At 69.3% G+C, this 54,648-nt stretch carries 61 protein-coding genes and 3 tRNA genes (2 of these 64 only partly in view); 21 read left to right on the plus strand and 43 right to left on the minus strand.

What is annotated here, in order from left to right; all coding sequences use genetic code 11:
• From ACFV2O_RS08760 to ACFV2O_RS08790, 7 genes are all read right to left on the minus strand, one after another.
• Window positions 1-496: the start of an APH(3') family aminoglycoside O-phosphotransferase gene (locus ACFV2O_RS08760; protein ID WP_379251284.1), read on the minus strand. 743 nt of this gene lie to the left of the window's left edge; 496 of the gene's 1,239 nt are visible here — the first part of the coding sequence; the start codon lies at window positions 494-496; the stop codon falls past the left edge of the window.
• Complete coding sequence (locus tag ACFV2O_RS08765; RefSeq protein WP_355070215.1) at window positions 493-687, minus strand: DUF3046 domain-containing protein; 195 nt, start codon at window positions 685-687, stop codon at window positions 493-495. Before ACFV2O_RS08765 ends, ACFV2O_RS08760 begins: the two co-directional genes overlap by 4 nt.
• Window positions 688-751: 64 nt before the next feature.
• A complete protein-coding gene (locus ACFV2O_RS08770; RefSeq protein ID WP_379251286.1) occupies window positions 752-1,909 on the minus strand; it encodes a glycosyltransferase in 1,158 nt (385 codons plus the stop codon).
• Window positions 1,910-1,968: 59 nt separating this feature from the next.
• Window positions 1,969-2,142: a hypothetical protein gene (locus tag ACFV2O_RS08775; protein ID WP_355070211.1), complete on the minus strand. Its 174-nt coding sequence runs from the start codon at window positions 2,140-2,142 to the stop codon at window positions 1,969-1,971.
• Between the two features lie 231 nt (window positions 2,143-2,373).
• Window positions 2,374-2,997, minus strand: a complete 624-nt coding sequence (locus tag ACFV2O_RS08780; protein ID WP_379251288.1) for a PRC-barrel domain-containing protein — start codon at window positions 2,995-2,997, stop codon at window positions 2,374-2,376.
• 79 nt (window positions 2,998-3,076) lie between these two features.
• Window positions 3,077-3,244, minus strand: a complete 168-nt coding sequence (locus ACFV2O_RS08785) for a hypothetical protein (protein ID WP_355070207.1) — start codon at window positions 3,242-3,244, stop codon at window positions 3,077-3,079.
• Window positions 3,245-3,410: 166 nt separating this feature from the next.
• Window positions 3,411-4,928, minus strand: coding sequence for a bifunctional phosphatase PAP2/diacylglycerol kinase family protein (locus tag ACFV2O_RS08790; protein WP_379251290.1), 1,518 nt, complete (start codon window positions 4,926-4,928; stop codon window positions 3,411-3,413).
• Between the two features lie 245 nt (window positions 4,929-5,173).
• Here ACFV2O_RS08790 and ACFV2O_RS08795 point away from each other — a divergent pair, with 245 nt between their 5' ends.
• Window positions 5,174-5,374 (plus strand): hypothetical protein, encoded by a 201-nt coding sequence (locus ACFV2O_RS08795; RefSeq protein WP_067809022.1) that lies wholly within the window; start codon window positions 5,174-5,176, stop codon window positions 5,372-5,374.
• 10 nt (window positions 5,375-5,384) lie between these two features.
• On the opposite strand, the gene ACFV2O_RS08800 is transcribed toward ACFV2O_RS08795, so the two are convergent.
• The 5 genes from ACFV2O_RS08800 to pgsA form a co-directional block, all read right to left on the minus strand.
• Complete coding sequence (locus tag ACFV2O_RS08800) at window positions 5,385-6,275, minus strand: hypothetical protein (RefSeq protein ID WP_379251293.1); 891 nt, start codon at window positions 6,273-6,275, stop codon at window positions 5,385-5,387.
• A gap of 138 nt (window positions 6,276-6,413) precedes the next feature.
• Window positions 6,414-7,235, minus strand: coding sequence for a PspA/IM30 family protein (locus tag ACFV2O_RS08805; protein ID WP_355070202.1), 822 nt, complete (start codon window positions 7,233-7,235; stop codon window positions 6,414-6,416).
• 199 nt (window positions 7,236-7,434) lie between these two features.
• Complete coding sequence (locus tag ACFV2O_RS08810) at window positions 7,435-7,884, minus strand: helix-turn-helix domain-containing protein (protein WP_379251295.1); 450 nt, start codon at window positions 7,882-7,884, stop codon at window positions 7,435-7,437.
• 112 nt (window positions 7,885-7,996) lie between these two features.
• The gene (locus ACFV2O_RS08815) at window positions 7,997-8,524 is read right to left on the minus strand and encodes a nicotinamide-nucleotide amidohydrolase family protein (protein WP_356961469.1); all 528 of its coding nucleotides are present in this window, start codon (window positions 8,522-8,524) and stop codon (window positions 7,997-7,999) included.
• Window positions 8,521-9,180 (minus strand): CDP-diacylglycerol--glycerol-3-phosphate 3-phosphatidyltransferase, encoded by a 660-nt coding sequence (gene pgsA, locus ACFV2O_RS08820; protein ID WP_364426864.1) that lies wholly within the window; start codon window positions 9,178-9,180, stop codon window positions 8,521-8,523. Before pgsA ends, ACFV2O_RS08815 begins: the two co-directional genes overlap by 4 nt.
• Window positions 9,181-9,322: 142 nt before the next feature.
• Between pgsA and ACFV2O_RS08825 the strand changes: the two genes are divergently transcribed.
• Window positions 9,323-9,889, plus strand: coding sequence for an amino-acid N-acetyltransferase (locus ACFV2O_RS08825; RefSeq protein WP_379251297.1), 567 nt, complete (start codon window positions 9,323-9,325; stop codon window positions 9,887-9,889).
• 27 nt (window positions 9,890-9,916) lie between these two features.
• Complete coding sequence (locus tag ACFV2O_RS08830) at window positions 9,917-10,201, plus strand: YciI family protein (RefSeq protein WP_379251299.1); 285 nt, start codon at window positions 9,917-9,919, stop codon at window positions 10,199-10,201.
• A gap of 4 nt (window positions 10,202-10,205) precedes the next feature.
• Here the strand turns inward: ACFV2O_RS08830 and ACFV2O_RS08835 are convergent, their stop codons facing one another.
• On the minus strand, window positions 10,206-11,186 hold the full coding sequence (locus ACFV2O_RS08835) for a TerC family protein (RefSeq protein ID WP_355070191.1): 981 nt from the start codon (window positions 11,184-11,186) through the stop codon (window positions 10,206-10,208).
• Between the two features lie 671 nt (window positions 11,187-11,857).
• Between ACFV2O_RS08835 and ACFV2O_RS08840 the strand changes: the two genes are divergently transcribed.
• Both ACFV2O_RS08840 and ACFV2O_RS08845 read left to right on the plus strand, forming a co-directional pair.
• Window positions 11,858-11,930: transfer RNA gene (locus tag ACFV2O_RS08840), tRNA-Trp, on the plus strand.
• 30 nt (window positions 11,931-11,960) lie between these two features.
• Window positions 11,961-12,037 (plus strand) — tRNA-Leu (locus ACFV2O_RS08845).
• 6 nt (window positions 12,038-12,043) lie between these two features.
• Here ACFV2O_RS08845 and ACFV2O_RS08850 read toward each other — a convergent pair.
• Together ACFV2O_RS08850 and ACFV2O_RS08855 are read right to left on the minus strand one after the other, a co-directional pair.
• Complete coding sequence (locus ACFV2O_RS08850) at window positions 12,044-14,650, minus strand: DNA translocase FtsK (RefSeq protein WP_379251301.1); 2,607 nt, start codon at window positions 14,648-14,650, stop codon at window positions 12,044-12,046.
• 118 nt (window positions 14,651-14,768) lie between these two features.
• Window positions 14,769-15,392 (minus strand): TIGR03085 family metal-binding protein, encoded by a 624-nt coding sequence (locus tag ACFV2O_RS08855; RefSeq protein WP_379251303.1) that lies wholly within the window; start codon window positions 15,390-15,392, stop codon window positions 14,769-14,771.
• A 411-nt stretch (window positions 15,393-15,803) separates the two neighbouring features.
• Between ACFV2O_RS08855 and ACFV2O_RS08860 the strand changes: the two genes are divergently transcribed.
• Window positions 15,804-16,184, plus strand: a complete 381-nt coding sequence (locus ACFV2O_RS08860; protein ID WP_355070184.1) for a DUF4189 domain-containing protein — start codon at window positions 15,804-15,806, stop codon at window positions 16,182-16,184.
• 26 nt (window positions 16,185-16,210) lie between these two features.
• Window positions 16,211-16,768 carry a hypothetical protein gene (locus tag ACFV2O_RS08865; protein ID WP_355070182.1) on the plus strand — a complete coding sequence of 186 codons (558 nt, stop codon included), beginning with the start codon at window positions 16,211-16,213 and terminating at the stop codon, window positions 16,766-16,768.
• A gap of 63 nt (window positions 16,769-16,831) precedes the next feature.
• Here the strand turns inward: ACFV2O_RS08865 and ACFV2O_RS08870 are convergent, their stop codons facing one another.
• Window positions 16,832-18,799, minus strand: coding sequence for a ribonuclease J (locus tag ACFV2O_RS08870; protein ID WP_379251305.1), 1,968 nt, complete (start codon window positions 18,797-18,799; stop codon window positions 16,832-16,834).
• On the minus strand, window positions 18,796-19,704 hold the full coding sequence (gene dapA / locus ACFV2O_RS08875; RefSeq protein ID WP_355070179.1) for a 4-hydroxy-tetrahydrodipicolinate synthase: 909 nt from the start codon (window positions 19,702-19,704) through the stop codon (window positions 18,796-18,798). The genes ACFV2O_RS08870 and dapA overlap by 4 nt, the downstream gene beginning before the upstream one ends.
• A 148-nt stretch (window positions 19,705-19,852) precedes the next feature.
• Between dapA and ACFV2O_RS08880 the strand changes: the two genes are divergently transcribed.
• The gene (locus ACFV2O_RS08880; RefSeq protein ID WP_379251307.1) at window positions 19,853-20,296 is read left to right on the plus strand and encodes a hypothetical protein; all 444 of its coding nucleotides are present in this window, start codon (window positions 19,853-19,855) and stop codon (window positions 20,294-20,296) included.
• Between the two features lie 10 nt (window positions 20,297-20,306).
• Here ACFV2O_RS08880 and ACFV2O_RS08885 read toward each other — a convergent pair whose 3' ends face one another.
• The 8 genes from ACFV2O_RS08885 to ACFV2O_RS08920 form a co-directional block, all read right to left on the minus strand.
• A complete protein-coding gene (locus tag ACFV2O_RS08885; RefSeq protein WP_379251309.1) occupies window positions 20,307-21,506 on the minus strand; it encodes a winged helix-turn-helix domain-containing protein in 1,200 nt (399 codons plus the stop codon).
• Between the two features lie 32 nt (window positions 21,507-21,538).
• Window positions 21,539-22,558 (minus strand): hypothetical protein, encoded by a 1,020-nt coding sequence (locus ACFV2O_RS08890; RefSeq protein ID WP_356961455.1) that lies wholly within the window; start codon window positions 22,556-22,558, stop codon window positions 21,539-21,541.
• On the minus strand, window positions 22,551-23,840 hold the full coding sequence (locus ACFV2O_RS08895; RefSeq protein WP_379251311.1) for a sensor histidine kinase: 1,290 nt from the start codon (window positions 23,838-23,840) through the stop codon (window positions 22,551-22,553). Before ACFV2O_RS08895 ends, ACFV2O_RS08890 begins: the two co-directional genes overlap by 8 nt.
• Complete coding sequence (locus tag ACFV2O_RS08900) at window positions 23,837-24,553, minus strand: DNA-binding response regulator (RefSeq protein ID WP_379251569.1); 717 nt, start codon at window positions 24,551-24,553, stop codon at window positions 23,837-23,839. Before ACFV2O_RS08900 ends, ACFV2O_RS08895 begins: the two co-directional genes overlap by 4 nt.
• 73 nt (window positions 24,554-24,626) lie before the next feature.
• Window positions 24,627-25,079: a flavodoxin family protein gene (locus tag ACFV2O_RS08905; RefSeq protein WP_355070171.1), complete on the minus strand. Its 453-nt coding sequence runs from the start codon at window positions 25,077-25,079 to the stop codon at window positions 24,627-24,629.
• A gap of 28 nt (window positions 25,080-25,107) precedes the next feature.
• Window positions 25,108-25,608 carry a hypothetical protein gene (locus ACFV2O_RS08910; RefSeq protein WP_379251313.1) on the minus strand — a complete coding sequence of 167 codons (501 nt, stop codon included), beginning with the start codon at window positions 25,606-25,608 and terminating at the stop codon, window positions 25,108-25,110.
• 37 nt (window positions 25,609-25,645) lie between these two features.
• Window positions 25,646-26,392, minus strand: coding sequence for a 4-hydroxy-tetrahydrodipicolinate reductase (gene dapB / locus ACFV2O_RS08915; protein ID WP_379251315.1), 747 nt, complete (start codon window positions 26,390-26,392; stop codon window positions 25,646-25,648).
• Window positions 26,393-26,491: 99 nt separating this feature from the next.
• Complete coding sequence (locus ACFV2O_RS08920) at window positions 26,492-26,938, minus strand: MarR family winged helix-turn-helix transcriptional regulator (protein ID WP_379251317.1); 447 nt, start codon at window positions 26,936-26,938, stop codon at window positions 26,492-26,494.
• A 76-nt stretch (window positions 26,939-27,014) separates the two neighbouring features.
• On the opposite strand from ACFV2O_RS08920, the gene ACFV2O_RS08925 reads away from it, so the two are divergent.
• Window positions 27,015-27,449, plus strand: coding sequence for a MarR family transcriptional regulator (locus ACFV2O_RS08925; RefSeq protein WP_355070163.1), 435 nt, complete (start codon window positions 27,015-27,017; stop codon window positions 27,447-27,449).
• A 51-nt stretch (window positions 27,450-27,500) separates the two neighbouring features.
• On the opposite strand, the gene ACFV2O_RS08930 is transcribed toward ACFV2O_RS08925, so the two are convergent.
• Entirely contained in the window at window positions 27,501-28,613 is a 1,113-nt protein-coding gene (locus tag ACFV2O_RS08930; protein ID WP_379251320.1) for an alcohol dehydrogenase catalytic domain-containing protein, read from the minus strand.
• Between the two features lie 91 nt (window positions 28,614-28,704).
• On the opposite strand from ACFV2O_RS08930, the gene ACFV2O_RS08935 reads away from it, so the two are divergent.
• Complete coding sequence (locus ACFV2O_RS08935) at window positions 28,705-29,097, plus strand: DUF4440 domain-containing protein (protein ID WP_379251322.1); 393 nt, start codon at window positions 28,705-28,707, stop codon at window positions 29,095-29,097.
• A gap of 115 nt (window positions 29,098-29,212) precedes the next feature.
• Entirely contained in the window at window positions 29,213-29,644 is a 432-nt protein-coding gene (locus ACFV2O_RS08940; protein WP_379251324.1) for a YbaB/EbfC family nucleoid-associated protein, read from the plus strand.
• A gap of 216 nt (window positions 29,645-29,860) precedes the next feature.
• On the opposite strand, the gene ACFV2O_RS08945 is transcribed toward ACFV2O_RS08940, so the two are convergent.
• Window positions 29,861-30,349 (minus strand): FBP domain-containing protein, encoded by a 489-nt coding sequence (locus ACFV2O_RS08945; protein WP_356961448.1) that lies wholly within the window; start codon window positions 30,347-30,349, stop codon window positions 29,861-29,863.
• A gap of 228 nt (window positions 30,350-30,577) precedes the next feature.
• On the opposite strand from ACFV2O_RS08945, the gene ACFV2O_RS08950 reads away from it, so the two are divergent.
• Together ACFV2O_RS08950 and ACFV2O_RS08955 are read left to right on the plus strand one after the other, a co-directional pair.
• Window positions 30,578-31,504, plus strand: a complete 927-nt coding sequence (locus ACFV2O_RS08950) for a YihY/virulence factor BrkB family protein (RefSeq protein WP_379251327.1) — start codon at window positions 30,578-30,580, stop codon at window positions 31,502-31,504.
• A 132-nt stretch (window positions 31,505-31,636) separates the two neighbouring features.
• Complete coding sequence (locus ACFV2O_RS08955; RefSeq protein WP_379251329.1) at window positions 31,637-32,065, plus strand: low affinity iron permease family protein; 429 nt, start codon at window positions 31,637-31,639, stop codon at window positions 32,063-32,065.
• 46 nt (window positions 32,066-32,111) lie between these two features.
• Here the strand turns inward: ACFV2O_RS08955 and ACFV2O_RS08960 are convergent, their stop codons facing one another.
• Complete coding sequence (locus tag ACFV2O_RS08960) at window positions 32,112-32,261, minus strand: hypothetical protein (protein WP_379251331.1); 150 nt, start codon at window positions 32,259-32,261, stop codon at window positions 32,112-32,114.
• A 380-nt stretch (window positions 32,262-32,641) separates the two neighbouring features.
• On the opposite strand from ACFV2O_RS08960, the gene ACFV2O_RS08965 reads away from it, so the two are divergent.
• Window positions 32,642-33,595 carry a helix-turn-helix transcriptional regulator gene (locus tag ACFV2O_RS08965; protein WP_379251333.1) on the plus strand — a complete coding sequence of 318 codons (954 nt, stop codon included), beginning with the start codon at window positions 32,642-32,644 and terminating at the stop codon, window positions 33,593-33,595.
• A gap of 43 nt (window positions 33,596-33,638) precedes the next feature.
• Here the strand turns inward: ACFV2O_RS08965 and ACFV2O_RS08970 are convergent, their stop codons facing one another.
• The 7 genes from ACFV2O_RS08970 to ACFV2O_RS09000 form a co-directional block, all read right to left on the minus strand.
• On the minus strand, window positions 33,639-34,460 hold the full coding sequence (locus ACFV2O_RS08970; protein ID WP_379251335.1) for an RNA polymerase sigma factor SigF: 822 nt from the start codon (window positions 34,458-34,460) through the stop codon (window positions 33,639-33,641).
• 89 nt (window positions 34,461-34,549) lie between these two features.
• Window positions 34,550-35,047 (minus strand): STAS domain-containing protein, encoded by a 498-nt coding sequence (locus ACFV2O_RS08975; RefSeq protein ID WP_379251337.1) that lies wholly within the window; start codon window positions 35,045-35,047, stop codon window positions 34,550-34,552.
• 150 nt (window positions 35,048-35,197) lie between these two features.
• A complete protein-coding gene (locus tag ACFV2O_RS08980; protein WP_379251339.1) occupies window positions 35,198-35,851 on the minus strand; it encodes a PAS and ANTAR domain-containing protein in 654 nt (217 codons plus the stop codon).
• 319 nt (window positions 35,852-36,170) lie between these two features.
• Window positions 36,171-37,169: a PfkB family carbohydrate kinase gene (locus ACFV2O_RS08985; protein ID WP_379251341.1), complete on the minus strand. Its 999-nt coding sequence runs from the start codon at window positions 37,167-37,169 to the stop codon at window positions 36,171-36,173.
• Entirely contained in the window at window positions 37,169-37,300 is a 132-nt protein-coding gene (locus ACFV2O_RS08990) for a hypothetical protein (RefSeq protein WP_379251343.1), read from the minus strand. Before ACFV2O_RS08990 ends, ACFV2O_RS08985 begins: the two co-directional genes overlap by 1 nt.
• A gap of 387 nt (window positions 37,301-37,687) precedes the next feature.
• A tRNA-Gly gene (locus tag ACFV2O_RS08995) sits at window positions 37,688-37,763 on the minus strand.
• A 70-nt stretch (window positions 37,764-37,833) separates the two neighbouring features.
• Window positions 37,834-39,117 (minus strand): MFS transporter, encoded by a 1,284-nt coding sequence (locus ACFV2O_RS09000; RefSeq protein ID WP_379251345.1) that lies wholly within the window; start codon window positions 39,115-39,117, stop codon window positions 37,834-37,836.
• A 23-nt stretch (window positions 39,118-39,140) separates the two neighbouring features.
• Between ACFV2O_RS09000 and ACFV2O_RS09005 the strand changes: the two genes are divergently transcribed.
• Window positions 39,141-39,470: a helix-turn-helix domain-containing protein gene (locus tag ACFV2O_RS09005; RefSeq protein ID WP_355070134.1), complete on the plus strand. Its 330-nt coding sequence runs from the start codon at window positions 39,141-39,143 to the stop codon at window positions 39,468-39,470.
• Window positions 39,471-39,491: 21 nt separating this feature from the next.
• Here ACFV2O_RS09005 and ACFV2O_RS09010 read toward each other — a convergent pair whose 3' ends face one another.
• The 5 genes from ACFV2O_RS09010 to ACFV2O_RS09030 form a co-directional block, all read right to left on the minus strand.
• Window positions 39,492-39,914 carry a hypothetical protein gene (locus tag ACFV2O_RS09010; protein WP_379251347.1) on the minus strand — a complete coding sequence of 141 codons (423 nt, stop codon included), beginning with the start codon at window positions 39,912-39,914 and terminating at the stop codon, window positions 39,492-39,494.
• Between the two features lie 146 nt (window positions 39,915-40,060).
• Window positions 40,061-41,401: a M16 family metallopeptidase gene (locus ACFV2O_RS09015; protein ID WP_379251570.1), complete on the minus strand. Its 1,341-nt coding sequence runs from the start codon at window positions 41,399-41,401 to the stop codon at window positions 40,061-40,063.
• A 38-nt stretch (window positions 41,402-41,439) separates the two neighbouring features.
• Window positions 41,440-43,728 carry a polyribonucleotide nucleotidyltransferase gene (locus ACFV2O_RS09020; protein ID WP_355070130.1) on the minus strand — a complete coding sequence of 763 codons (2,289 nt, stop codon included), beginning with the start codon at window positions 43,726-43,728 and terminating at the stop codon, window positions 41,440-41,442.
• A 917-nt stretch (window positions 43,729-44,645) separates the two neighbouring features.
• Window positions 44,646-44,915, minus strand: coding sequence for a 30S ribosomal protein S15 (gene rpsO, locus ACFV2O_RS09025; RefSeq protein WP_039799352.1), 270 nt, complete (start codon window positions 44,913-44,915; stop codon window positions 44,646-44,648).
• A gap of 227 nt (window positions 44,916-45,142) precedes the next feature.
• Window positions 45,143-46,114, minus strand: a complete 972-nt coding sequence (locus ACFV2O_RS09030; protein ID WP_355070128.1) for a bifunctional riboflavin kinase/FAD synthetase — start codon at window positions 46,112-46,114, stop codon at window positions 45,143-45,145.
• 437 nt (window positions 46,115-46,551) lie between these two features.
• Here ACFV2O_RS09030 and ACFV2O_RS09035 point away from each other — a divergent pair, with 437 nt between their 5' ends.
• The 4 genes from ACFV2O_RS09035 to ACFV2O_RS09050 all read left to right on the plus strand — a co-directional run bounded on the left by ACFV2O_RS09035 (window position 46,552) and on the right by ACFV2O_RS09050 (window position 49,493).
• Window positions 46,552-47,007: a cupin domain-containing protein gene (locus ACFV2O_RS09035; RefSeq protein WP_379251350.1), complete on the plus strand. Its 456-nt coding sequence runs from the start codon at window positions 46,552-46,554 to the stop codon at window positions 47,005-47,007.
• Between the two features lies 1 nt (window position 47,008).
• Window positions 47,009-48,196 (plus strand): PLP-dependent aminotransferase family protein, encoded by a 1,188-nt coding sequence (locus ACFV2O_RS09040; protein ID WP_379251352.1) that lies wholly within the window; start codon window positions 47,009-47,011, stop codon window positions 48,194-48,196.
• A complete protein-coding gene (locus ACFV2O_RS09045) occupies window positions 48,193-48,600 on the plus strand; it encodes a hypothetical protein (RefSeq protein WP_379251353.1) in 408 nt (135 codons plus the stop codon). Before ACFV2O_RS09040 ends, ACFV2O_RS09045 begins: the two co-directional genes overlap by 4 nt.
• Window positions 48,601-48,824: 224 nt before the next feature.
• Window positions 48,825-49,493, plus strand: a complete 669-nt coding sequence (locus ACFV2O_RS09050) for a metal-dependent transcriptional regulator (RefSeq protein ID WP_355071001.1) — start codon at window positions 48,825-48,827, stop codon at window positions 49,491-49,493.
• A gap of 284 nt (window positions 49,494-49,777) precedes the next feature.
• On the opposite strand, the gene ACFV2O_RS09055 is transcribed toward ACFV2O_RS09050, so the two are convergent.
• Complete coding sequence (locus tag ACFV2O_RS09055) at window positions 49,778-50,860, minus strand: tartrate dehydrogenase (RefSeq protein ID WP_379251355.1); 1,083 nt, start codon at window positions 50,858-50,860, stop codon at window positions 49,778-49,780.
• Window positions 50,861-50,870: 10 nt separating this feature from the next.
• Complete coding sequence (locus ACFV2O_RS09060) at window positions 50,871-52,343, minus strand: NAD-dependent succinate-semialdehyde dehydrogenase (RefSeq protein ID WP_379251357.1); 1,473 nt, start codon at window positions 52,341-52,343, stop codon at window positions 50,871-50,873.
• A 134-nt stretch (window positions 52,344-52,477) separates the two neighbouring features.
• On the opposite strand from ACFV2O_RS09060, the gene ACFV2O_RS09065 reads away from it, so the two are divergent.
• Complete coding sequence (locus ACFV2O_RS09065; protein WP_379251359.1) at window positions 52,478-53,719, plus strand: aspartate aminotransferase family protein; 1,242 nt, start codon at window positions 52,478-52,480, stop codon at window positions 53,717-53,719.
• A 59-nt stretch (window positions 53,720-53,778) separates the two neighbouring features.
• Window positions 53,779-54,273: a DUF3830 family protein gene (locus ACFV2O_RS09070; protein ID WP_379251361.1), complete on the plus strand. Its 495-nt coding sequence runs from the start codon at window positions 53,779-53,781 to the stop codon at window positions 54,271-54,273.
• A 47-nt stretch (window positions 54,274-54,320) separates the two neighbouring features.
• Here ACFV2O_RS09070 and ACFV2O_RS09075 read toward each other — a convergent pair whose 3' ends face one another.
• Window positions 54,321-54,648: the 3' end of an amidase gene (locus tag ACFV2O_RS09075; protein ID WP_379251363.1), read on the minus strand. The gene runs 1,073 nt beyond the window's last position; 328 of the gene's 1,401 nt are visible here — the last part of the coding sequence; the start codon falls outside the window, past its right edge — the gene reads right to left on this strand; its stop codon occupies window positions 54,321-54,323.

Below are 54,648 nucleotides of genomic sequence, written 5' to 3' on the forward strand. Positions count from 1 at the left end.
TGTCCAGCGCGGTGCGGGTGGCTTCGATCTCCTCGGGATCGCCCTCGGCCACGCGCAGCCGCATCGCCTCGGCCAGCAGTTCGCGCGCCTCGGCCAGGTGGTTCCGTTCGGCGAGCGCCTTGCCCAGGTGCTGCACGGCGAACGAGAGCACCTCCGGCGCGGCTACCCGCGCGTGTTCCACGGCGCGGCGGTACAACGTCTCCGCGGTGCCCGCGTCGCCGCGATAGCGGTAGACGTCGCCCAAGTTGATCCACACGGTGATCCGGCGCCGCTCCGTGTCCACCAGTTCGAGCGCGCGATCGAGGTGGTCGAGCGCCTCGTCGTAGCGGCCGAGCAGCATCAACTCGATGCCGGTCTGCCGGTAGCTCGCGAAGTCGTCGGGGCGCGCCTGCGCCACCCGGACCGCCAATCGTTCCGGGTCGTGCGGGATCATCCGCTGCCGCTCGTCGAACCGGTACAGCGGCTCGTCGCGCTCCACCTGCCCGGGGGCGCTCACCAGCGCGTCCTCGGCACGTCGAATTCGGCGCACAGGGCGCGCCAGACGTCGCGGGGATCGGTTCCGGCCTCGATGGCGGCGGCGCCGGTGCGCCCGCCCAACGCCGGGATCACGTGGTCGGTCAGCAGGGCGTCGCCGCGGGCCACACCGAACTCGGTGTGCAACAGTTCCTGAAACTCGGTCAACCGCACCGTCCCGAACTTACTCCCGTCCCGCGCGTTCGCTGGTCAGGGGCACGCCCGGCACCCGCTCCGGTCAGGGTTGGACGGCGTAACAGACCTGGTGGCACAGGGCGACCGGGTCCGGGAAATCGCGCGTGGCGGCGGCCTCCCTCGCCGCTCGGGTGTAGCGCGGGTCGGCGAGGACCGCACCGACCGCGGCACGGACGGCCTCGGGTGAAAGCGGCCGGACGACGATCGAACTACCTTGTCGCGCCGCGCGATTGGCTAGCTCCCACTGGTCGCCGCCGCCGGGAACGGTGACGATCGGGACGCCGGCGGACAGCGTTTTGGCGAGCAGGCCGTGACCGCCGCCGCCGACGACGACGGACGCGTGGGTCAGCAGTTCGTCCTGCCGTCCCAACCCCGCCGTGGCCCATGGCGGAAGATCGGCGGGCGGCGTGTCCAGCATCGAAATGGCCACGCGGACACCGGTTCCCTCCAACGCCCGCAGGACGGTCTCGGCCATGCCCGCCACACCGGTGTGCGCGGTCGAGGGCGCGACCATGACCAGCGGCGCGTTCCCTGGCGGCAGGTCCAGGATCGCGTCGGTCGGCTCCCACAGCAGCGGGCCGATCACGTGGGCGGATTCCGGCCAGTCGGGGCGCGGTACCTCGAGCGCGGGCAGGGTGGCGATCAGGCGCGCGGCGGGCCCGGGATCGACCGCAGGCAGGCCGACGCTCTCGCGCGCCCGCTCCCGCTGGCGACGCCCGTTCCGCAGCGCGCGTGCGGTCATGCCGCGCAGTACGCCGTCGCGCACCCGACCGCGCAAACCCGAACCGGGCGCGAGCCCGCTTCCGATGGGCGGCAATCCCTTCGACGGCAGGTACAGCGGATGCGGGGACAGCTCAACCCATGGGACGCCGAGCCGTTCCGCGGCCATGCCGCCGCCCGCGGTCAGCACGTCGGAGATCACCAGTTCGGGCAGCATGGCGCTCAATTCGGGCAGGATCTCGGTAGAGATGTGCGCGGCCCGCTCGTGGATGCGCTGCCCGGCGTCGGCGTCGTCGTCCACCGGTCGCGGCGCCAGGCCTTTCAGTCTGCGCACCCCGATTCCGGCGGCGAGCGCGGCGTCGAACCACCGCGGACCGGTGAACAGGACCGGCTCGTCACCGGCGGCCAGGAATTTCGAGCACAACGCGATAGCGGGGAACGCGTGACCGGGATCGGGCCCCGCGACGACGGCTACTCGCATCCGCCTAGCCTGCCACACCCCCTTCGAGGTCGATCACACCCGCATCGCGGCGCCGCTCGCTACAGCTTGCTCACCGTCGACTTGTCCGAGCCCGAGACCGCCTTGTACAGCAGATACAGCCCGAACACGATGGCGCTGATCACCAGGATGGGGAACAGGCCTTTGATCAGCGCGCCGATGACGGCCAGCGCGATCCAGACGACCGCGACGATGCCGATGATCTTCCACAACATTTCGATGCCTCCAAGAAGTCGGTTTCCGCTTCGAGCATGGCACTTGGATCAGCGGAAATCACCAGGTGGGGAGGCATTTCGGGGTGTAAATCAGGGTTCCCCCTTAGGCCGGCGCCCCGCTCGTCGCGCGGCGATCGGGGTTTCGCCGCCGACCGAAGATCTCCCGTCCCGAACACGCCACGATGGTGTGCGCGTCGGAGGACGCGCACACCATCGTCGAGGACGAGCCGATCAGCGAGGCTCGGCGTCCGGCAACTCGCCGGCCAGAGGATCGTCGTGCGGCATGCCATCCGGTTCCCGCATACCGAGATCGGCAGTGTCGACCGCGTAGGGGTCGACCATCGGATCCAGACCCATGCTCGACCGATCGCCGGACGCCGGCATCCGCAACGTCTCCTCGTCCGGACCCGGATTGTTCCGCATACGCGCGGTGGCGACGCCTCCCGGCTCCCCGGTCCGCCGCTCCGGCGGGCGGGTCATCGCGGGGCGGGTGCGCGGCGGCTGCGGCACCGGCTGCCTGCCGTAGACATCCCAGGCGGACTGATCCGGATCGATCTGATAGTGGTCGAACAGTTCCTGCTCGGCCTGTGGGCTGATCTGCCCGTTGTGGTCCAGCTGCGGCGAGGCCTTGACCGCGTCCTTACCGACTCGCACCTGCAACACGGCCGCCTCGGGGCGATGCTCGGCGCCCGCAAGCGGGACCAACGCGTCGGCGCTGAACAGACCGGTGGATACCGCGATCCAGGTGGGCGATCCGGAATTGTTGTCGACGTAGACCCGTTTGACCTTGCCGATCTTCTCGCCTTCGGGGCCGTACACCGAGCTGCCGATGAGCGTTTCCAGCATTTCAGTCATGGGTTCCTCCGCAGTTCGTCCGTGCGATGCGCAGCTCGACAGAACGCGGCTGTCCACCGCGCGTGCTGGGAAAAGCAGTTCAATCGCTGGTGGGTCGATCCGTGACGTCGGGGCTCGCGACGACGCGCTGCGTTCTGCGCGACAGCCGCACCGGGTCCTCGGCGCTGTCACACGTCAGATACCGGCTGACGTCCAGCCGCTGCGTGTCCTGGTCGAGCAGCGATCGACGGTAGGAAACATCGAGCATGACGTGCTCCCGCCAGTAGTGCATGTGCCCGGCCCCAGACGAGACCGGAAATGATCAGCTACATAATGGCAACTACCCGTGCATTCCTCGACCAAACCAGGCTCAGTACTCAATTCGTCGACACGCCGCGCCAGAAGTGACGACACAGCTATCTGATAGCTATTCGTTATGTATTTCGCTGCGAGTTCCCCGCGCGCCCACGCTTGATCAGCATCAGCGCCGACGGTCCGCTGGTGAATCGGAAGTCCTTGCCGCGATGGTCGACCTCGCCATCGGTGGCCAGCGACACCGCCTCCTCGGCGACCCGCACATCCACCCGGGAAACCCTGCGGTGCCGATAGGTGGGCGAATACTCCAGCGTGCCGGTGAACGTCGCGAAGACCAGCCGCAGCCGCGAGAACGGGACATCGGCGCGCAGGTAACGGACATCGAGGGTGCCGCCGCGCAACTCCGGACGCGACATGGGGATCTGGTCGGCCGGGTGGTAGGTGCCGTTGCCCACGAACAGCATCCAGAGCGCGGTGTGGGCGCCATCGACGGTGACGTGCAGCGGCTGGGCGCGGAACAGCACGCGCACCATGGCGATTCCCGCCGCGGGCCATTTGCCGATCCGCCGTTCCCAGCGCTCGCGAACACGGACGAAATCGGGATAACCGCCGAGACTGGCGGTGTTCACGAAGGTGCGCTGCTCGGCGCCGTCCAAACAAACACCCGCCACGTCGACCCGCACCGCTTCGCCCGCTTCCAGCCCGGCGACGGTCACGTCGGTCCGCTCCACTCCGGCGTCCCTGGCGAAGTGGTTCAGCGTGCCACCCGCGAATACCGCCAGCGGCAACCGGTGACGGACCGCGTACTCCGCGACGGCCGACACCGTTCCGTCCCCGCCGACGACGCCGAGAGCGCGGAGATCGTCGCGCCGCACCAGTTCGTCGACCCGCTCCTCGAAATCGTCGCCGCCCAGTTCCAGCACCTCGGCGGCGGGCAGTCGCTCACGCAGGTCGGCGAGCGCGTCGTCGCCATCGCCCGATCCCGCGTGCGGGTTGCCGATCAGCAGCAATCCGGCGCCCTTCGGCAGCGGGTCGATGTGTTCGACCGGACCGAGGGCGGCGGGTTCGTCGTCGCGCACCGCCCACCACCGCCGAGTGACCAGTGCGACCGCGCTACCGAACAGCGCGCCAGCGACCACATCGGAGGGCCAGTGCACGCCGATGTGCACACGCGAATATCCCACCGCGGCGGCGACCGGGGCCACCGCGACGGCCGCCGCGGGCGATTCCAACGCCAAGCCCGTCACGAAGGCCGCGGCGGAGGCCGCGTGCCCGGAGGGGAACGATGACGAGACCGGCGGCGCGACCAGCCTGCGCACGAACGGAACGGATTCGTCCGGCGGACGACGGCGCGGGAACAGCGGCTTGGCCACACCGTTGGCCACGCCGCTGGCGATGCCCAGCGCGAGCAACCCGCGCACCGCGCCGCGCCGGGCCGAGCGATCTCCGGCGACGAACAGGACCGCCCCGAGCGCCATCCACAAGCGACTCTTGTCGGCGGCGGTGCTCAATGCCTTCAACGCCCGATCCGCCGGAGTCGCACGCACGCGCGCACTGCGGCCGACCAGCCAGCGATCCAGGCTGCTCGTCCTTCCGATCACCCCACCGTCGCGTTCGCGAGTCGAGAGAAACCGCATCGCCGCAGCCTACCGATCGCTCGAGCGCCGCGCCCACACGACCACTCGGTGCGGACGCGAGCGCTCACGCGTGCGCGGGATCCCCCGGCGCGGTCGAGACCGATGCGGCTTCAGTGCACGGATGTACTCTGATCTTCAACGCCAAACGGCGCTGCGCGACAACAGGGAAGGGATGATCCAATGACGCAGACACCCCAATCAGCACACAGTCATGCACTGAATCTCCTCTGACGACCGGGACCCCGATGGAACAGACGAACGAGCTGGCACAGGAACTCGCGGCCGCGGCCCGGCGGCACGGTTCGGCGATCGCGGGAATCGTCGGATCGGCCGCCCGCAAAGCGTCGTGGGAAGTGCTCGACCTCATGGCCGAAAGCCGCGAACTCGTCGGCGCGGCGTTTCGGGCCAGGGCCGAGGAACTTCGCCGCCGGGACCGGCCGAGCTGACCGGCCCGGATCAGATCGGTGGCCGCGGCGACGCGGGCACCGATTTGTCGGCCACCTCGATGAGGGCCTGCGCCCACCCGTCCAGCCGGTCGGAGGCGTGGCGCAGATCCGCCACGATGGTGTCGAAGTTGTGCCGCACCACGGTGGTCTCCGGCACCGCGAGAATCCGGCCCGCCGCGGCCACCACCTGCTCGTACTCCGTGACGCCCGCGTCGAGCCTGGCCAGGATCAGCCGCAGGTTCTCGGTGAGCGCCACCGCCGCGGGCGAATTCGCGCTTCCGATGGCCCCGAGCCCCTGTTCCATCGCCGTGATGTCGGCAGCCAGCGCATGGAGCGCCGCCGCGCCCGAGGCGGCGGTCTCGAGCATGTCGGCCAGTTCGTCCGGGGGCAGCCGATGCGAGCGGGCGATCTGAACGCCCAAGCCGTGCAAGGCCTTCTCCGCGCGCACCAGACGCGCGATCGACGGCCGGGCGTTCGACCATACCGGTGGCTGCTTACGCGGGACGAACGCCGCATGCGGCAGCGGCGCTCCCCGCAGTCGCAGATAGCGACGAGTGCTCAGCGCCGCGCCGGTGACCAGTGCCACCGCGCCGCCGCCGACCACGACCACAGCCCACACCGGCGCCGAAAGGGCGACGAGGCCAACGGTTCCCACTGTGGTGAGGCCGGACACCGTGCCCAGCTGGAAGCTGCGGCGGCGGACCCTGCGGCGGCGGCGCAACTCCCGCTCCCGTGGGTCGGCCCAGCGCCGCACGGCGACGAGCGCGTTCTCACCGACTTCGCGAAGACTGTCCGGCAGGCTGCCCGGCTGTGGCGCGAGCGCGGCTTGGGCCCGGATCATCGCCGTCCCGCGCAGGCGCCGCGTTTCGGGCCGACCCTCGCGAAATGCACTGCCGCTCATACCTTCTCTCCCACCGGTTGCACACATCGGACAGACCGGGACCCGACTCGGCCGACGGCCGGCCGGTCGGGTCCCCACGCCTTGTCCTCCAGTGAACCAGCCCCCACCGACACGTGTTCGCCGAACACCCGGAGGCGGCTACTGCTGCGCGGCCTGTCCCTTGTTCATCTGCGGCTGTGCCGAACCGGCCTGTGCCGGATTGATGGCGGGCTGGGCGCCACCGGCGGGCAACTGGTCCCCGCGCATGGACGCGCGGATCTGCTCCAGTTTGCTGTGCCCGGCCATCTGGATGCTGGCCTGCTGCACCTCGAGCATGCGGCCCTGCACCGAATTCTGCGCGAGTTCCGCTGCGCCCAGCGCGTTGGCGTAGCGGCGCTCGATCTTCTCGCGCACCGCGTCCAGACTCGGCGTGCTGCCGGGCGCCGACAGCGTCGAATCCATCTGCTGCAGCGAGGCGGAGACCTGCTCCTGCATCTTGGCCTGCTCCAGCTGGCTGAGCAGCTTGGTGCGCTCGGCGACCTTCTGCTGCAACAGCATCGCGTTCTGCTCCACGGCCTTCTTCGCCTGGGCGGCCGCCTGCAGCGACTGGTCGTGCAGGACCTTCAGGTCCTCGACGGACTGCTCGGCGGTGACCAGTTGCGCGGCGAACGCCTCGGCGGCGTTGGTGTACTGGATCGCCTTCTCGGTGTCGCCCGCCGCGGTGGCCTGATCGGCCAGCAGGACGGCCTGACGTGCGTTGGCGTTGAGCTTCTCGACCTCGTCCAGCTGCCGGTTCAGCTTCATCTCCAGCTGACGCTGGTTGCCGATGACCGAGGCGGCCTGCTGCGAAAGGGCCTGGTGCTGCCGCTGGGCTTCCTCGATAGCCTGCTGAATCTGGACCTTCGGATCCGCGTGCTCCTCGATCTTCGCGTCGAAGAGGGCCATCAGGTATTTCCAGGCCTTGACGAACGGATTAGCCATCGATTGATCCCGCCTCCATCTGACATGCCGCGCTCCGGCGCGACTCCAGTGCGCGACCGTCACGCACCCGATATGTGCCTATCCTCCACCATGTGGCACCAGGGCCGGGCGAACCCGGCCCAACCGACGCCTACGGAGAATCTATCCGCTTTCCGCACCGGCCCGCAGCGTTGCCGCCGTGGCCGCAACTCGTCGCCGGTCACGCACCTTTCACCAGGACCAACATGTCCGATCGCGGAGCCGGGATGACGATCCGGGTGTCCTCCGCCAGCGGCAGCGGCCGCGGCGCGGCGTCGGCCGACATGGTTGCCGCCGCGGACGCGGACTCGGCCTGCGCGGCGGGCTCGGCCGCCGTCCGCTCCGGCTCGGCCGCGGCGGCCGCGGCCTCGTCCGCGGGCGCGCCGGCCGTCGCCGCGTCGACACCGGCCATGATCGTGCTCACATCCCACAGCACCCGCGACAGCGGGACGTCCAGCGCTTCGCAGATGGCGGCAAGCAGTTCGCTGGAGGCCTCCTTGCGACCCCGCTCGACTTCGGAGAGATAGCCGAGACTCACTCGCGCCGATGTCGACACCTCGCGCAAGGTCCGGCTCTGGGCGAGACGCGCACGCCGCAGACTGTCCCCGATCGCCTCTCGCAGCAGCGTCATCTCGTTCTCCTTCGCTCCCGGTCGCGGGGCCGACGCGATCGCCGACCCCACGCATGCCGTTCTTTCTGGCACAACGTCGGAACCGGGGCGGATGGTTCCCGCCGGAAGCACCTCAGCCGCTCCGCCCGACGCGGTCGGCCGGGTCCGTGCCCGCCTCCCGCACACACCGCAGCAATTCCGCCACCGCCGTGCGCGTCGCACCGATTCTGATCGTCCACCGGTCGCCGGGGAGTTTCAACCGCATCACTTCGGTGTGCCCGGGACCGGCCAGTCCGAGGAAGACCGTGCCGACCGGGTGCCCGTCCTGCGAATCGGGGCCCGCCACGCCGGTCAGCCCCACACCCCAGTCCGCGCCGCAGCGCGTGCGCGCGCCGACGGCCAGCTGTTCGGCGGTGCTCGCCGCCACCGGGCCTTCGGCCGCGAGGACCTCCGCGTCGACGCCCGCGAGGCTGTGCTTGAGGTCGGTGGCGTAGACCACCAACCCGCCGCGCAGCACGGCACTGGCGCCCGGTACCCCGGCGATGGTCGCGGCGAGCAGACCCGCGGTCAGCGATTCCGCGGTGGCTACCGTTTGCCGCACAGTCACCAGCGCACGAACGAGATCGATGGCGGGCACGTCGGCGACCAGCGGATCGCTCATGCGCCGCGGTTCCGCCCCGGGCCGCCCGCGAACCACACCCGGGCCGCCTGGCCTACGTAGTCGAGGCCGGTGGCCACGGTCAGCGCGACCGCCACATACATCAGCAGCATGCCGATACCGGCGACCCAGCCCGACAGCGGCAGCAGGAGCATGGCGATGGCCACCGACTGGACCAGTGTTTTCAGCTTTCCCCCGCGCCCTGCGGGAATGACTCCGCGCCGCACGACGATCAGACGCAGCAGTGTGACGCCGATCTCCCGGCCGCAGATCACCAACGTGATCCACCAGGCCAGGTCGCCGAGCACGGACAAACCGATCACCGCGGACCCGATCAGCGCCTTGTCCGCGATGGGATCGGCCAGTTTGCCGAAATCGGTCACCAACCCGTATTTGCGAGCCAATTGCCCGTCGAACCGGTCGGTGATCGCGGCGAGGCCGAACAGCGCCGCGGCGGCGATCCGCCAACCGGTCTGGTGACCATCTCCGGCGAACAGCGCGACGACGAACAGCGGCACGATCGCGATGCGCAACATGGTGAGCACGTTCGCGATGTTCAGCAGCGGAGGGCCGCTCTCGGCCTGCGCGGGTGCGAAGCCGGGACGGATCGGGGCGGGCGCGCTCCAGGGGCGGTCCGTCTCGTCGGGTTGCACGCTCATGCCATCGCCTCACCGGCGATCGGCTCGCTCACGGCCGCCTCGTCGGACCGCCGCGCCGCCCGGCGCGATGCGGTGAGTTGGACGAGTGGATCTGCGGCACACGTTCAGACTATCGGTAGCCGAGCCGACTACTGTGCACCCCATGACCTCTCGGGGACCACTAGGTGGTTCGACCAGCGACGCGTATCCGGGCGCGGCTTCGGCCGCGCAGAACTCCCTCCCGGTCGTCCGACGCGCGCGAACCTCCGACGTGCCCGAGATCAAACGCCTCGTCGACGTCTACGCAGGCCGCATCCTGCTGGAGAAGAACCTGGTCACCCTCTACGAGGCGGTACAGGAATTCTGGGTCGCCGAACTCGACGGCCGCGTGGTCGGCTGCGGGGCGCTGCACGTGCTGTGGGCCGATCTCGGGGAGGTGCGCACGGTCGCGGTGCATCCCGACGTCAAGGGCAGCGGTGTGGGCAAGCTCATCGTGCAACGTCTCGTCGCGGTGGCGCGCGAGCTCGAGCTGGAACGGCTGTTCGTGCTGACCTTCGAGGTGGAGTTCTTCGGCAGGCACGGCTTCGTCGAGATCGATGGCACGCCGGTCACCGCCGAGGTGTACGCCGAGATGTGCCGCTCCTACGACACCGGCGTGGCCGAGTTCCTCGATTTGAGCTATGTGAAGCCGAACACTCTCGGCAATACTCGGATGCTGCTGACGCTCTGAGCCCGTCCCCCACAGGAAGCGATACCCGTGCCGATCTTCGCCGTCCACTACGTCTATTCCGAGGCCACCGCCGCAGACCGCGACGTCCACCGACCCGAGCACCGAGCCTGGCTGGCCGGGCTGCTCGAGTCGGGCACCCTGCTGAGCAGCGGTCCGTACCCGGACGGGTCCGGAGCGCTGCTGCTCTTCCGCTCGCCGGACGCGGGACAGCTGAAGGACCTGCTCGCCCAGGACCCGTTCGCCCGGGCGAACCTCATCGATGACGTCCGCGCCGTGGAATGGGCCCCCGTCTTCGGCGCCTTCGCGCCCTGAGCGGCTACCGGTCCGCTCGGACCCGCGTGCGGAGCAGGCTGGCGACCGTCGCGACCACCAGGATGACCAGGATCACACCCAGTGAGACCGACGTGGAGATCTCCGGGACCGCGACGTGCTCGCCGCCGTTGACGAACGGCAACGTGTTCTCGTGCAGGGCGTGCAGCACCAGCTTCATGCCGATGAACGCCAGGATCGCCGCCAGCCCGTAGGACAGGTACACCAGCCGGTCGAGCAATCCGCCGATCAGGAAGTACAGCTGCCGCAGGCCCATGAGCGCGAACGCGTTCGCGGTGAAGACCAGGTACGGCTGCTCGGTCAGTCCGTAGATGGCCGGGATGGAGTCCAGCGCGAAGAGCAGGTCGGCGAACCCGATGGCCAGTAGCGCCAGCAACAACGGCGTGACCACTCGGCGTCCGTCCACTCTGGTCACCAGCTTGTCGCCGTCGTATTCATCGGTGGTCGGCAGGACCCGCTTGGCCAGCGCGACGATCCGGCTGTCTCGTTTCTCCTCGACCTCGACCTCGTGGCCGCTCTCGCGCAACAGCTTGACCGCGGTGTAGACGAGGAACATGCCGAACAGGTAGAACACCCAGCTGAACGCGCCGATCGCGGCCGCGCCGACGGCGATGAACGCGCCGCGCATGGCCAGGGCGAGCACGATGCCGATCAGCAGCACCTTCTGCTGGTAGATCCGCGGCACCGCGAAGGTGGACATGATGATCAGGAAGACGAACAGATTGTCGACCGAGAGCGCTTTCTCGGTGACGAAACCCGCGTAGTACTCCCCGGCGTAGGTCGAACCCCACTGCCAGGCGACCACGCCGCCGAACAGCAGCGCCAGCCCGATGTAGACCCCGGACCAGAAGCCGGATTCCCGGAACGTCGGCTCGTGCGGAGTGCGCACGTGGGCGTAGAAGTCGAAGACGAACAGACCGAGGATCACCACGACGGTGATCCCCCATTCGAGTGCGGTTACGTGCATGCGGCGTGCCGATCGAAGAACATGATGTCCATAATGCCCGATTTGTCCGTTACTGCGCGATAGCGGGGTGATTGCCGACCATAATTCCACATGCGTTCACCGGGCCGTTCGTGCCACCGTCGACGTTCGTGACCGACGACTACCGCACCGCCTACTTCGAGACCGACGCCCGGTTCAGCCGGACCACCACGCACGAATGGAAACTCTCGGCAAGGTCGTGACCGCGCTGCCGCGGCGGACCTCACGCTGACCGGCCTGGTCGAACATCGCAGTGTTCCGTGGAACGCGCTGCCCGGCCTGATGACAACGGGCCGGGACGGTGAATGGCGGCTGACCCGGCACCCGAAAGGCTTCCGTTGAGCCATACCCTTCAGGCACGGAAGAACTGACCGGGTAGGGTCGTCGGCTAAGGAAAAGCGGTTCCCAACACCGACATCCGGTGTTACCTTCTGAGCCGGCGAAGATCAGACCACAGGAAGGCGAGACGATGACCGGGACGGCGGAGCGACAGGTGTCGCCGAGCGATGTCTCGCGCACCGGCACCGCGCTATCGGCCTGGTCCGTCTCCTGGCGAGCCGCGCGGAGCCGCCCCTGAACGTGTCTTTCGCAGACCGTATCGAAAAGGGGTCACTCCGCGGCGAATCGCCAGGAGCGACCCCTTTTTCGTGCGAACGGACGTAGCTCAGCCGGTAGAGCAGCGGTCTCCAAAACCGCGGGCCGGGGGTTCGAATCCCTCCGTCCGTGCCCAATCCTTCAGGTCGGAACCCCGACCGATCCCTCGTAGCCCAATCGGTAGAGGCGCCGGACCTAGATTCCGGTAGATGCGAGTTCGAATCTCGCCGAGGGAACCAGCCGGATCACTCCGACTCGTCGGAGTCGCCGCCGTCCCCGCCGCCGCGGATCGACCACAGCAACCCTTCCAGTTCATCGGGTTTCACCAGCACGTCGCGCGCCTTGGACCCCTCGCTCGGGCCGACCACGCCCCGGGTCTCCATGAGATCCATCAGCCGTCCCGCCTTGGCGAAGCCGACGCGCAGCTTGCGCTGGAGCATGGAGGTGGACCCGAATTGCGAGGTGACCACGAGTTCCACCGCCTGCAAGAAGACGTCGAGATCGTCGCCGATATCGGGGTCGACGTCCTTCTTCTCGCCCGCCTTCGCGGCGGTGACGCCTTCTTGGTATTCCGGCTCCGCCTGGTTCTTGGTGAAGTCGACGACGCCGTGGATCTCCTCGTCGCTGATGAACGCACCCTGCAACCGGGTCGGCTTGCCCGCCCCCATCGGCAGGAACAAGCCGTCGCCCATGCCGATCAGCTTCTCCGCGCCGGGCTGGTCGAGGATGACCCGCGAGTCGGTCAGCGAGGAGGTCGCGAAGGCGAGCCGGGAGGGCACGTTGGTCTTGATCAGACCGGTCACCACGTCCACCGATGGCCGCTGCGTGGCCAGCACGAGGTGGATGCCGGCCGCACGAGCCTTCTGCGTGATGCGGACGATGGCGTCCTCCACGTCGCGCGGAGCGGTCATCATGAGATCGGCCAGCTCGTCGACGATGGCGAGGATGTACGGGTAGGGCCGGTACACCCGTTCGCTGCCCAGCGGCGCGGTGATCGCCCCCGACTTCACCTTCTTGTTGAAGTCGTCGATGTGGCGCACCTTGTTGGCCTGCATGTCCTGGTAGCGCTGCTCCATCTCCTCCACCAGCCAGGCCAGGGCGGCCGCGGCCTTCTTCGGCTGGGTGATGATCGGCGTGATCAGGTGCGGAATGCCCTCGTACGGCGTCAGTTCCACCATCTTCGGATCGATCAGGATCATCCGTACCTCGTCCGGCGTCGCCCGCTGCAGCAGCGACACCAGCATCGAGTTCACGAAGCTGGACTTACCCGAACCGGTGGAACCGGCGACCAACAGGTGCGGCATCTTGGCCAGATTCGCCGAGACGAACTCACCCTCGATGTTCTTGCCAAGACCGATCACCAGCGGATGGTGGTCGGTGCGCGTGGAGGGCGCCTTGAGCACGTCGGCCAGCCGGACCAGCTCGCGGTCGGCGTTGGGCACCTCGATGCCGACCGCGGACTTGCCGGGGATCGGCGCGAGCAGCCGGACGTTCTCCGTCGCGACGGCGTAGGCGATGTTGCGCGCCAGCGCGGTGATCTTCTCCACCTTCACGCCGGGCCCGAGTTCGACCTCGTAGCGCGTCACCGTCGGGCCGCGCACGAAGCCGGTCACCGCGGCGTCGATCTTGAACTGCACCAGCACCTCGGTGATCGCCTCGATCATCGATTCGTTGGCGGCGCTGCGTTTCTTCGGCGGATCCCCGTCGGTCAGCAGCGACAACGGCGGCAACGTGTAGTCGCCTTCGACCTCACGGTCGGTGACGAACTCCAGCTGCTTCGGCGGCGGTGGCGTCTGATCCTCCACCACCGCGGCGGGGCGCTGCTTCTTCGGCTTCGGTTTCGGCGCGGGTTCCTCGGCCCCGATCTGCTTGGCGTCGCGTAGCGGGGGCTCGCCCAGCGACTCGGTGACCGCGTCGGGATCGCCGAACTCGTCGGGCGGGTAGTTCTCCGCGGGCGTGCGACCGCGCCGCTTGGCGGTGGCGCGATGCACCGGGAATCCGTCGGCGTCGTAGTCGGCCGGGTCGTAGTCTCTATGCTCGCCGTCGAATTCGCCGTATTCGTCGCCACCTGTCTCGGTGCCGAGGTAGCGCCGCAGCTTGGCGGGGACCTCGCGCACCGTCGTCCCGGTCACCAGCAACGCGCCGAAGACGATGGCCAGCAAAAGGATCGGGACCGAGAGCCAGGCGGTGAGGCCGTCGGTCAGCGGCCCGCCGGTCACGAAGCCGACGAAACCGGCTGCGCGGGAACGCCCGTGCGCGTCGGTGGGGGCGCCCGCGGCGATGTGCCACAGCCCGAGGACCGGCAGGCCGATCAGCAGGCCGCCGAGCACCAGCCGCGGCCGGATCTCGGGGCGCGGTTCGGTGCGCATCAGGACGACGGCGATTCCGGAGGCGACGAACGGCAGGCATGCGGAGGCCGATCCGGAGATCGCGCGGATCACGTCCTCGACCAGGTGGCCGATGGGACCGCCTGCCGACAACCAGACCGCCGCCGCTATCACGGCGCTCACCGCGATCAGCGCCAGCGCTACGCCGTCGCGCCGATGTCCGTGTTCGATCTCGCCCGCACGGCTCAGGGCGCGTGTGGTGGCGCCGAGCCCGCGGGCCAGCATGGTCCAGCCGCTGCCGATACCCCGGGTGATCACCGTCAGCGGAGCCGTGTCGGACGGACGGCGCGCCGGGCGCCGGGCCGCGGTGGCGCGTCGGCGGGGCGTGGCGGTCGCCCTGGGCGTGGCTGCGCGGGGCGTGGCCGTGCGGGGCGTGGCCGCGCGAGACCGCGCCGCAGTGGTCCTCCCCCGCGCCGATCCCGCCCGCGCCCGACTGGTCGTGGTGCTGCGGGACTTACCTGCCATGGCCCCAGGCTAGCCGCAATCGCCCCATCCGGACCATCCGCAACACTGGTGCCGTTGCGCCTCTGGCGGCTTTTCGCCGATCCCCCGGGTCCCGCGCGACGGGGTGGCGGCGCGGAAATCAGAACGACCGGTCGGACTCGAGTACCGCCCGAACGGCCTCGGGAGATCCGGCGGTCTCCAGCCGCACTTCGTCCCGGCCGAAGGCATGCAATACCAGTTCCGACGGCTTGCCGGTCAGCGTGACGACATCCTCGGCGGCGGACCGCACCACCGTGCGCCTGCCGTCCGGCGTCGCCAGCTCCACCGTGACCGGCGCCTTGCGGTAGGCCATCCTGGCCATCTTGCGCAGCACCGACCACAGCTGTTCCTCGTCGGCTGCGGGCAGTTCACGTGGCTGCCAACCGGGCTCGGCGCGGCGCACGTCCTCGTGATGGACGAACATCTCCGACAGATTGACCACGGCGTCGACCGGTCGCAGCGGCGACCACCACGGCGGGCCGGTACGCACCAGCTCCAGCAGTTCGGGGAACGGCTTGCCCGCCGCCTTCGCTTGCACGCGCTCGAGATACCCCGCAAGCGGCTTCAGCAGGATGCCCGGCGCGGCGTCGGGCCGCCGTTCGCGAACCACCAAGTGCGCGGCCAAGTCCCGCACCGTCCACGTACCGCAGAGCGTCCGCGCGTCCGGTCCCGCGGCCTCCATCGCCGCGACGATTCCCCAGCGTTCCCGCTGTGCCATAGTCACACCCTGAACATACCGACCGCTCGGCCATGCTGCCGCGCGGCGCGACGCACCGCGATCACCGCAACCGCCGCGCCACCAGCCGATCCCGCACCGGGATCTGACCGCAGCGCGCGGCCGACCGCGGAAACCGAAGCACTGCCGCGCCTCGGCCTCATCCGGAACCGGATCGTTACGACCTTGCGGTTCAGCGGGTTTCACCGCACAAAAAGGCAGCGTGAGTCCCGACTCCGGGTTGCGAGGCAGCTGACCGTGGGCCACACTTGGCGCCACGCCGATCGACGTGCATCCATAGCATGGCATTCGCGGCTCTCCCTGCCGGGAAATCTCCGGCTAGCGTAATGAGAATCGGCTCTGTACCTTGTCACTCGGTCCATCGGGTCGTGGGCCAATGACAAGAAGGGGCAAATCCTCGTGAAGAAGTTTGCTACCGGTGTGGCCGCGCTCGCGGCGGTAGGTGCCGCGCTGGCTGTCAGCGCGCCTGCCGCGAATGCCTACACCAACAACTACGGCGCGATCGCGCTGTCCACCTCCACCGGTCTGATCGGGTACTCCTACGACTACCCGAACTCGGCTGCCGCGGAGCAACGCGCGATCAACTCTTGTGGCGCAGGGGATTGCCAGTCGGTGGTCTGGTTCCGCAACGGCTGCGGCGCCGTGGCGTACTCCAGCGGCACCGGCACCTGGAGCTGGGGGTACGCGTCGTCGCGGCGCAGCGCGCAGGGCCAGGCCTTGGCGCACAACGATTCCGATGCCTACATCGTGCACTGGAACTGCACGTCCAACCACGGCTGACGCCCGGAATTCGAGAAGGAAACAACGTGAAGCACCGCACTTTCCGGACCACCGTGGCCGTCGTCCTCACCGCACTGGCGTGCTCGTTGACCGCCTGCGCCTCCAACGACGACTCCTCGTCCCCGAGCACCAGCGCCGCTCCCGGGCACCCCGCGGGTGAATTGGAGGGCGGCTCGGGCAAGGGCGACAAGGAGGCAGGCTCCGCGCCGACCACGCCGTCCTCGCCCGTATTGCCGAAGCCCACCACGCAGCAGCTCAACGAGCGGCTGCAGAAGGCGTTCGACCCGAACGTGCCGAACACCGAGAAGATCAGCTGGATCCAGGCCGCCGAGCAGGATCCCTATCTGGTCGCCAACCTCGTCGACGCCGCGAAGAAGCAGAAGGTCACCGTCGAGGTCACCAACGTGGGCGACCCGAAGGACGGCAAGCTCAAGGCCGACGCCAAGGTCACCATCGACGGCACCCCGGTGGACAGCGCGTTCATCCAATTCGTGTCCGAGGGCGGCCAGTGGAAGGTCGACCACACCTTCGCCTGCAACATCGTCAAGAGCGCGAAGATCGAGTCCGCGGCCTGCCAGGAGTAAGCCGCTACCGCGTGAGAAGCGCCGGGCAGCTGGGCTGCCCGGCGCTTTTCGCTGTGCGGAAGGTCAGACGCCGATCACCGTCGGCACGATCATCGGACGACGACGGTAGGTATCGGCCACCCAACGGCCCACCACGCGGCGCACGCCCTGCGCGATGCGATGGGTGTCGGTGACGCCCTCGCCCGCCAGCCGCAGCAGTTCGGCTTCCACCAGTTCGGCCGCATCGAGCAGTGCGGTGGGATCGTCGGAGAAGCCGCGTCCGCTCAGCTCCGGCGTGCTCACCGCCTTACCGGTGGTCTCGTCGATGGCGACGGTGATGGCGATGAAACCGCCCTCGCCGAGCACCAGCCGGTCCGACAACGTCGATTCCCCGACGTCGCCCACCGAAAGCCCGTCGACGTAGACGTGTCCCACCGGCACCCGGCCGACGACCGAGGCTATGCCGTCGACCAAGTCGACCACCACGCCGTCCTCGGCGAGCACCACCCGCTCCTGCGGCACCCCGGTCGCCACCGCCAGCGCCGCGTTCGCACGCAGGTGGCGCCACTCGCCGTGCACCGGCATCGCGTTGGTCGGACGCACCGCGTTGTACAGGTACAGCAGCTCGCCCGCCGAGGCGTGCCCGGAGACGTGCACCTTGGCGTTCTGCTGGGTGATCACCGTGGCTCCGAGCCGAGCCAGGCCGTTGACCACCGCGAACACCGAGTTCTCGTTCCCCGGGATGAGCGAGGAGGCCAGCACCACCAGGTCGTCGGGGCGGATGTTGATCTGCCGGTGGTCGCCGCGCGCCATCCGCGACAGCGCCGACAGCGGCTCGCCCTGCGAACCCGTCGAGATCAGCACCAAGCGATGGCCGGGCAAGGTGGCGGCGACGTCGAGGTCGACGACCACGCCCTCCGGCACGGTGAGATAGCCCAGATCCTGGGCGATCTGCATATTGCGGACCATCGAGCGGCCGACGAAGCACACCCGCCGCCCGTACTTCTGGGCCACGTCGACGACCTGCTGGATGCGGTGCACGTGACTGGCGAAGGATGCGACGATGACCCGGCCGCGTGCCTTGCCGATCACCGAGTCCAGCACGCCGCCGATCTCCCGCTCCGGGGTGACGAAGCCGGGGACCTCGGCGTTGGTGGAGTCCACCAGGAACAAATCGACGCCCTCGTCACCGAGCCGGGAGAATCCGGCCAGGTCGGTGAGCCGCCCGTCCAGCGGAAGCTGGTCGAGCTTGATGTCACCGGTGTGCAGGGCGACGCCGGCCGGCGTGCGGATGGCGACGGCGAGCGCGTCGGGAATGGAGTGGTTGACGGCGAAGTACTCGCAGCCGAACGGGCCGTGCGCGGTGTGCTGCCCCTCGGTCACTTCGATGAGCTTCGGGTGCAGGCGGTGTTCCCGGCACTTCGCGGCGACCAGCGCCAGGGTGAACTTCGAGCCGACGACCGGGATGTCGGGCCGCAGCCGCAGCAGGAACGGCACCGCCCCGATGTGGTCCTCGTGCCCGTGCGTGAGCACGACGGCCACGACATCGGCGATCCGGTCCTCGATGGGGCGGAAGTCCGGCAGGATCAGGTCGACACCGGGCTGCTGGTCCTCCGGGAACAGCACGCCGCAGTCGACGATCAGCAGTTGGCCGCCGTACTCGAAAACCGTCATATTGCGGCCGATTTCGCCGATGCCGCCGAGGGCGACCACGCGCAGGCCGTTTTCGGGGAGGGCGGGCGGAGCGCCGAGCCGGTCGTGCGCGGCGATCGGATCCGCCTGCGCCGGAGGCTCTTCGACCCGCCGCGCACCGGACTGTCCCCGTCCGCGGCCCGCTCGCCGGGATCCCGCATCCTGCGTCCTGGTCTGTCGACGCGCCTGCGCGGGCGCGGGCTGCTCGGCTGGAACGGCGGGCACCGTCGTCTCGTCGAGCGCCGGTTCGGGCAGCGCGACGGTTTCCGACGGCGTCTGCTCGGCCGGTGCGGCGGGGGCGGGCGCTCCGGCGGGACGGGACGCGCCGCGACGGCGGCGACGGGGTAGGGACTCGCTCACGAAAGCACTCCCACCGCTCGCAGGTCCGCGGCGAGCACTTCCAGCTGCTCGCCGGTCGGCATCAGTTGCGGCAGGCGCGGTTCGCCGACCTCCACGCCGAGCAGCCGCAAACCACCCTTGCTCATCGCGACGCCGCCCAGCCTGGCCATCGCGGCGTGCAGCGGCAGCAGCGTGGTGTTGATCTCGCGGGCGCGCACGACCTCGCCCGCCGTGTACGCCTCCAGCAGCGCGCGCAGCCGTTCGGGCGCGAGATGTCCGATGACGCTGATGAATCCGGCCGCGCCGACCGACAGCCAGGGCAGGTTGAGCGCGTCGTCACCGGAGTAGAACGCCAGGCCGGTGCTCGCGATGAGTTCGGCGCCCATGTTCAGGTCGCCCTTGGCGTCCTTGACCGCGACGATGCGCGGATGCTCGGCGAGCTTGCGGATGGTGTCGCTGGCGATCGGCACCACCGACCGTCCGGGGATGTCGTACAGCGTGACCGGCAGATCGGTGGCATCCGCGACGGCGGTGAAATGAGCGATCAGTCCCTCCTGCGAGGGCCGGGAGTAGTACGGCGTCACCACGAGCAAACCGTGCGCACCCGCCCGCTGCGCGTTGCGCGCGAGCTCGATCGAATGGGCGGTGTCGTAGGTGCCCGCCCCCGCGATCACGGTCGCCCGCTTGCCGACGGCGTCGACGACGGCGCGCAGCAGATCGGCCTTCTCCGATTCGGTGGTGGTCGGCGATTCACCGGTGGTTCCCGAGATCGCGAGCAGGTCGACGCCGCGGTCGACCAGGCGGGCCGCGAGCGCGACCCCGGCATCGACGTCGAGCTTGCCGTCGGCGCTGAAGGGGGTCACCATAGCGACACCTACCGTGCCGGACGCACGCAGCTCCGTTGGCGTCGATTCACCGTTCTTCATGGTCAGAAAGGCTACCCGGTCGGGGACACGCCCTCGACACCGTCGTCGGCGATCAGGCCGCAACAAGGACGCGAATCCATATCGACGACGGTGCGATGATGTCATTTCGCCGCTTGCCCGATGTCATTCATGACGTCACACTGACATCATGGATTTGAACAAATACACCGGCCAACTGCGCGAGAACCTGATCGCCGCCGCGGCGCTCGGTGACGAGAAGACGCAGGCCACGGCGGCCGCACTGGCCGCGGCGACGGAAGGCCCGGCCCGCTTGGCGCTGCTCGCCGCGCTGTCGGACCTCGCCGCCGAGGTCAGCGCCGCGCTCGGCGACCGCACGGTGCACGTCTCGGTCGACGGCACCGACGCCTCCATCGATGTGCGCAAGAGCACGGTGGGCGAGCAGAGCCCCTCCTTCGAGGAGATGACCGGGGACATCAGCAGGGTCACGCTGCGGCTGGTGGAACAGATGAAGGCGCGTGCGGAAGAGGCTGCCGCACAGAGTGGTCAGTCCCTGAACTCGTGGCTGTCGAGCGCCGTCCACGGAGCATTGCGCGATCAGATGCGCGGGTACGGGCCCAAACGAGACATCTGACCCGAACGCGCTACAGCAATGCGGCGAGATTGCCGCGATCGCCTGTCGCGACCTCGTCCAGTTCGAGCCAGTCCGCCAGCTCGCGCAGCGCGCCGCCGAGGGCCTGCGCGGTGGCCGGAGTGTCGTAGCCGGGCTCGGCGAACGCGGCCGGCACCCACAACCGGCCGTTCGCGCGTTCCGCCCGCAGATCGACGCGGCCCACGAGTTCGCCGTCGAGCAGGAACGGGAAGACGTAATACCCGTGCACCCGTTTGTGTTCCGGGGTGTAGATCTCGATGCGGTAGTGGAAGTCGAAGATCCGCTCCGTACGGGCGCGGAAGAAGATGAGCGGGTCGAACGGGCACAGCAGCGCCGCGCCTTCGATGCGACGCGGCGTGGGAGTGCCCGCCCGCAGATAAGCCGGTTTCCCCCAGCCCGCCACCTCCACCGGGATCAGCTCGCCCGCGTCCACCAGATCGGCGATGGCGGGTTCGGTCTGGGTGCGCTGGAGGCGGTAGTAGTCCCGCAGGTCCGCTTCGGTGCCGATGCCGTGCGCGGTGGCGGCACGCAGCACGAGCTCACGAACGGCGTCCTGCTCGGTGACGTCGCGTGCCAGCACCTCGGCGGGCAGCACCCGCTCGGTCAGATCGTAGTGCCTGGTGAACCCCACACGCGTGGCCACAGACAGCGCGCCCGCCGCGAAGAGTTGCTCGCAGATCATCTTCGTATCGCTGAGATTCCACCAGGAGCCCTTCGGCCGCGGCTTGTCCAGCTCCAGGTGACGCTCCACCTCACCCGCGGTGGCCGGGCCCACCGCGGTGATCACGTCCAGGATGTCCTTGCCCAAGGTCGGATTGCGCTCGACCACCTTGCGCATGCCGGACCAGCGCCCGTGCTCGTAGCGCCGCATCCGCCAGCGCAGCAGCGGCCAGTCCTCGACCGGGATGAGCGCGGCCTCGTGCGCCCAATACTCGACGAGCGACCGTGGCCGCCGCGAGCCGTTGCTCCACGCGGCTTGATCCAGGAGCGTGCGGTCGTAGGGCCCGATCCGGCTGAACACCGGCGCGTAATGCGCCCGCACCACCGCCGACACCGAATCCAGCTGCAGCAGTTGCGTCCGGTCCAGCACGCCGAGCACCGTCCGCCGCGTGATCCGACCGGGCTTGCGCGCCCCGAAGCCCTGCGCCGCCAACGCCGTTCGCCGCGCCGCCGCCGCACCCATCTTCCGCATAACCGACAACGATGCCATGGGGCACCGACAGGTCAGGTGGATACCGTGACCGCGCCCGTGGCGTCGATCTCGGTGCGGCGGTCGCGGTCCGACGCGGTGGCCAGGACGGTCGCCAGGATGCGGCGGCCGGTCGGGAGGATGCGGACGGTGACCGAACCGTCGTTGGCGGCGTCCAGTTCTTTGGTGGCGGCGTCGATCACCTGCTGGCGCACCCGATGCGGGACGCCGGTGAAACCGCCGTCGTCGAGCAGGATCACCTCGACACCGCGGGAGCGCGCTCCGCGGGCGGCGCTGCTGAGTTGGTCGGTGGCCAGCTGCGGGGCCCGAAGCCCGTCGCGGAGTTCGGCTTCCAGGAGCCTGCACTGTTCCCGCTCGGCGGCGGTGAGTTCGTCGCCGTCGGCGATGCGTTCCAGGATCGGGCGCGCCACCGCGTCCAACCGAGCCAGCTGACGGGTGCGTTCGGAGTTCTCCGCGGCCATGGCGGCTTCGGCGGCGGCGCGCATGGCCGCTTCGTCGCGCAGCAGCCGCAGCGATCGCTGGGTGGGCCGCATGATCGCCGCGAACAGGGAAACCCCGGCGACCGTGGCGACCGGCACGATCGAACCGACGACGACGCCCTCCCGCAGGCCCGCCACCACACCGACCACGGCGATCACCACGCCGATGCCGGCGACACCGAGCCAGGCCGCGGCCGATCGTCCGCGCAGCACCAGCACGGCCAGCACGTAGGACGCGGCGAACGCCGTCCACACCTGCTTCGACCAACCGTGCTCGACATCGAACGAGGTCAGGGTGGTGGCCAGCGGTCCGGAGGCGGCGACGAACACGGTCGCGGGCCAAGGCAGCGGGTCGGTCGGCGCCGCCATCACCACGACACCGGCCAGCGCCAGCACGACCAGTGCCGCGACCGCCGCGGCCACCGGCGATTCCGAGAAGTTCCGGACCATGTACAGCACGATGGTCGCTTCGAGCACGACCAGGAACAACCAGGCCGCGCGGTCGCGGAGCCCGAGCAGATCGCGCAACCCGAATTCGGTTTCCGTCTCAGCCATTTCCGCCCCACACCAGCGTCACGGTCGTTCCCTCGCCCGGCTCGGATTCCACGAACCCGGCGCCGCCGGACAGCTGACGCATGCGGCCCAGGATGCTCACCGAGATGCCGAGCCGATCGACGGGCACCGCGCTCAGGTCGAAGCCCGCTCCGTCGTCGCGGAACACCACGCGAATCCCGCCGGCGCTGATCGTCACAGTGACGGTCCGGCGCACCTCTCGTCCGACGACGGTGGCGTGCCGCAGGCTGTTGCGCACGGCCTCGGCCAGCGCGGCCGCGATCGTGCTCGCGGCGTCCACCGGCAGGTGCAGATCGTCGAATCCGGCCCAGCGTCGCGTGGTGAGCCGGATACCGGGGTTCACCTCGTGCACGGCCGAGCGCAGGAACCCGATCGCGGATTGCGCGTCCAGGCGGTCGAGTTCGATCTCGGCGCCCCGGCACTCGTCGAGTTGTTCCAGGGTCCGTTCAGCTTGGCGGCGCAGCACCGGAGATTCGGTCCCGGTGCGAGAGGCATCCAGCAGAGTGGACAGCACGGCGTCATGGATCAGCGCGGCGAATCGCGCTCGTTCCCGTTCCCGGGCCGCCGTGCCCGCGACCGCCGCCGCGCGGCTGCTCTCGATCGCCGACTCACGATCCACTCGCGCCGCCGCCGCCCTGGCATAGATCACGCACCACAGGAACAGCGCGCTCAGTCCCGCCGCCCTGGCGAAATCGCCCAGCAGCGCGAGTGCGGTGGTCTCCCGCAGCACGACCAGATTGGCCAGCGCGCTGAACGCCGCACCCACCACCAGGTAGGCCACGGCCAGCGGTGGACGCCAGGCGAGCACGGCCGCGAGCACGCCGAGTGCCAACACCCGATACAGCCACACCGAAGCCGCTTCGGCATTCGGCGCCGCGTACGCCACCGGAACCACCGCCATCGCCCCGAGGAAACTCACCGCCGCCGCACCGGCCACCCGCTGGATCACGCGCGGGCCCATACCGACCGAAACGACCGCGAGCACCGGGAACAGTCCGAACGCCAGCACCACCTCGACGATCGTCCACTGAACGGGCACGAAGCGGCCCTGATCGGCGATCTCGGGCAGCTCCACGATCGCGGCGATCACGCCGGCGATGCCGATGGCGAACCCGAACCGGCGCAGGATGCGATCGGCGGCGCCCTCGGAGGCCTTCTCCCTGGACAGCGCGACGACTCCGCGACGCCAACGGCTCGCACGCGGCCGGTCGAGCGGGCGGGAACGGGGGTGCGACGGAGTGTCCAGCATGCTGGACGCGGTCATCCGCGCTGCCGCTCGGGAACCGGCAACCACCCGTCCTCCACCGCCCGCTTGTAGAGGTCGGTCTTGGTGGGCGCCGGACGACCGGCGTCGGCGTACTTCTGCCGGATCCGGCCGAGATAGTCGTTGACCGTCTGCTCGGACAGACCGGTCAACCGCGCGACCCGGGATGCCTTCTCCCCGGACGCGTACAGCGTGAGCACTTCCTCCTGGCGCGGGCTCAGGCCCACGTCGGACAACTGCGGATCGCCGTCGATGGCGGCCGCCCAGTCGGTGGTGACCACCTGTTCGCCGCTGGCCGCACGGCGCACGGCGGCGACGACCGTCGGCACGTCCTCGGACTTGCGCACCACACCGAGCACCCCGGCGCGCGCGGCGGACCGCACCAGGAAGGCGTTGTCCGCGCCGGTGAAGACCAGCACCTCGATGCCGCGGTCACGCAGGGCGCGCACGTTGTCCTCGGGCGAGGACCCGTCGGCCAGCCGCAGGTCCAGCACCACCAGATCCAGCTTCGGCGCGCCGTCGGCGGCGGACAGCAGTTCCGGCACGGTGCCCGCGGTCAGCACCAGATCGAGATCCGTTTCCCGCGCGAGCATCGCGGCGAGACCGATCGCGACCGATTCGTGGTCCTCGACCAATCCGATTCGGCGCGGGGCGTTCTCGCTCCCTTCGGCCCAGGTCACCTGGCTCTCCCATCCCGAGGTACTCGTCCACATCCCCACCGCGACAACATCGCAGACAGTATGCCGGGCAATGGTGCGCCATGGTCAGACACCAGAATTCGGGGGATCAGGGCATCAGCCCGGCCGCGAGCGTGGCGCCCAGCTCCCAGCACCGCTGCAAATCCTCCTTGGCGGGCGGACCGGAGACCACGACCGCGGCGGAGGCCTGCTCCCAGCCCAGTCCGGTGGTGATGCTCGCCACCCCGCGCTCGGCGCCCTCGGTGCCTTCGTTGCCGTGCAGATACATGCCGTACGGACGCCCGCGCGTGGAGTCCAGGCACGGATAGTAGAACGTGTCGAACGCGTGCTTGAGCGCACCACTCATGTATCCCAGGTTCGCCGGACTGCCCAGCAGATATCCGTCGGCGGCCAGCACGTCGGACGCGGTGACGGCCAGCGCGGCTCGGCGCACCACCTCCACGTTTTCGATCTCGGGGTCCGTGGCCCCGGAGACGACGGCCTCGAACATCGCCTGCATGTGCGGGGACGGCGTGTGATGGATGATCAGCAACCGGGCCACCCTGCGATGGTATCGGCCCGCGCGTTCGTCAGTCGGTGCCGCGCTCGTGCCGTTCCAAGGCGACCGCGCGGCGCATGGTCTCGCGGGCCCTGGTGCGGTCACCGGCGTAGTCGTAGGCGCGCGCGAGGCGGTAGGAGACGCGCCAGTTGTCCGGGTCGGCCTCCCACTCCGCCTTGACCGTCGCGAAAAGCTCGTCGGCGGCCGAGCGTTCGATGCGGCCGGACGGCAGGCGCGGCAACGCGGAGGTGTCGAGTTCCAGGCCCTCGTCGTGGATGCGCCGCGCCAGATGCTGATGCGCCAGGGCCGCACGCACCGTGGCCACGACGATCCAGACGCCCAGCAGCGGCAGGATCAGCACGCCGACGCCGATCACGATCGCCGCCACATCGCCCGAACCGATCAGGCTGAACGCGATCCGGCCGAGCAGCAGGAAATAGAACACGAGCACCAAGATGAGCGCCGCGATCGGCGCGACCACCTTGACGATTTCCCCGCTGCCCTTGCGCTCGGCAGGCTCCGAGCCGCTCACGGTCGCGCTCCGGCCCGCCGCGGCGCTCGCCGCCGGCTCACAGGTCCAGGAACGGGTCGAGTCCGACGGTGAGGCCGGGGCGGTTCGCGATCTCACGCACGCCGAGCAGCACACCGGGGGCGAACGACGAGCGGTCGATCGAGTCGTGCCGGATCGTGAGCGTCTCACCCTGCGTGCCGAACAGCACCTCTTGGTGGGCGACCAGACCGGCGAGCCGCACCGAGTGCACCCGCACCCCGTCCACCTCGGCGCCGCGCGCACCCTCCAGCTCGGTTGTCGTCGCGTCGGGACTGCGGTTCAGGCCCGCTTTGTCCCGGGCGGCGGCGATCAAGCCCGCGGTGCGGTAGGCGGTGCCGGACGGCGCGTCCGCTTTGTTGGGGTGGTGCAACTCGATGACCTCCACCGATTCGAAGAACCGGGCGGCCTGCTCGGCGAAACGCATGGTCAGCACCGCGCCGATGGCGAAGTTCGGCGCGATCAGCACGCCGACTTCTGGGCGACCCGACAACCAGCTCCGCACCTCCGCCAAGCGAGCCTCGTCGAAACCGGTGGTGCCGACCACCGCGTGGATGCCGTGCTCCACCAGGAACTTCAGATTCCCCATCACCACGTCGGGGTGGGTGAAGTCGACGACCACCTGGGTATCCGCCGCGGCGAACCCGTCGAGCGAATCGTCCTTGTCGACGGCGGCGACCAGTTCCAGATCGTCCGCCGCCGTCACCGCCGCGCAGATCGCCTGTCCGACTTTGCCTCGCGCTCCGAGCACTCCGACCCGAATGGCCACCGCACCTCCTCGTTCCGTTTCCGGTCGGGATCAGCCTAATGGGCTAGGCCGACCGCGAGCCCGCCGCCCGACAGTGCCCCGCGAAAGGGCGGCAACCGCCTATCGCGCCCGCTGCGGTTCCCCGATCTCCGAGTTCGGCGCGCCGCCGAGATTCTCGACCATCCGCTGCAGGGTCCGCACGGTCGCGGCGAACTGTTCGTCACTGATTCCCTCCGCGAATTGCCTTCTACGCTCGGCGATCCGAACGAATGCCTGGTCGTGAGTGATGCGGCCCTCAGCGGTCAGCGACAGCACGCCCCCGTCGTCGGAGACCAGCCCGTCGGCGACGAGTCCGGCCAGTTCGGTCGGCCATTCGGAGTCGTCGGTCCAGAACGTGTCGAGCGCGTCGCGGATGTCATCGGCGCGCTGCGGTCCGTCGGCCAGCGAGTGCGTCACCTGCCAGCGCCTGCGAGTGAGTCCACCCGAGGCGAGGTCTTCGTCGAAGCGCTGGTTGATCAGTCGATCGAGCTCCACCAGCCAGTACCCGATGGGGCGATGAACGGCCATGACCACTTCCAATCTATGCATATCAACAACTGCATGTAGCATGACATATAAATTCCGGGCATGACAAAGTGAGCGAATGGACGAGGACGATGCGATCACCGTCGCCGTCGAAGCGGCGATGGTTCGGATCCGGCGCAGGCAGACACGCGGTGCGCTGAGCGACGGGGCGATTCCCGTCGCGGTGTTCCGCGCGCTGGACGCCGTGGCCGACGGCGCGGCCGACACGGTCGGCGCGCTCGCTCCCGCGCTCGGCGTGGATCAGCCGAGGGCCAGCCGCCTCGCAGCCCAGGCGGTGTCCTCCGGCCTGCTGGAACGCGTCGCCGATCAGCGCGACGGACGGCGTTCGGTCCTGCGCCTGACCGCCGCCGGGAACCAGGCGGTGGCCGCGGCCAGAGCGGGCAGGCGCGCCGCCATGGCCGCCGCCATGGCCGACTGGACCCCCGCCGAGCGCGCCGAGTTCGCCCGCCTGCTGGAGCGATTCGTCGACCGGATGGACCGGCCCGCCGGTTGAGCGACGCGCGCCGCACGCCCGCGGTCGAGCGGGTTCCGGCGGCGCACCGGGTCAGTCGAAGACGATGACCTGCCGCAAGGCGTGGCCCGCGGCGAGTTCGTCCATGGCGCGGTTGATTTCGTCGAGCCCGACGTGCGCCGAGACGAGCCGCTCCACCGGCAGACGTCCCGCCCGCCACATGCGGACGTACTCGGGGATGTCCCGCGACGGCACCGCGGAACCGAGGTAACTGCCGACGATGGAGCGCCCCTGGGCGACCAGCGCCAACGGCGAGATGCTGGCACGGGCGTCGGGAGCGGGCAGTCCGACCGTCACGGTCGTGCCGCCCGGAGCGGTCGCGGCGACGGCGGTCTCGAAGGCACGGACGTTGCCCGCCGCCTCGACCACCACCTCGGCCTGCACACCGAGCTCGGCGACCTCGGCCGGGGTGTACGCCGCGTGCACGCCCAATTCCCGGGCGAGCGCCAGCTTCTCCGGCACGGTGTCGACCGCGATCACCTCGTGTCCCTCGGCGGCGAGCGACACCGCGACCAGCACCGCCGCCATCCCGACGCCGCCCAGGCCGACGACCATCACCCGGTCACCGGCGCCAGGTCGCGCCGAGTTCAGCAGAGCGCCACCGCCGGTCAGCACGGCGCAACCGAGGACGGCGGCGACCTCGGCGGGCACGTCGTCCTCGACCGGCACGACCGACCTGCGATCCACCACCGCGTGGGTGGCGAAAGCGGACACACCCAGGTGGTGGTGCACCTCGGCGCCGTCACGGGACAACCGCCTGCCGCCGTTGAGCAATTCGCCCGCGTTGTTGGCGACGCTGCCGGGCACGCAAGGCGTGCGACCGTCGGTCGCGCACCCCGCGCACTCACCGCACCGCGGCAGGAACGTCATGACCACGCGCTGCCCGACCGCGATATCGCCGTCACCGGGACCGACCGCTTCCACCCGGCCCGCGGCCTCGTGGCCAAGCAGCATGGGCACCGGCCGGACCCGGTTGCCGTCCACCACGGACAGGTCCGAATGGCAGATCCCCGCCGCCTCGATCCGGACCAGCAGTTCTCCCGGCCCCGGCTCGCGCAGCTCCAGATCGCACACGGTGATGGGCGCCGACTCGGCGAAGGGCGCCGGCGCCGCGATCTGCTCCAGGACCGCTCCACGAATCTTCATGCCGCCGACGCTACCGCGCCCTGCGGTCCGGGCACATGGGACGGTCGCCGCTCCTCGCCACGTCGGGCGCCGCCTGCGTACGATGCCGCGCATGGGTGTGGATCTGGTGGATGCGGTCGAGCGGTTGCACGCCGACCTCGCCACGTGGCTCGGGTCGCAAGCGCAGGCGGAGGTGTTCGAGCGATTCGCCGCGGCGCAGCACGAGCGGTTCAGTATGGTGACGACCGGTGGCGAAGTACTCGGGCGCGGCGCGTTGCTCGCGGGTGTCCGCGGCGCGCGAAACGCTCTGCCCGGATTGGCGATCGAAGTGTCCGAAGTCGAGGAACTCCTGCGCTCCGGCGACATCGCGGTGGTGCGGTTCCTGGAGACACATCGGACGGCCGGAAACGTCACCAGCCGCCGGGTGACCGCCGTGCTGACCACCGATGACCCCGGCGCGGTTCGCTGGCTGACGGTGCACGAGACCGAGTCCGCACCGACCTGACCCTTCCCAGCATCGGGATGCGCGCGATGCGTTCGCGTCCCGCCTGCCGGACAATTTCGACCTCGTTCCCGGACGCGGTTCGACGGTCGGGAACAAGGTGGACTCGAGGAGGTCGGTGCCGGTGGACCGGTGGGAACGCGACGGGCTGCGCTCCGCCAACAGCGGAATCCGCAACCAGGTGGACCACATCCTGGATGCGCTCGCCGAGCAGCGCACCCACCTGTCGGAGGCGCGCGACAAGCTGGCCGCCGTGCGGTGCACGGCCGCGTCGGCGGACAAGTCGGTGGAGGTGACCGTTGACGCGGCGGGCGTCCTCGTCGACGTACGGTTCGCGCCGACCGCGCTGCGCGGCACACCGGAACAGCTGGGCCGTTCGGTCACCGAAGCGGGCAAACAGGCGGCTCGGCTGGCCCGTGAACAGCACGCGGCGATCATCGCTCCGATCGTCGCCGAGGCGGGCTCGATCCCCGACCTGCCCGATCTGGTCCCCGGCGCCCCCAGCTTGCGCGCGGTGTGGGAACCCGCGCGCGACGAACCGGCGGGCTGATGCGCTCGGGATCTCCGGAGCGGTGATTCCTCGCCGGACGGGACGACCCGGGCGCTCGGGCCGACTCGACCGGCGAGGAATCACGGCCACCCCGAGTCCCGTTGCGGGGTAGGCGACTCGAGGTGGCTCGATAGTGCGGTTGTCGAATGTCGGCACATGGCATCTACCTCCGTTCTGGCGGGCAGCGCACGGGCTGCCGGTGGATGGGCGCGAGGATCAGGCGTACAGCTTCGCCAGGAAGGTGTTCAGGTTGTCGCGCACCCGCTCGATCTTCTCTTCTGGCGTGAGATCCTCGCGGTATCGGCTTCCGAGCGCGGGGCGCTTCTTGTTGCGCGCGTAGAGCGAGCAAGCGAGATCGGTGCACATGTAGGTGCCGACCGAGTTGCCCCTACGGCCGGATTCGCCCGCCTTGTGCGCGGTCATCAGCGAGACCCCGCCGCCGGTATGGGTGGTCAGGCAGATCGTGCACATCTGCGCCCGGCCGGTGCCGCCGGTCGCATAGCGCAGCGCCACGCCCACCAAGCGGTCGTCCCGCGGGACGACCAGGTAGCCGCGCCCGGGCAGAGACGGATCGCTCCAGCCGAGGAAGTCCAGATCCGCCCAGGGCCGTTCGTCCAGGTCCTTGGGTACCGGCAGCCGTTTGGCGTCGCCTTTCGAACAGTTGACGAACGACGACCTGATGTCGCGTTCGGTGACGGGTTCCACGATGGGTCTCCTTCGGTCGATCGGTGGACAAACTCGAGCGACGTTACGGTTCCGTGTTACGGGGAACAACGGATTTTCCGCCCTCCGCACACCCCGCCCAGCACCCATCGAGTGCGCCGAAATCATCGAACATCACTGGCTCCGAATCTGTTTCGGAGCCCACCTGCCGGGTATCCGTCGCGAGCGGAGGTGAGGCGGGTGGCGCAGGGATTGCAGAAGAGGTTTGCGGTGCGACGCCGGCTGCGCGGGCCCGCGGATCTGCCGTGGCGGTCGTGGTGGGGCGTGGTCGAGCGGTCGGTCGGCGAGTTCCAAAGGGACAATCTCACCGACTGGGCCGCGGCGCTGACGTACTACAGCGTGCTGTCGCTGTTTCCGGGGTTGATCGTGTTGACCGCAGGGCTTGGCATGCTGGGACGCGACGACACCAAAGCGCTGATCGACACCATGCGCGAGATCGCGCCGGGCAGCGGTACCGATCTGCTCGCCGACGCGGTGAACAACATAGAGCAAGCGCAAGCACCCGCCGGACCGCTGGCGTTGCTCGGATTGGCGTCGGCGCTGTGGACCGCGTCCGCCTACATCGGCGCGTTCATGCGCGCGACCAACGCCATCTACGACATCGCGGAGGGGCGGCCGGTCTGGAAGACCGTGCCGGTGCGGGTCGCCCTGACCGCCGCGGTGGTGGTCCTGCTGGGCGCCTGCACCGTCGGCGTCGTCGTCAGCGGTCCGCTGGCCGAGCAGATCGGCCGGTGGCTCGGCCTCGGGCACGCGACGATCACAGTGTGGGGCATCGTCAAGTGGCCGGTGATGATGGCACTGATCGGTCTGGTCTTCGCACTGCTGTACTGGGCGGCGCCGAACGTGCGGCAGCCGGGATTCCGCTGGCTGACGCCCGGTAGCGCCATAGCCGTTCTCCTCTGGGCGGGCGCGTCTTGGGGATTCGCTTTCTATGTCGGCCACTTCGGCTCCTACAACCGGGTCTACGGCTCTCTTGGTGGCGTGGTCGTCTTCCTCGTCTGGCTGTGGATCTCGAACATCGCGATCCTGCTGGGGGCGGAACTCGATGCCGAACTCGCGCGTGCGCGCAGCATCGCAAGCGGCCACCCCGAGGAGGCCGAGCCCTACTTGCCGCCGCGCGACGAGCCCGACGAATGAGCGACAACCGCAAGGGTTTCGCGGGGCAGCGCCGGCGCATCGGTGACACAGCCGCGCCGCACACGGCGTTTGAACCCGGCCGGTCAGGTAAATCGAAGCTCGTCTGGATCGGGCATTTTCGAGAGGATTCGCATGGCTCAGCGCACTGAAAGCCCCGTCGCAGGAAAGCCCGCCACCATGCCGTCGGACATCAAAGGGAAACTGTCGGTGTTCGACCGCTTCGCGACAGCGGCCAGCGCACTGGCCTCCAAAGCGGGATTCTTCGTCTTCTGTGTGATCCTGGTCTTGGTGTGGGCGCCGACGATCTTCCTGCTGCCGAGCGTCGACACCTGGCAACTGGTCATCAACACCGCGACGACGATCATCACGTTCCTGCTCGTCGCGTTGCTGCAGAACACCCAGAGCCGCTCCGACGCCGCCATCCAGCAGAAGCTCAACGCCATAGCCGACGGGCTTGGCGATCTGATGCGCGAGCTGAGTTCCGAGCACCCCGAACTCCGGCGACCCCCCCGCCCACACACCGCCCCCGTGGGCAGCCACACCGGGGAGCGCGGGGTTTGAGCGGCGCCCGGGCCGGCAGCAGCCGGCCTGCGCGTCCGCCGATCCGTCACCGCTGCTCGGTCTCGCCGCTCTTGTCGGCTTCCCGGATCGCTTCGGCGAGCTCACGGCGCAGGCGCTCGGCATTCACCTCGTCACCCGCGTCCGAGGCGGTGGTGATGTCCTGGCGCAATTGCGCGATCGTGTCCTGCGAAACCATAGGGCCTCCTCGTCTCTCGGGACGGCGTTGTAGAAGGACGCCACCGCGCCCTTCGTGGTCAGGGTGGCCGCTCAGGTGCGGACGAAACACGTCGATGCCCGCGCCACCCGCGCGTGCCCGTCCCAGGCGCCCGGTGCGATCGCCGCGCGGCGGGTAGAGTAGGAGTCTCCCGACGGTTGAAACGCAGCCGGAGCGGGTATTCACCTCATCTCGGTGCGTGCGGGATCGGAGCCTCATCGCAGTTGGTGGTACCAACCGCGCGCCTCGCCTGAATCGACCACGGTTGTGACCAGGCCGCACGTCGAAGCAGAGTTGCTCGACAAACCTTTTACGACGTGCTGGGCGGGATGCCTTATCGAAACAGCAGGAGTGTCGCAGCAATGGAGTCATTGGCCTTCCACAGCGACAGTTTGGGCGACACAGAGGAATTCCTCAATTCCAACTACACCAGGATGCGGATCGGCACCAGCACCGGTGTGGCGGTGCGCACGGACATCACCCGGAAAATGCTCGGTCCGGTCAGCCTGGATGATCTCGACCTGAGCTTCGACATGAAGTACGACGCTCAGCCGCTGGGCAAGATCTGCCTGTGCGAGGTGGACTCGGGGTCGATCGAAGAGAACTATGCCGACGGCACCACCGACTTCTTCCAGCCCGGTGAACTCGGGCTGCTCACGCCACCGGACCTGCCGTACTCCGGGGTGGTCCACCACGCCCGCTACCGCATCACGATGTTCGATCCCGCGCTGCTGACCCGGGTGGCGGCCGCGAGCCCCGAGCACGACCTGGAGCCGGTTCGCCTGACGGGTCATCGCCCGGTCTCCGCGGTCGCGGCGAAGCATCTGTCCGACGTACTGGGGCATATGCGCGGTGTCGCCGCGGATCCTGTGGCCAGCGAGACGCCGCTGATCGCATCCACCGCCGTGCAGTACCTGGCCGCCACCGTGCTGCACACCCTGCCGAGCACCGCACACCTGGATCCGACGGCGAGCGACCGCAACGACGCCCACCCCGACACCGTGCGGCGCGCAGTGGCGTACCTCGAGGCACATGTGTGCGAGGACATCAGCGTGGCCGACATCGCCGCGGCCTCCTATGTCAGCGCCCGTGCGCTGCAACTGGCGTTCCGCCGCCATCTGGACACCACGCCCATGGCGTATCTGCGGCGGCTTCGCCTGCGCGGGGCGCACGAACAACTGCGCGACTTCTCGCCCGACGACGGGCACACAGTGACCTCCATCGCCGCGGCTTGGGGCTTCGCTCACCCGGGACGATTCGCGACCGCCTATCGCGGCGCGTACGGCCGACCCCCGCACACGACGCTCAGCGCGTGACGCGGCGGGGCCTTCGGCCCGCGACGAGTCCGGGCGACCGCGGTCAGTCCCGCATGGCGCGCTCGCGCAGCTCGGCGAGCGTCCGTGCCAGAACCCGGGAGATGTGCATCTGCGAGACGCCGAGCACCGCGGCGATCTGTGCTTGCGTGCGCGATTCGAAAAAGCGCATGTGCAGCACGCGCCGCTCTCGCTCGGGCAGTTCGGCGAGCAGCGGAGCGATCGCCAGGGCCTCGTCGGTCAACTCGTAGGACGGGTCCTCCTCGCCGAAGGTCTCCGCGATCCGGACCGAGGTGCTGCCGGTCTCGTCGTCCTCGACGACGGCGTCGATCGAGTTCGTGGAATAGGCGTTGCCTGCCAGCAGCGCTTGCGTGACTTCCGTCAGGTCGAGGTTCAACTCCACGGCGATCTCCAGAGCGGTCGGCATCCGTTCCAGGCGCTGGGAGAGCCGCTCCACGGCCGGGCCGATGGTCAACTGGATCTCCTTGATCCGGCGCGGCACCCGCACCGCCCAGCTGTGATCGCGGAAGTGGCGACGCACCTCGCCCATGATCGTGGGGACCGCGAACGACAGGAACGACGGTCCCCGCGCCGGGTCGAACCGATCGACCGCGAGCACCAGCCCCACAGTCGCGATCTGGTACAGATCGTCGTAGTTTTCCCCGCGACCGACGAAGCGACGGGCGATGTGCTCGGCGAGCGGTAGACACCGCCGCAGAATCGCTTCCCGCAATCGCGAGCGTTCGGGATCGTTCTCGTCCATCGCGGACAGTTTCTCCAGCCACGGTTCGATGCCGTCGTAGCTGTCGGTTCCGCGCCGCGTCCGGCGGGGTGTGGCGGTCCTGTGGTTCGCGGTCGCCAATGACATGAGCTTCCTCGATTCCCGTTGTCCAGCGATCGACGCGCTCACCGGTGGTGAACAAGGCGATGATCGCGGGGTACCGCCCGGCGGCTGCCTCAAGCGCTCGTGGGCGGTCTTGTTCGTAAATCGGACGGCCGACAGCGTGGATCTGCGTTCTCGGGACCGCGGGTCAGCGCCGGACGCCGCCGGAGCGGAACTCCGGACGAACGGCACTCGCGCGGGTCGTGGGCGCCGCCGTGTACCGCAGGCGCCGGGCACGCGACGACCGGCACGCTCCGTCCCACTCCGAGGACGTCCACGATGCGCCGCACGGGGCCGTCGTCGGGCACGGTCACGCCGACCGAGATGCCCGCTCGCGCAGCCCATCTCGCCAGCCGCAGCACCATACTGACGCCCGCGCAGGAAAGAAAACGCAGCCCGCAGAGGTCGATCACGACCGAAGTGGGATTCGCGGTTGTGTCGCAGTAGTTTTCGACGACATCGATGATCGCGGTGAAGCACTCGTCGGCGTTCGCCGCGTCCAGTTCACCGTACGTCACCACGAGCAGACCATCCGCGGTCCGGATGCCTTTCACGCCGTACCCACAGGTCATGCGCACCTCCCGCGGCCGGTGTCGGCACGAGACCGCATGCTCGAGCCTGACAGCCATCGACGTGCATGTCAGCGCGATAGACGAAGTCCCACGGAACATCGGTCCGAAAAACGAAATGCCCGCACCGCCGGGGAGCCGCCTCCCGCACGATCAGTCGGGCGGTATCCGGTGATGGACGGTGAGCAGGATGTGGTCGAACGCGGCGACCAGGTCCGCAGGTGGCGGCGGGACGAGCGGAAGTTCGGCGATCAGTTGCTGGGCGAGCGCTCGTAATTTGGTGTTGGTCTCCTGAGAACGCCAGCGCAGCACTTGGAACGCCTGATCTGCGCTGATTTGATAGATGCGCATGAGCACCCCTTTGGCCTGCTCGATCACCGCGCGATTCTCGTAGAGTCCGGGCAGGGTCGCGGCGAGCATGGCTTGGTGCGCTTCGGCGATGGTGTCGGAGAGGTCGACGTAGAAACCGGAGGTGCCGACGGCGGTGCCGGTGTCGTCCAGGATCCGGTCGGCGACGACGAGCACGGTGTGTTCCTGACCGGACAGGTCGATGAACCGGTGCCTGCTCGAGAAGGTCTCCCCTCGATCGATGGCGCGCTCGATGATCTCGGCGACGTGCGTGCGGTCGTCCGGGTGCTTGTGCGCCAGCAACAACTCCGTGGTGGGCTCGATCTCACCGGGCCGGTAGCCGTGCATGCGATACACCTCGGCCGACCATTCCCAGCGACGGGTGGCGAACCAGAACCGGAAGCTTCCCACCGCGGGCTGGTCCGACGGTATGGAGCTATCTGCGAGCACGTCGGACATGTGGGGTTGCATGTGTTGAGTCATGAATGCAATGCCTCTCCGAGGTACAGGGGGCTTGCGCCGCGACACCACGGCACCGCCGCCATCCCTTCGACGGGATCGCGCGGACACGGGCGCGTTCGGCCGAGAATCCGCTGTTGACTCAACGGCCGGCGCGCGCACACATCGTGACGGCAGCCGGTGACCTGCGAACCCAGTATGTCATCCGCGTCGGGCTCGGGCACGAGGAGGTTCGGTTACCGCCGGAAAAGCGAGGAAGGACTCGGTTTCCGAGCTTTGGGGTGATCGCTTGGCACACAAGGTTTTCGAGGCAGGCGGATCAGGTCCACAGCCGGTCGCGGGCGGCGGACGCTCCGGAAACCGTCGCCGCTTCCGTCTCCGAGAACGCGGCGGCGGCGCCCGACCCGACGAACTCGGCTGCCGCGAGCACCGCGCGGCGCACCGCGCTCTCCGGTCCACGCCCCTCGGCCAAGCGGGCTGCCGCGGCAACGGCGAAGCTGTCCCCCGCACCGCAGGTGTCGGCGCCATCCGGCGCCCTGGCCACGGACGGAAGCGGGATGCGCAGGCGTTTGCCCGACGCGCGCAGGCAGACCAGGGCCCCTTCCGTTCCGAGGGTCACCGCGATCGCCCCGACAGCCCACCCTTTGGCGAGCCTCCACAGGTCAGGTCCGTCGTCGAGCCGCCCGGACAGCAGGGTGAGCGCTTCCGCGTGATTCGGGGTGACCAGGGCCGCGCCCGGGATCGGTACGGGGCCGCGGGGATGGGGGTCCCAGACGATCGGAACGTGGTCGGCGTGGGCGCGCAGCAGCCCACGGATCTGCGGGTGGGCCGCGGCGCCGCCACCATAGTCCGAGACCAGGACCGCGCGCGCCGCCGCAAGCACGGCGACCGCCTCGTCGGGAAGCAGGTCGGCGCCGACCTGCCCGGCGCCGGAGTCGATTCTGGTGATCAGGATGGGCCGCCGGGACTGCCGGGCACGGGCGTGGCCGTTCGGGGCGCAGGGGCCGATCGCCCGCACTCGCTGCTTGCAGACCGTCGAACCGCGCTGGGGAAGGGCGATGACCCGCACGTGCGAGTCCAGCAGCCCGCGCAGCCGGGCAGCCGCCTCGTCTGCCGCGAAGCCCGCGATCAGCACCACTTCGCGCTCCTGCGCCGCGGCGAGCCGGGCCGCCAATCCCGCGCCACCGGGGCGGAACGTCCGGTGCGCGACGTCGACGACGGGAGCGGTCGTATCCGGGCTGCATCGGTCGGCGCGGCCCTCGACATCGATGTCGAGCAGCGCGTCGCCGATCACGACGAGCGGGTCGCCCGCTGCCATCACGGCCGCTCCAGCTGGGAAAGCCCGAAGTCGGCCGACAGGTGCCGGGCTTCGGCGGCGCTCCCGCCACAGCCGTCGCCACCGGATCCGGCCGCCGGGCCCGCATGCTCGGACACCGTGGCGATCTGCACTGCTGTCTCCGTTCGCCGAGGACGATTGGATGGAACGCGCAGTTACCGATCCGGGCCTCACGGCGAAGCCCGCACGTGCGGACATGCCCGGACCGACCGCGCCGAAACATTCCGTCTCGGATGCGGCGCGGTTTGTGCCGTCGGACCCCGGGTAGAACGACGACATTCGTGCCGGGCCGTCGGATCGTCTCCACAGGAGGTCGCATGGGACAGACGAGCGCGATCGATGCCTCGCATCCGCGCGAGTCCGGGGAACCGCTCACCAGGCGACTGATACACGTTCTACGCCGGTTGGCCGGTACCGCACAGCAGGTCCACCGGGGGATGGCGAGTGACCATCGACTGGATGTGATCGCGTGAACCCGGCGGAGCGGCCGGGTGATTTCGTGGAGCGGATGACGGGATTCGAACCCGCGACCCTCACCTTGGCAAGGTGATGCGCTACCAGCTGCGCTACATCCGCATTCGCATCGCGGTGACCGTGATGCGACACAGAACATTAGCGGACACTCGTGGCAAAAAGCCAATCGCCGCTATGCCCGTACGACCCCAGACCGGTCGCGGCGCAGGCCGAGACCGGCCGCGATCAGGCAGGCGACGGCCACGACGCCGACGAACCACGGGAACACGGTGCTCAGGCCCCAGGTGGTGGCCGCCCAACCGGCCGCGATGGTGGGCAGCGCCATGGCCGAATAGGCGAGCAAGTAGTACGCCGACATGGTCTCGCCGCGCTTGTGTTGCGGCACGACATCCGACAGGTGGCGCAGCGATCCGCCGAAACCGAGTCCGAAGGTCGCGCCCAGTGCGACGCCCGCGGCGAGTACCACCACCCAGTTGTGTGTGGCCAGCGCGGGCACCGTCAGCACAAGCGCCAGCGCCATGCCGGTGTCGCCGAGGATCGCGGCCCGTCGAGCGGGCACGCCGGTCGCGAACAGTTGCGCGGTGGCGCCGGAGAGGGCGGTCGAGGCGACGACGGCGCCGCCGAAGACCAAGTTGTGAATGCCGGTCTGCTGCGTGGCCAGCGACGGGTATAGCGACAGCAGCACGCCCAGCACCGACCAGGCCGCCATCACGCCGATGGCCGAGAACCAGAAGTCGGCCCGAATCTCCGGCGGTACGGCGGGTTTCGCGATCCGGATGCGCCCGGCCACCCGGGCCGAATGCGGTTCGCGCAGCGCGAGCACGCCGACGCCGATCGCGAGGCAGACGACGGTGATCACGACGTACGGCGTCCGCAACGGATGCGGCGCGTACTGGGCCAGCAGCGCCGAGCCCAAGATCGCCACCGCCATTCCCACGTTGAACGCGACGCCGCTGAGTTGCCCGGACCGCGCGCCGCGGTGCGGACGCAGATCCAGCAGCGCGGCCGCGCCCGCGACCACGGTCGAGCCGACCGCGACGCCGTGCAGCGCACGGGCCAGCAGCAGCATGGGCACGCTGTCGGCGAGCACGAATACCAGCAATCCGGCGACCATCGTGGCGAAGGCGCCGAGCAGCACCGGTTTGCGGCCGACCACATCGGAGATCCGCCCGGATACCAGCACCGCGCCCAGGGCGGCCACCGCGTAGACCGCGAACACGATGGTCGTGGTGAGCGGCGAGAGATGCCACTGTTTCTGATAGATGCCGTAGAGCGGCGCGGGAACGCCCGAAACCCCCAGCGCCACGCCGCTGGCCGCCAGCACCAGGGCGTAAGCCCAGCGCTGTGAGGTCTGCTCGTCGACGGCCACCGCCATCGTCGCTGCCATCGGAACTCCGATCAGGTAGGTTTGATGATGATCGAACAGCAGCGACGATACATCCGGTACGACGATCATCAAACCCGAGAGTGAGCCAGATCATGGTCGATGTCCGAGACGCGGACCAGCAGGCGCCCCCGGTGGCCACGCTGCCCGCGGTGCTCAGCGCGCTGCAGGACCCGGTGCGCCTGGAAATGGTGCGCCGGCTCAGCAACGCGGGAACGGCGGTCCGCTGCGGCGCGCTCTACGAGGTGATCAACAAGTCGACCGCCACCCACCACTTCAAGATCCTGCGCGACGCGGGCGTGATCGAGCGCCTGGTCATCGACGGCCAGACCTGCCAGCGTCTGCGCACCGACGACCTCGAGTCCGCTCTGCCCGGACTGGTGCCGACGATCGTGGCGGCCGCCAACCGCGCCCGGCCGGAATGACCCGGCCGAGCGGGTCTGCGGTCAGCAGTTGTCGAAGCGCCACTGCCCGTCGACGAATGTCCAGGTCTTGGGCTTCGAGTCGTCCTGGGCGGCGCGGGCGTCGAAATTCTTGACCGTGACCGTCCCGGTCGATCCGGAGGTGGTGACGGTGATCTCCGACGGCTTCGACTTCAGGTCCCTGCCGTCGTACAGCTGCGCCATGGACGCCACGTAGTCGTCCTCGTTGAGCGTGAGCCTGCAACGCGCGGAACGGAATCGGTACGCGGCGGCGTAGTCGTGACTCGCCAGCGCCTCGGTCATCTTCGTGGCTTCCGCGCGCAGTGCGGCCTCGGTCGGCTCACCCGGCTTGCCCGCGTCCGCGTCCGTTCCGCCGCACCCGGCCAGCACGACGACGGGCAGCGAAACCGCGCCGAGCACGCGAAGGGCACGACTTGTTCGGTTCATCTCGACTCCTTGCCAGAGATCGCCGGATCCGACACCCGGACAATCGAGTTCAGCGCCCTCCGGCGAAGAACCGACGGCCGGGCGGCCGAAACAGTATCGCGGCGGGGGATGCTCCGCCAAGCGGCAACCCCGCGCCCGCGTGCGGATCAGCTCGGCGCCAGCCGCCGGACGGCAGCGGGCAGATCACGGGTGCGCTTGTACGGTCCGGCGACCGACGCGGCGAACGGCCGCGCCAGCAGGGTCCGCGCGACGGCCGACACTTCCTCGGTCGTGACGGCGTCGATGCGGGCCAAGGTCTCCGACACGGTGCGGTGGTTGCCGTAGCTGAGTTCGCTGCGCCCCAACCGGTTCATACGCGAGGCCGAATCCTCCAGACCGAGCACCAGCCCGCCGCGCAACGAGCCCTTGGCGCGGGCGCACTCGGCGTCGCTGATGCCGTCGGCGGCGACTTCCTCCAGAACGCCGCGAGCCAGTGCCGCCACCTGACCCAGGTTCTCCGGCTGGCAGCCGATGTAGACCGAGAACGCTCCGGTGTCGGCGAAGGTGTCCACGCTGGAATACACCGAATAGGCCAGTCCGCGCTCCTCCCGGATGCGCTGGAACAGACGGGAACTCAACCCGCCGCCGACCACGGTGTTCAACACCGACAGCGGCCAGCGCCGGTCGCCTTCGTGCCGCCCGAAGGCGCGCACGCCGAACACCAGATGAGCCTGCTCGCTGTCGCGATGACTCCAGTGCAGCTGCGGGTCGCCGTGTGGGCGGAACCGGCCCTCGCGCCGCCGGGCGGGCGCCGCCGCCAGGTCGAGCCGGTTCTCGAAGGCACGATGCACCAATTCCACGGTGTGGTCGTGCTCCACGTTGCCCGCGACCGCGACCACCATCCGGTCCGGCCGGTACCGCCGCAGGTGGAACGACCGCAGCTGCGCGGCCCGCATCCCCTCGATGGATTCGATCGAGCCGATCACCGGACGCCCGATCGGATGATCGCCGAACAACGCCGCCAAGAAGGAGTCGCCGACCAGGTCCTCGGGGTCGTCGTCGCGCATGGCGATCTCCTCGAGCACCACCTGCCGCTCCACGTCCACGTCCGAGGCCCGGCACAAGCCGTTGAGCACCACGTCGGAGACCATGTCGACCGCCAGGGGCAGGTCGTCGTCCAGGACATGCGCGTAGTAGCAGGTCTGCTCCTTCGCGGTGAACGCGTTCAGCTCGCCGCCGACCGCGTCCATCGCCTCGGCGATGTCCAGGGCCGACCGCGTCGGCGTCGCCTTGAACAGCAGGTGCTCCAGGAAGTGGGCAGCTCCCGCGACGGTCGGGCCCTCGTCACGCGACCCGACACCGACCCAAACACCCACGGACGCCGAGCGCACCCCGGGCAGATGCTCGGTGACCACCCGCAATCCGCCGGGCAATACGGTACGCCGCACGCCGCTGTCCGAGTCCGCCCGCAGCTCGAGTGACGAACCCCCCTGCCCGGTGCTGAGCAGAGGGGTTGTCGTCTTCTTCTTCGTCACAGAGACAAGTACTACTCGGTCCCGGCCGAACCCGCATCGGCCGTGTCGTCGCCGGTCTCCTCGGCGTTCTCCTCGACCGGCACGAGCGAGATCTTGCCGCGGTTGTCGATGTCGGCGATCTCCACCCGCAGCTTGTCGCCGACGTTCACCACGTCCTCGACCTTCGCCACGCGCTTGCCGTTGCCCAGCTTGGAGATGTGCACCAGACCGTCGCGGCCCGGCAGCAGCGAGACGAACGCGCCGAAGGCGGTGGTCTTGACGACCGTGCCCAGGAAGCGCTCGCCGACCTTCGGCAGCTGCGGGTTGGCGATGGCGTTGATGGCGTCGATCGCGGCCTGCGCGGACGGGCCGTCGGTCGCGCCGACGAACACGGTGCCGTCGTCCTCGATGGAGATGTTGGCGCCGGTGTCCTCGGTGATCTGGTTGATCACCTTGCCCTTGGGGCCGATCACCTCGCCGATCTTGTCGACCGGGATCTTGATCGCGGTGACGCGCGGCGCGTACGGGCTCATCTCGTCCGGGGTGGTGATGGCCTCGGCCATCACGTCCAGGATCGTGGTGCGCGCGTCGTGGGCCTGGCTCAGCGCGCCGGCCAGCACCTGCGACGGGATGCCGTCCAGCTTGGTGTCCAGCTGCAACGCGGTGACGAACTGGCGGGTGCCCGCGACCTTGAAGTCCATGTCGCCGAAGGCATCCTCGGCGCCGAGGATGTCGGTCAGCGCGACGTAGCGGACCTCTTCCTCACCCTGGTCGTTGGTGATGGTGTCCGATACCAGACCCATCGCGATGCCGGCGACCGGCGCCTTCAGCGGCACGCCGGCGTTGAGCAGCGACAGGGTGGAGGCGCACACCGAACCCATCGAGGTGGAGCCGTTGGATCCCAGCGCCTCCGACACCTGACGGATGGCGTAAGGGAACTCCTCCTGGCTGGGCAGCACGGGAATCAGCGCCCGCTCGGCCAGCGCGCCGTGGCCGATCTCGCGGCGCTTGGGCGAACCCACCCGGCCGGTCTCGCCGGTGGAGAACGGCGGGAAGTTGTAGTGGTGCATGTAGCGCTTGCTGGTCTCCGGGCCGAGCGAGTCGACCTGCTGGGCCATCTTCACCATGTCCAGCGTGGTGACGCCCAGGATCTGGGTCTCGCCACGCTCGAACAGCGCCGAGCCGTGCGCCCGGGGCACCACGGCGACCTCGGCGGACAGCGCGCGGATATCGGCCAGCCCGCGGCCGTCGATGCGGAAGCCGTCGGACAGGATCCGCTGGCGGACCAGCTTCTTGGTGACGGAGCGGAATGCCGCGCCCAGTTCCTTCTCCCGCCCGGCGTAGTCGTCGGCCAGGCGGTCGAGCACGGCGAGCTTGATCTCGTCGATCTTCTCCTCGCGCTCCTGCTTGCCGGAGATGCTCAGCGCCTCGCCCAGCTCGCGCTTCGCGGTGCCCTCGACGGCCTCGTACACATCCCGGCCGTACGGCGGGAAGAGCGGGAACTCCTCGGTGGGCTTGGCGGCCAGTTCGGCCAGGTCCTGCTGCGCGCGGCAGAGGCGGGCGATGAACGGCTTGGCGGCCTCGAGCCCCTCGGCGACGACGGCCTCGGTCGGCGCCTGCGCACCGCCGTCGACCAGCGCGATGACGTTCTCGGTCGCCTCCGCCTCGACCATCATGATCGCGACGTCACCGGACTCGACCACGCGGCCCGCGACGACCATGTCGAATACCGCGCCCTCGAGCTGCTCGGTGGTCGGGAAGGCGACCCATTGGGACCCCGCCCCGTCGTGGATCAGCGCGACGCGCACGCCGCCGACCGGGCCGGAGAACGGCAGTCCCGCGATCTGGGTGGACGCGGACGCGGCGTTGATGGCCACCACGTCGTAGAGGTCCTTGGGGTCCAGGCTCAGCACGGTGACCACGACCTGGATCTCGTTGCGCAGGCCGTCGACGAACGACGGACGCAGCGGACGGTCGATCAGGCGGCAGGTCAGGATCGCGTCGGTGGAGGGGCGGCCCTCGCGGCGGAAGAACGACCCGGGGATGCGGCCCGCGGCGTACATCCGCTCCTCGACGTCGACCGTCAGCGGGAAGAAGTCGAACTGGTCCTTGGGCTGCTTGCCCGCGGTGGTGGCCGACAGCAGCATGGTCTCGTCGTCCAGGTAGGCGACGACCGAACCGGCGGCCTGCCTGGCGAGGCGTCCGGTCTCGAACCGGATGGTGCGGGTGCCGTAGCTGCCGTTGTCGATCAGCGCTACGGATTCGAACACGCCCGGCTCGACCTCGACGGCCGAGCTCTTGCGTTCAGTTGTTTCGGTCATTCTTCTCTCTCAACCTCTCGTCTTCGCCGGCTCCAGCGCACGCTGGCGCGATCCGGCTGTCGTCAGCCGTACCGGGTACGGACGCGCGGCGACCCTCCTGGCTGCGGCGCGCACACCCGGCCGAATCCCCTTGGACACGGCGACGCGGAGGCGGTCATCGATCGAAGCCCGACGGCGCCAACTCGCTGCCGATAGGCCACTACCGAAGACCGACGCCACGCGACGGGTGCATACGGCTGTGCAATGTTGTCGTGCGACGGGGGCAATCCGCACCCCTGTACACATATAACCAACGGTGCGATTGTACGTCTCCCCGTTGGCCGAACCAGCGACCGCCTCGGACACCCCCGTGTCGAGCAGCCGCCTACCACTCCGCCCATCGGCGAACCGGACGCCCGATAGCCATGGCAGGCAACCGCGCGAGCCACAGCCGAACCGAGACGGCCGCGAACACCTGACGCGGCATGGGCCGCAGACCACGTGGCCCGTGTCGAATCCGAGTGAATCACCGTCTACGACGAAATCACCGTCAAGATCATGTAGGTGTGGCCCCGGGCCCCGGCAGCTACGAACGACGGCCCACAGCGACCTGAACGTCCAGGGCAGGAATTATCTACCGACGCGGCTCTGCCAGACGGCGAACAAACATACCGAACAACGCGGCTCTGCCAGACGGATACTTCTCGAACAACGCGGCCCCGCCACGGCAGGCATACACCTACACCACGCCTTCGCCGCCCGACGCGCTCAGCTCGCCTCGACCACGTCTTCCGAGCGAAGCGAGACCGAGCATCCGCCGTTCGCGGCCCGGCTCGCGTCCGAGTGGCCGCTGCGTCCGCGACGAAGTCGCCAGCAGTGGCCGCTCGGACGCGAGCCATGAAGGCGCCGCGAACACCCAGCGCCGCAGGCGCTGGAAATCAGCGCCTGAGCCCGAGCCGTTCGATCAGCGAACGGTAGCGGTTGATGTCGTTGTCCTGCAGGTACTTCGACAGCCGCTTGCGACGACCGATCAGGGCCATCAGGCCGTGGCGGGTGTGGTGGTCGTGCTTGTGCTTCTTCAGGTGCTCGGTGATGTCGGCGATGCGCTTGGACAGCAGCGCGATCTGCGCCTCCGGAGAACCGGTGTCCTTCTCGTGCAGGCCGTACTCGGCGAGAATCGCCGACTTCTGCTCGGTGGTCAGTGCCATGGGGCATCCACTCCTGTTTCTCAGTTCCGCGCTCGAATGTCCGGTTACCCGGGTGTGGGCGCCACCGCGGACCGCAGCAAACCCGAGGGACCACCCTACCGGACCGGGATCTTCCCGCCGAAATCGCGGGCCGACCGAGTCCCATCCGGGCAACGACGCTCGCCCGCGCTGATCGAGCACGAGACCCGCCGCTACAGCGATCCGCTCGAGTTCGGATTTCCCGACGCTCAGCGGGCGTCGACGGCGGTGAGGATTTTGCGCGCGGTCTCCACGTCGCGGCCCATGCACTCGATGAGCTCGTCCACCGAGTCGAATTTGCGCTGGCCCCGGATGTGCTCGACGAAGTCCACCGCGACGTGCTGACCGTAGAGATCCGCCTCGCCGTCGAGCACGTACGCCTCCACCGTGCGGGCGCGTCCGGAGAAGGTCGGGTTGGTGCCCACCGAGACGGCGGCCATGGCCCGCTCGCCCGGGGTGACGGTGCCGATGGTGGGGCCGGGGCCGAGCACGGTGAACCACCCGGCGTACACGCCGTCGGCGGGAATGGCGGCGTGCATCGGCGGCGCGACGTTCGCGGTCGGGAAGCCGAGTTGCTTGCCGCGGCCGTCACCGTGTACGACGACGCCCTCCACCCGGTGCGGACGCCCGAGCGCCTCGGCGGCGGCCGCCATGTCCCCCGCGTCGACGCACGAGCGGATATAAGTCGAGGAGAAGGTCACGGCGTGTTCGGCGAGCAGCGTCACGCCGTCGACCTCGAAACCGAATCGCTTGCCGAGCTCCCGCATGGTCTCGACCGTGCCCGCGGCCTTCTTGCCGAAGGTGAAGTTGTCGCCGACCACCACCTCCACCACGTGCAGCCGCTCCACCAGCAGGTCGTGGACATAGCTCGCCGGAGTCAGCTTCATGAACTCCTGGGTGAAGGGCATGACGCAGAACACGTCGACACCCAGTTCCTCGGCCAGTTCGGCGCGGCGGGTCAGGGTGGTCAATTGCGCGGGGTGCGACCCGGGGCGGACCACTTCCATCGGGTGCGGATCGAACGTCATCAGCACCGCGGGCACGCCGCGCGCGGCGGCGGACTTCACGGCCCGGCTGATCAACTGCGCGTGGCCGCGGTGCACACCGTCGAACACACCGATCGTGAGGACACAGCGCCCCCAGTCCGCGGGCACCTCGTCGAGACTTCGCCATCTCTGCACAGTGCGCAGCCTACGCAAATCAGGTAGCGAACAGTATTCGGGCGTGCTGATCTCACACAACGGTTGCGCTGCCGTGAGCCGACGTGGAAGCGCGAACCGCGCCGGGGCGCCGCGTGCGCGCGCAGGTCGTGCGCCGCGCGGCCGGATACGCCGCGAACCGGTCGGATCATCCGAACCGCGGCACGACTCGTGCTGCAACCGCGGCGGTGGGATAACCGGCAGGTCGCCGTGGCCGTCGCACGACGGCGCGCCGCGGGGCCGCTACGTCGGGGTCGCCGACATCGCCGCGGAAGTCTTCGCGCACCGGAAACTAACCGGACGGATTCGCGAAAGCGCCGATATGCCCCGGGTTTTCCACGGTCCCGCAAGCTCGTCTCACCAGCAGCGGGAATGGTCTAGCGTCCAATTCGTCGATGACGGAATGCCCCGGAGTAGCCATGAAAAGCGCAGTCAAGCACGTGCGTGTGATCAAACCGTCCGATTCGGCCGAAACAATCGGACGGCAACGACAACGCCTCATTCCTTGCATCACCACGGAAACCTGTGGCGCCACCGGCATTTCGGCGGGCATGGTCAACATGGCCCCGGGAGCGATGTCGAAAGCGCATTATCACGCGCACAGCGAGATCGTCGTCGTTTGCCTGCGCGGGCGAGCGGCCACCTTGATCGGCCCGCAACTGACGCCCTATTTCCACGGTCCCGGTGAGTTCATCTACATCCCCGACGGCGTCGTGCACGTGGCGGTGAACCTCGACGATGCCGAGGACCTGGTCGCGGTGGAAATGCGGACCGATCCCCTGTTCAACGACGACGTGGTGCTGACGCCGGAATACGACGCCCACGTGCCCGAAGCCGTTGCCCGCCTGCGGCGGCGCGGGCCGGCGGGCGCCTGACATGGCCGTCGGCAAACGCAGCCGCGGCGCGGCCGAGGTGACCAGCGGTCCCATCGACGATATCTTCGCGGCACTGGCAGGCCGCCCCGACGTGGTGTCCTTCGCGGTCGGAGCGCCCGATCCCGCTCTGCTGCCGAGCGAGCTCGTGGCGACGCTGGCGCAAACGGTCATCGGCAGATACGGCAGCGCCGTCCTCCAATACGGCATGACCCAGGGATTCGCTCCGCTGTTGGACGAAGCCCGAAACCTTCTGCACGGCCGCGACGTTCAGTGCACGCTCGATCGCCTGCATATCTCGACCGGCGGCTCCGGCGCATTGCACAACGTGTGTTTGGCGCTGCTCGACCCGCAGGACGTGGTTCTGGTCGAAACCCCCACTTACGGTCCGGCGGTCAAGGAATTCCGCAGTCACGGAGCGACCGTCGTGGCGGTGCCGTCCGACGAATTCGGCATCCTTCCGGAAGCGCTCGAAGAAGCCCTGGCTCGATACGACGCGGCGTTCGTCTACCTACTGCCGACTTTCCAGAATCCGACCGGCCGGACGATGCCTGTCGATCGGCGCGAACGAATCGCCGAGATCGTCGTCCGCCACGGCACGCTGGTCATCGAAGACGACGTCTACACCGACCTGCGCTATCGCGGTGTGGCACCGCCCGCGTTGTCGTCTTTCGCGCCGGACAACTCGGTGTACATCACGTCCCTGTCGAAAACTCTCGCTCCTGCGATCCGCGTCGGGATCACCGTTATGCCCCCGGATCTGCTACGGACCGTGCTCGCGTTGAAGCAGGGCATCGACATGCAGACCTCGACGTACTGCCAGGCGATTGCGGCCGAATTTCTCGGCAGTCCGGACGGGGCCGCGCACCTCGCTCATGTCGTCGACGCCTATTCGGCCAAGTTGGACGCGTTGACGGTCGCGCTCGAGCGGCATTTCCCGGCCGGGTTCCGGTGGGTCGAGCCGGAGGGCGGGATGTTCCTGTGGGTCGAGGGGCCGCCGGGTTTCGATGCCGACGCGCTGCTGGCGCGGGCACTGCGGCACGGAGTCGCGTTCCTGCCCGGCAGCGCCTTCTACGCCGACGACGTCACCGGGCACCGCAACACCATGCGGCTGAGTTTCGCGAACGTGCCGCGCGACGATATCGATCGCGGCATCGCCGCGCTTGCGGCCGTCTGCGGGGACACGGCATGAGCGATCGGCATCCGGTGCTCGGCACCTGGGAGGTTCGCGCCGACGGCGCTCCGTTCGGCTACCACGTGATGCAGTTCCACCCTGGCGGCACGATGCTGCAATCGAATCCCGACCACGGCAATCGCGCCACGAGCGACAGCAACGGCATGGGCACCTGGCACGGCGCGGGCAACCGGGTTACCGGCGCCTTCTTGGAGTTCACCGTCGATCGCACCGACCCCGCCGTAGTCCGCAAAGGGATCGTCGCCTTCGAACTCGACGTGACCGGCGACGAGTTCACCGGACGCGCCACGGCGACGTTCTACGAGTTGTCCGGCGAGCCGGTCGGCGCGCCCGCGACCGCCCGGTTGGCCGGTCGCCGATTCGATGGCGTGGCCGATCATCGGAACGCACCGGATCTGTAGAGAACGGTATGACCCCACCCGGCACGGCGCCGATCCGCCCTCTTCCGGGCGGGTGAACGGCGAATAGCGATTCGCTGTCGATCGGCCGACGACAGCTCGGGGATGTGTGTATCGGCTCGCCAGTGCCTAAGCTCGGGTATGTGCCAGGTAAACGAGATATCGCCACTCGACGCGAGTTGGCCGACGCCCCGGCGCCGGGCGATGCGCACGGCGGTACCGCGACGATCGCGCCTGTGCTCTCGTCGGTTGCCCAGGACTACCTGAAGGTCATCTGGACCGCGCAGGAGTGGTCGCAGGAGAAGGTGACCACCAAGTTGCTCGCCGAACGGATCGGCGTATCGGCCTCGACCGTGTCCGAAGCCGTCCGCAAGCTCGCCGACCAAGGGTTGGTCGAGCACGCCCGCTACGGCGCGATCGCCCTTACCCCGGAGGGCCGCCGAGCCGCCGTCGCGATGGTGCGCAGGCATCGGCTCATCGAGACCTTCCTGGTGAACGAGCTCGGCTACGGCTGGGACGAGGTGCACGACGAAGCCGAGGTGCTCGAGCACGCGGTCTCCGAGCTGCTGATGGCGCGGATCGACGCCAAACTCGGATACCCCGATCGCGATCCGCACGGCGACCCGATCCCGTCGGTGGACGGCGCGGTGCCCACCCCGCCCGCGCGCCAGCTCAGCGACTTCCATGCCGGTGAATCCGGCCGGGTCGCGCGCATCTCCGACGCCGATCCCGACATGCTGCGCTACTTCGACTCCGTCGGCATCGCCCTGGATACCGCCATCGCCGTCGTCGAACGCCGTGACTTCGCGGGCACCATCGCCATCCGCATCGGCGCCACCGAGTCACCGACCGACCTCGGGCGCCCCGCCGCCGAGGCCATCTGGCTCACCGCCTGACCGGGGCTCCACAGATCAGGCCCACCCCGTCGAACCGGCGGTAGCGGGTGCGGCGGGCAGCGTCGGGCTCGGACGCCGCCGGGCGTGCCATCGGTGCCGCACCGGGTAACGGCATGGCGCAGGACCGGGGTCACGCAGCCCCTCCGCCGGCCACGCGCGGGCGCATAAGACTCGAGCCCGGCGATGGATGACCACCGCGAAGCCCGTGCCCGGAAAACGGCGAAACGATCCCGCCCAGACCGCTTCCGAACACCCCGGTTTCCGAGGCGGTTCCGGCCGCGGACTCAGCCCAGGTCGGCCCTGAGGGCGGGACGCACCAACTCGGCCGCGCGGGTGGCGATGGCGTCGCCCAGTTCGTCGGTGGTCGAGGTGCCACCGAGGTCCGGGGTGCGGACCTCCCCCGCGGCGAGCACGTCGCACACCGCTCGGTCCACCGCGGCCGCCGCGGCGAACTCGCCGAGATGATCCAGCAGCATCGCGCCCGCGAGGACCTGCGCGACGGGGTTCGCGATGCCCTGACCGGCGATGTCGGGCGCGCTGCCGTGCACCGCCTCGAACATCGAGGGGCCGGTGCGCTCGGGGTTGACGTTGCCCGACGGCGCCAAGCCGAGCCCGCCGGTCACCGCGGCGGCGAGGTCGGAGAGGATGTCGCCGAACAGGTTCGAGCCTACGATCACGTCCAGCCGGTCCGGGTGCAGCACGATTTCGGCGGCCAGCGCGTCGACGTGCATCTGCCGCGTTCGCACCTGGGGATACTCGGTTGCGACGCGTTCGAACACACTGTCCCAGTAGGGCATCGAATGGATGAGCCCGTTCGACTTGGTCGCCGAGCACAATCGCCCGGATCGCTCGGCGGCCCGCTCGAAGGCGTAGCGGATGATCCGCTCGCATCCGGTGCGGGTGAACACCGATTCCTGGAGCACGAATTCGTCGGGGCGGCCCTCGTTGTGGATGCCGCCGATCCGTGAGTACTCGCCCTCGGAGTTCTCCCGCACGATGAGGATGTCCAGATCGTCGGCGGTGCGGCCGCGCAGTGCCGATTCCGTGCCGGGCAGCAGGCGCACCGGGCGCAGGTTGACGTACTGACCGAAGGCGCGGCGCAGCGGGATCAGCAGGCCCCACAGCGAAACATGGTCGGGCACACCGGGAAAGCCGACAGCGCCCAGCAGGATCGCGTCGAAGCCCGCGAGCCGCTGCGCGCCGTCCGGCGGCATCATGGCGCCCGTGCGCATGTAGTTCTCGCACGACCAGTCGAATTCGGTCCATGCCAGACCGGGCAGCACGGCGTCGAGCACACGTACCGCCGCCGCGGTGACGTCGACTCCGATCCCGTCACCCGGGATGGTGGCGATGCGGTACTCGCTCACTGGCACTCCTTCACAGTCGCACTCCGATGTACTTGGTCTCCAGGAATTCGTCGATCCCGGTCAGCCCGCCCTCGCGTCCGAGCCCGGATTCCTTGACGCCGCCGAAGGGCGCGGCCGGATTCGACACCACGCCCTGGTTGAGTCCGACCATCCCGGTCTCCAGCGCCTCGCACACCCGCAGTCCGCGCCGGAGATTCTCGGTGAACACGTAGCTCACCAGCCCGTAGGGAGTGTCGTTGGCCCGGCGCACGGCTTCGTCCTCGGTGTCGAAGACGCCGATCGCGGCGACCGGTCCGAAGATCTCGGTGTGGCACAACTCGGCGTCGTCGGGTACGTCGACCAGGACGGTCGCGGGATAGAAAGTGCCCGGTCCGTCCCAGGCCGCCCCTCCGGTGAGCACCCCGGCCCCACGGGCGCGGGCGTCGTCGACCAAGCGCTGCACCTTGGCGACGGCCTCGGTATCGATCAGCGGGCCGACCACGACGTCCGGCTCGGTGCCCCGGCCCATCGGCAGGGCCGCCAGCCGCTCGGCGAGCCTGCGTGCGAAGACCTCGGCGACACCGCGCTGAACCAGAATCCGATTGGCGGCGGTGCACGCCTGACCGATGTTGCGCATCTTCGCCGCCACCGCGCCCTCGACCGCCTCGTCGAGATCCGCGTCGTCGAAAACCAGCAGCGGCGCGTTGCCGCCCAGTTCCATCGAGGTGCGCATCACCGTCTGTGCGCACTGCGCGAGCAACTGCTTGCCGACCGCCGTCGAGCCAGTGAACGACAGCTTGCGCGAGCGGTCGTCGAGGATCAGCGGAGTCATCACCGCGGCGGGATCCGCCGTCGTGACGACGTTGACCACCCCGGCGGGCAACCCGGCGTCCGCCAGCACCTGAGCCAGCGCCAGCATCGAAAGCGGCGTCTGCTCCGCGGGTTTCACGACGCAGGTGCAGCCCGCGGCGAGCGCGGGCGCGATCTTGCGCGCGCCCATGGCGACGGGAAAGTTCCATGGCGTGATGAGCAGGCTCGGACCGACCGGCTGCCGGGCCACCAGGAAACGCGAGCCGCCGGTCGGCGCGGGCATGTACCCGCCGTCCAGGCGGACGGCTTCCTCGGCGAACCAGCGGAAGAACTCCGCGGCGTAGGCGATCTCACCGCGCGCCTCGGCCAGCGGCTTGCCCATTTCGAGGGTCGCGATCAGCCCAAGCCGGTCGGTGTCGGCCAGCAACGCGCGATGCACGCGCATCAGCAGATCACTGCGCTCGCGCGGCGCGGTGGCTGCCCAGTCGGCCTGCGCCGCGCACGCCGCGTCCAGCGCCGCGCGACCGTCGTCCGGGGTCGCGTCGGCTACTTCGCACAGCAGCTCACCCGTCGACGGATCGAAGACCGGCAGCGTGCGGGTCGTCGCACGCCACTGCCCTTGGATGAACAAGCCGCGCGGGACCGTGTCGATCGCGGCGCGTTCGGGCGCGCTCAGCGCGCTTTCGGTGAGCATGGTCGGTGGCTCCTTTCGGCAGCGCGCAGCGTCCGGCCATTGCTGCGACCCGTGCGGCCATGTTATGCATATTGTCGACAATCCGACAATAGACAATTACCCTCCATCCCGCCCGCATCCGGAGGCGAATCACCATGACCGAGCTCTCGCCCATCCTGAAACAGGCCACTCCGGTGACCGTCGACCACGGCGCGGGGTGCTATCTCTACGGCACCGACGGACGCCGCTACCTGGACTTCACCGCCGGCATCGGCGTGACCAGCACCGGCCACTGCCACCCGAAGGTGGTCGCCGCCGCGCAGGCACAGGTGGCCTCGCTGATCCACGGCCAATACACGACCGTGCTGCATCGGCCGCTGCTGGAGCTGACCGAACGGCTCGGCGCGGTCCTTCCGGAAGGACTGGACACGCTGTTCTTCGCGAACTCCGGCAGTGAGGCGGTCGAGGCCGCACTGCGACTGGCGCGCCAGGCCACCGGGCGGCCGAACGTCGTCGTCTTCCACGGCGGTTTCCACGGCCGCACCGTGGCCGCCGCGACCATGACCACCTCGGGCACCCGTTTCTCGGCCGGGTTCAGCCCGCTCATGCCGGGCGTGCACGTCGCGCCCTTCCCCACCGCCTACCGCTATGGATGGAGCGAGCGGGAGGCCACCGCCTTCGCGCTGCGCGAACTCGACTACTTGTTCGCCACCCTCACCTCGCCCGCCGAGACCGCCGCGTTCATCGTGGAGCCGGTGCTCGGTGAGGGCGGTTACGTCCCCGGCAACACCGAGTTCTTCCACGGGCTGCGCGAACGCGCCGACCGGCACGGCATCCTGCTCGTCTTCGACGAAATCCAGACCGGTTTCGGCCGCACCGGGAAGTTCTTCGGGCATCAGCACTTCGGTGTCCGGCCCGACGTGATCACCATCGCCAAGGGCCTGGCGAGCGGCTTTCCCCTGTCCGGCATCGCTGCGCCGCGCGAACTGATGGCGCGGGCGTGGCCGGGTTCGCAGGGCGGCACCTACGGTGGCAACGCGGTGGCGTGCGCGGCGGCGATCGCCACGCTCGACGTGATCGAATCCGAAGGGCTGGTGGACAACGCGGCCGCCCGAGGGGCGCAACTGCTGCGTGGTATGCGCGAGAGCGCCACCAAGGCGATCGGCGACGTCCGCGGCCTCGGACTGCTCGTGGGCGCCGAGTTCACCACGGCCACCGGCGAGCCCGACACGGCCACCGCCGCGGCCGCCCAGCGCGCGGCGGTGGACAAGGGACTGCTGCTGTTGACCTGCGGCGCGCACATGAACGTGGTGCGGATGATTCCGCCGCTGATCGTGACCGATACTCAGATCGAGGACGCTCTGGCGATCTGGTCCGAGGTGCTCGCCGAGTTGTAGCGCGCACCCCACCCGTCCGCAGTGCCCGCCCGGCGGGCCCGATCAGGAAGCAGGACCGCATGGCCCGCTACATCACCATCACGCTCACCAAAGCCGCGGTGACCTGCCGCGCCCGTTTGCTGGACGAAGAAGCGCCGCAGACCTGCGCCGCGGTGTGGAACGCGCTGCCGCTGGAAGGCGACGCCTTCCACGCCAAGTACGCCCGCAACGAGGTGTACACCCTGCTCCCGCGCATCGGCGCGGCCCCGCATCGGGAGAATCCGACGGTCACGCCCATCCCCGGCGATGTGTGCCTGTTCGACTTCGAGCCGTGGGAGATCGGCAATCCGGCCTACGGCTACGAGCCCGGTTCCGCGGCCGAGCACGAGCGCGGGGCGACCGATCTCGCGCTGTTCTACGGCCGCAACAATCTGCTGATCAACGGCGACCTCGGGTGGGTGCCGGGCAATGTGTTCGCCACCATCGAGGATGGGCTCGCCGAGATGGCCGCGGCCTGCAACACGCTGTGGTTGCACGGTGTGCAGGGCGAGACGCTCGCCTTCGCCCGCGCCTGAGCGACGGCGACGAGTGGCCCCGCGGTCTTCCGCGGGGCCATTCGCTTTCAGGAAGCCAGCACGAATTCGGCGTAGCGGGCTACCGCGAGAATCAGATCGTCGGAGTGGCGTGGGCCGATGATCTGCATCCCGACCGGTAGACCCGCGCGAGTCGTGCCCGCCGGGATACTGATCGCGGGTTGCTGGGTCATGTTGAACGGGTAGGTGAACGGCGTCCATTCGGGCCAGCTGCGCAGGCCGCTGCCCGGTGGCACGTCGTGTCCCGCTTCGAACGCGGGAATCGGCACCGTCGGAGTGATCAGGATGTCGTAGTCGTTGTGGAAGGCGCCCATGGTGATACCGATCTGGGCCGCGACGTTACGCGCGTCGAGATAC

The organism is Nocardia sp. NPDC059691 (genome assembly GCF_042733915.1).
Taxonomy (GTDB): domain Bacteria; phylum Actinomycetota; class Actinomycetes; order Mycobacteriales; family Mycobacteriaceae; genus Nocardia; species Nocardia sichangensis.

Bases quoted from the DNA above. Each gene is read 5' to 3' on its own strand.
- ACFV2O_RS08955 (WP_379251329.1), top strand. From the start codon at position 31,637: ATGGCTCAGCGCACTGAAAGCCCCGTCGCAGGAAAGCCCGCCACCATG.
- ACFV2O_RS08780 (WP_379251288.1), bottom strand. From the start codon at position 2,997: ATGACTGAAATGCTGGAAACGCTCATCGGCAGCTCGGTGTACGGCCCC.
- ACFV2O_RS08975 (WP_379251337.1), bottom strand. From the start codon at position 35,047: ATGACCTGTGGGTACGGCGTGAAAGGCATCCGGACCGCGGATGGTCTG.
- ACFV2O_RS08970 (WP_379251335.1), bottom strand. From the start codon at position 34,460: ATGTCATTGGCGACCGCGAACCACAGGACCGCCACACCCCGCCGGACG.
- ACFV2O_RS08920 (WP_379251317.1), bottom strand. From the start codon at position 26,938: ATGGCCGTTCATCGCCCCATCGGGTACTGGCTGGTGGAGCTCGATCGA.
- ACFV2O_RS08890 (WP_356961455.1), bottom strand. From the start codon at position 22,558: ATGGCTGAGACGGAAACCGAATTCGGGTTGCGCGATCTGCTCGGGCTC.
- ACFV2O_RS08895 (WP_379251311.1), bottom strand. From the start codon at position 23,840: ATGACCGCGTCCAGCATGCTGGACACTCCGTCGCACCCCCGTTCCCGC.
- ACFV2O_RS08775 (WP_355070211.1), bottom strand. From the start codon at position 2,142: ATGTTGTGGAAGATCATCGGCATCGTCGCGGTCGTCTGGATCGCGCTG.
- ACFV2O_RS08790 (WP_379251290.1), bottom strand. From the start codon at position 4,928: ATGCGGTTTCTCTCGACTCGCGAACGCGACGGTGGGGTGATCGGAAGG.
- ACFV2O_RS09045 (WP_379251353.1), top strand. From the start codon at position 48,193: ATGAGCGATCGGCATCCGGTGCTCGGCACCTGGGAGGTTCGCGCCGAC.
- ACFV2O_RS08935 (WP_379251322.1), top strand. From the start codon at position 28,705: ATGGGTGTGGATCTGGTGGATGCGGTCGAGCGGTTGCACGCCGACCTC.
- ACFV2O_RS09005 (WP_355070134.1), top strand. From the start codon at position 39,141: ATGGTCGATGTCCGAGACGCGGACCAGCAGGCGCCCCCGGTGGCCACG.
- ACFV2O_RS09065 (WP_379251359.1), top strand. From the start codon at position 52,478: ATGACCGAGCTCTCGCCCATCCTGAAACAGGCCACTCCGGTGACCGTC.
- ACFV2O_RS09000 (WP_379251345.1), bottom strand. From the start codon at position 39,117: ATGATCGTCGTACCGGATGTATCGTCGCTGCTGTTCGATCATCATCAA.
- ACFV2O_RS08985 (WP_379251341.1), bottom strand. From the start codon at position 37,169: ATGGCAGCGGGCGACCCGCTCGTCGTGATCGGCGACGCGCTGCTCGAC.
- ACFV2O_RS08965 (WP_379251333.1), top strand. From the start codon at position 32,642: ATGGAGTCATTGGCCTTCCACAGCGACAGTTTGGGCGACACAGAGGAA.
- ACFV2O_RS08810 (WP_379251295.1), bottom strand. From the start codon at position 7,884: ATGACGCTGCTGCGAGAGGCGATCGGGGACAGTCTGCGGCGTGCGCGT.
- ACFV2O_RS08785 (WP_355070207.1), bottom strand. From the start codon at position 3,244: ATGCTCGATGTTTCCTACCGTCGATCGCTGCTCGACCAGGACACGCAG.
- ACFV2O_RS08805 (WP_355070202.1), bottom strand. From the start codon at position 7,235: ATGGCTAATCCGTTCGTCAAGGCCTGGAAATACCTGATGGCCCTCTTC.
- ACFV2O_RS08835 (WP_355070191.1), bottom strand. From the start codon at position 11,186: ATGCACGTAACCGCACTCGAATGGGGGATCACCGTCGTGGTGATCCTC.
- ACFV2O_RS08815 (WP_356961469.1), bottom strand. From the start codon at position 8,524: ATGAGCGATCCGCTGGTCGCCGACGTGCCCGCCATCGATCTCGTTCGT.
- ACFV2O_RS08880 (WP_379251307.1), top strand. From the start codon at position 19,853: ATGGATTTGAACAAATACACCGGCCAACTGCGCGAGAACCTGATCGCC.
- ACFV2O_RS08885 (WP_379251309.1), bottom strand. From the start codon at position 21,506: ATGCGGAAGATGGGTGCGGCGGCGGCGCGGCGAACGGCGTTGGCGGCG.
- ACFV2O_RS08930 (WP_379251320.1), bottom strand. From the start codon at position 28,613: ATGAAGATTCGTGGAGCGGTCCTGGAGCAGATCGCGGCGCCGGCGCCC.
- ACFV2O_RS09020 (WP_355070130.1), bottom strand. From the start codon at position 43,728: ATGACCGAAACAACTGAACGCAAGAGCTCGGCCGTCGAGGTCGAGCCG.
- ACFV2O_RS09035 (WP_379251350.1), top strand. From the start codon at position 46,552: ATGAAAAGCGCAGTCAAGCACGTGCGTGTGATCAAACCGTCCGATTCG.
- ACFV2O_RS08800 (WP_379251293.1), bottom strand. From the start codon at position 6,275: ATGAGCGGCAGTGCATTTCGCGAGGGTCGGCCCGAAACGCGGCGCCTG.
- rpsO (WP_039799352.1), bottom strand. From the start codon at position 44,915: ATGGCACTGACCACCGAGCAGAAGTCGGCGATTCTCGCCGAGTACGGC.
- ACFV2O_RS09070 (WP_379251361.1), top strand. From the start codon at position 53,779: ATGGCCCGCTACATCACCATCACGCTCACCAAAGCCGCGGTGACCTGC.
- pgsA (WP_364426864.1), bottom strand. From the start codon at position 9,180: ATGAGCGTGCAACCCGACGAGACGGACCGCCCCTGGAGCGCGCCCGCC.
- ACFV2O_RS09010 (WP_379251347.1), bottom strand. From the start codon at position 39,914: ATGAACCGAACAAGTCGTGCCCTTCGCGTGCTCGGCGCGGTTTCGCTG.
- ACFV2O_RS08850 (WP_379251301.1), bottom strand. From the start codon at position 14,650: ATGGCAGGTAAGTCCCGCAGCACCACGACCAGTCGGGCGCGGGCGGGA.
- ACFV2O_RS08825 (WP_379251297.1), top strand. From the start codon at position 9,323: ATGACCTCTCGGGGACCACTAGGTGGTTCGACCAGCGACGCGTATCCG.
- ACFV2O_RS08980 (WP_379251339.1), bottom strand. From the start codon at position 35,851: ATGTCCGACGTGCTCGCAGATAGCTCCATACCGTCGGACCAGCCCGCG.
- ACFV2O_RS08960 (WP_379251331.1), bottom strand. From the start codon at position 32,261: ATGGTTTCGCAGGACACGATCGCGCAATTGCGCCAGGACATCACCACC.
- dapA (WP_355070179.1), bottom strand. From the start codon at position 19,704: ATGAAGAACGGTGAATCGACGCCAACGGAGCTGCGTGCGTCCGGCACG.
- ACFV2O_RS08900 (WP_379251569.1), bottom strand. From the start codon at position 24,553: ATGTGGACGAGTACCTCGGGATGGGAGAGCCAGGTGACCTGGGCCGAA.
- ACFV2O_RS09040 (WP_379251352.1), top strand. From the start codon at position 47,009: ATGGCCGTCGGCAAACGCAGCCGCGGCGCGGCCGAGGTGACCAGCGGT.
- ACFV2O_RS09060 (WP_379251357.1), bottom strand. From the start codon at position 52,343: ATGCTCACCGAAAGCGCGCTGAGCGCGCCCGAACGCGCCGCGATCGAC.
- ACFV2O_RS08770 (WP_379251286.1), bottom strand. From the start codon at position 1,909: ATGCGAGTAGCCGTCGTCGCGGGGCCCGATCCCGGTCACGCGTTCCCC.
- ACFV2O_RS08795 (WP_067809022.1), top strand. From the start codon at position 5,174: ATGGAACAGACGAACGAGCTGGCACAGGAACTCGCGGCCGCGGCCCGG.
- ACFV2O_RS08925 (WP_355070163.1), top strand. From the start codon at position 27,015: ATGGACGAGGACGATGCGATCACCGTCGCCGTCGAAGCGGCGATGGTT.